This is a genomic window from Paracoccus xiamenensis (assembly GCF_011308835.1).
GTDB classification, from domain to species: Bacteria; Pseudomonadota; Alphaproteobacteria; order Rhodobacterales; family Rhodobacteraceae; genus Paracoccus; species Paracoccus xiamenensis.
The window spans coordinates 225,868-280,787 of sequence record NZ_JAAOHY010000003.1; the positions used below are offsets into that span (position 1 = coordinate 225,868).

General features: G+C 64.6%; 57 protein-coding genes and 2 tRNA genes (2 of these 59 only partly in view). 28 read left to right on the forward strand and 31 right to left on the reverse strand.

Annotation, left to right across the window (positions count from 1 at the left end):
* From G7044_RS09555 to G7044_RS09570, 4 genes are all read right to left on the reverse strand, one after another.
* Positions 1–259: the start of a CPBP family intramembrane glutamic endopeptidase gene (locus tag G7044_RS09555; protein WP_166328305.1), read on the reverse strand. The gene continues 437 nt to the left of window position 1, outside the view; only the first 259 of its 696 coding nucleotides appear in the window; its start codon is at positions 257–259; its stop codon lies beyond the left edge, outside the window.
* Complete coding sequence (locus G7044_RS09560) at positions 232–1,029, reverse strand: glycoside hydrolase family 25 protein (RefSeq protein WP_166328307.1); 798 nt, start codon at positions 1,027–1,029, stop codon at positions 232–234. The genes G7044_RS09555 and G7044_RS09560 overlap by 28 nt, the downstream gene beginning before the upstream one ends.
* 110 nt (positions 1,030–1,139) lie before the next feature.
* Positions 1,140–1,367 carry a hypothetical protein gene (locus G7044_RS09565; protein WP_166328309.1) on the reverse strand — a complete coding sequence of 76 codons (228 nt, stop codon included), beginning with the start codon at positions 1,365–1,367 and terminating at the stop codon, positions 1,140–1,142.
* Positions 1,368–1,423: 56 nt separating this feature from the next.
* The gene (locus tag G7044_RS09570) at positions 1,424–2,803 is read right to left on the reverse strand and encodes an FAD-binding oxidoreductase (protein WP_166328311.1); all 1,380 of its coding nucleotides are present in this window, start codon (positions 2,801–2,803) and stop codon (positions 1,424–1,426) included.
* A gap of 28 nt (positions 2,804–2,831) precedes the next feature.
* Between G7044_RS09570 and G7044_RS09575 the strand changes: the two genes are divergently transcribed.
* Positions 2,832–4,574: a chloride channel protein gene (locus tag G7044_RS09575; RefSeq protein WP_166328313.1), complete on the forward strand. Its 1,743-nt coding sequence runs from the start codon at positions 2,832–2,834 to the stop codon at positions 4,572–4,574.
* On the opposite strand, the gene G7044_RS09580 is transcribed toward G7044_RS09575, so the two are convergent.
* The 3 genes from G7044_RS09580 to G7044_RS09590 all read right to left on the reverse strand — a co-directional run bounded on the left by G7044_RS09580 (position 4,571) and on the right by G7044_RS09590 (position 7,146).
* Positions 4,571–5,251 (reverse strand): ABC transporter ATP-binding protein, encoded by a 681-nt coding sequence (locus tag G7044_RS09580; RefSeq protein WP_166328315.1) that lies wholly within the window; start codon positions 5,249–5,251, stop codon positions 4,571–4,573. The genes G7044_RS09575 and G7044_RS09580 overlap by 4 nt on opposite strands.
* A complete protein-coding gene (locus tag G7044_RS09585) occupies positions 5,244–6,542 on the reverse strand; it encodes a lipoprotein-releasing ABC transporter permease subunit (protein WP_166328317.1) in 1,299 nt (432 codons plus the stop codon). The genes G7044_RS09580 and G7044_RS09585 overlap by 8 nt, the downstream gene beginning before the upstream one ends.
* Positions 6,543–6,693: 151 nt before the next feature.
* Positions 6,694–7,146, reverse strand: coding sequence for an HD domain-containing protein (locus G7044_RS09590; RefSeq protein ID WP_166328319.1), 453 nt, complete (start codon positions 7,144–7,146; stop codon positions 6,694–6,696).
* A 140-nt stretch (positions 7,147–7,286) separates the two neighbouring features.
* Between G7044_RS09590 and radA the strand changes: the two genes are divergently transcribed.
* The 3 genes from radA (at position 7,287) to purF (ending at position 10,937) form a co-directional block, all read left to right on the forward strand.
* A complete protein-coding gene (radA, locus tag G7044_RS09595) occupies positions 7,287–8,651 on the forward strand; it encodes a DNA repair protein RadA (RefSeq protein WP_166328321.1) in 1,365 nt (454 codons plus the stop codon).
* A 42-nt stretch (positions 8,652–8,693) separates the two neighbouring features.
* On the forward strand, positions 8,694–9,335 hold the full coding sequence (locus G7044_RS09600) for a CvpA family protein (protein WP_166328323.1): 642 nt from the start codon (positions 8,694–8,696) through the stop codon (positions 9,333–9,335).
* Positions 9,336–9,449: 114 nt separating this feature from the next.
* Complete coding sequence (purF, locus tag G7044_RS09605; protein ID WP_166328325.1) at positions 9,450–10,937, forward strand: amidophosphoribosyltransferase; 1,488 nt, start codon at positions 9,450–9,452, stop codon at positions 10,935–10,937.
* Positions 10,938–11,034: 97 nt separating this feature from the next.
* Here the strand turns inward: purF and zapA are convergent, their stop codons facing one another.
* The 3 genes from zapA to G7044_RS09620 form a co-directional block, all read right to left on the reverse strand.
* A complete protein-coding gene (gene zapA / locus G7044_RS09610; RefSeq protein ID WP_166328327.1) occupies positions 11,035–11,376 on the reverse strand; it encodes a cell division protein ZapA in 342 nt (113 codons plus the stop codon).
* 1 nt (position 11,377) lies between these two features.
* Complete coding sequence (locus G7044_RS09615; protein ID WP_166328329.1) at positions 11,378–11,758, reverse strand: hypothetical protein; 381 nt, start codon at positions 11,756–11,758, stop codon at positions 11,378–11,380.
* Positions 11,759–11,872: 114 nt separating this feature from the next.
* Positions 11,873–13,543, reverse strand: coding sequence for a BCCT family transporter (locus G7044_RS09620; protein WP_166328512.1), 1,671 nt, complete (start codon positions 13,541–13,543; stop codon positions 11,873–11,875).
* A gap of 235 nt (positions 13,544–13,778) precedes the next feature.
* Between G7044_RS09620 and hisB the strand changes: the two genes are divergently transcribed.
* On the forward strand, positions 13,779–14,366 hold the full coding sequence (hisB, locus tag G7044_RS09625) for an imidazoleglycerol-phosphate dehydratase HisB (protein ID WP_166328331.1): 588 nt from the start codon (positions 13,779–13,781) through the stop codon (positions 14,364–14,366).
* Positions 14,366–15,001: an imidazole glycerol phosphate synthase subunit HisH gene (gene hisH, locus G7044_RS09630; RefSeq protein WP_166328333.1), complete on the forward strand. Its 636-nt coding sequence runs from the start codon at positions 14,366–14,368 to the stop codon at positions 14,999–15,001. The genes hisB and hisH overlap by 1 nt, the downstream gene beginning before the upstream one ends.
* A 100-nt stretch (positions 15,002–15,101) precedes the next feature.
* Here the strand turns inward: hisH and G7044_RS09635 are convergent, their stop codons facing one another.
* A complete protein-coding gene (locus G7044_RS09635; RefSeq protein ID WP_166328335.1) occupies positions 15,102–15,485 on the reverse strand; it encodes a DUF2147 domain-containing protein in 384 nt (127 codons plus the stop codon).
* Between the two features lie 161 nt (positions 15,486–15,646).
* Between G7044_RS09635 and hisA the strand changes: the two genes are divergently transcribed.
* The 7 genes from hisA (at position 15,647) to aat (ending at position 20,547) form a co-directional block, all read left to right on the forward strand.
* Positions 15,647–16,363, forward strand: coding sequence for a 1-(5-phosphoribosyl)-5-[(5-phosphoribosylamino)methylideneamino]imidazole-4-carboxamide isomerase (hisA, locus tag G7044_RS09640; protein ID WP_166328337.1), 717 nt, complete (start codon positions 15,647–15,649; stop codon positions 16,361–16,363).
* A 140-nt stretch (positions 16,364–16,503) separates the two neighbouring features.
* Positions 16,504–16,689: a hypothetical protein gene (locus tag G7044_RS09645; protein WP_166328339.1), complete on the forward strand. Its 186-nt coding sequence runs from the start codon at positions 16,504–16,506 to the stop codon at positions 16,687–16,689.
* A gap of 39 nt (positions 16,690–16,728) precedes the next feature.
* Positions 16,729–17,490, forward strand: a complete 762-nt coding sequence (gene hisF / locus G7044_RS09650; protein ID WP_166328341.1) for an imidazole glycerol phosphate synthase subunit HisF — start codon at positions 16,729–16,731, stop codon at positions 17,488–17,490.
* Entirely contained in the window at positions 17,487–17,807 is a 321-nt protein-coding gene (locus G7044_RS09655) for a phosphoribosyl-ATP diphosphatase (RefSeq protein ID WP_166328343.1), read from the forward strand. Before hisF ends, G7044_RS09655 begins: the two co-directional genes overlap by 4 nt.
* A 229-nt stretch (positions 17,808–18,036) precedes the next feature.
* Positions 18,037–18,564 carry an acetyl-CoA carboxylase biotin carboxyl carrier protein gene (gene accB / locus G7044_RS09660; protein WP_166328345.1) on the forward strand — a complete coding sequence of 176 codons (528 nt, stop codon included), beginning with the start codon at positions 18,037–18,039 and terminating at the stop codon, positions 18,562–18,564.
* 7 nt (positions 18,565–18,571) lie between these two features.
* Positions 18,572–19,921 carry an acetyl-CoA carboxylase biotin carboxylase subunit gene (gene accC / locus G7044_RS09665; RefSeq protein WP_166328347.1) on the forward strand — a complete coding sequence of 450 codons (1,350 nt, stop codon included), beginning with the start codon at positions 18,572–18,574 and terminating at the stop codon, positions 19,919–19,921.
* A 14-nt stretch (positions 19,922–19,935) separates the two neighbouring features.
* Entirely contained in the window at positions 19,936–20,547 is a 612-nt protein-coding gene (gene aat / locus G7044_RS09670; protein WP_166328349.1) for a leucyl/phenylalanyl-tRNA--protein transferase, read from the forward strand.
* Here aat and G7044_RS09675 read toward each other — a convergent pair.
* The 3 genes from G7044_RS09675 to G7044_RS09685 are packed head-to-tail and all read right to left on the reverse strand — an operon-like array spanning position 20,511 to position 21,732.
* Positions 20,511–20,894: a DUF2155 domain-containing protein gene (locus G7044_RS09675; RefSeq protein ID WP_166328351.1), complete on the reverse strand. Its 384-nt coding sequence runs from the start codon at positions 20,892–20,894 to the stop codon at positions 20,511–20,513. The two genes, aat and G7044_RS09675, sit on opposite strands and share 37 nt — an antisense overlap.
* Positions 20,891–21,358, reverse strand: coding sequence for an outer membrane lipid asymmetry maintenance protein MlaD (mlaD, locus tag G7044_RS09680; RefSeq protein WP_166328353.1), 468 nt, complete (start codon positions 21,356–21,358; stop codon positions 20,891–20,893). The genes G7044_RS09675 and mlaD overlap by 4 nt, the downstream gene beginning before the upstream one ends.
* Positions 21,355–21,732 (reverse strand): NADH:ubiquinone oxidoreductase subunit NDUFA12, encoded by a 378-nt coding sequence (locus tag G7044_RS09685; protein WP_166328355.1) that lies wholly within the window; start codon positions 21,730–21,732, stop codon positions 21,355–21,357. The genes mlaD and G7044_RS09685 overlap by 4 nt, the downstream gene beginning before the upstream one ends.
* A 110-nt stretch (positions 21,733–21,842) precedes the next feature.
* On the opposite strand from G7044_RS09685, the gene G7044_RS09690 reads away from it, so the two are divergent.
* On the forward strand, positions 21,843–22,256 hold the full coding sequence (locus G7044_RS09690; protein ID WP_166328357.1) for a VOC family protein: 414 nt from the start codon (positions 21,843–21,845) through the stop codon (positions 22,254–22,256).
* Here G7044_RS09690 and aroA read toward each other — a convergent pair.
* The 4 genes from aroA to G7044_RS09710 form a co-directional block, all read right to left on the reverse strand.
* Entirely contained in the window at positions 22,253–23,584 is a 1,332-nt protein-coding gene (aroA, locus tag G7044_RS09695; protein ID WP_166328359.1) for a 3-phosphoshikimate 1-carboxyvinyltransferase, read from the reverse strand. The genes G7044_RS09690 and aroA overlap by 4 nt on opposite strands.
* 13 nt (positions 23,585–23,597) lie before the next feature.
* On the reverse strand, positions 23,598–24,404 hold the full coding sequence (locus G7044_RS09700) for a sulfite exporter TauE/SafE family protein (RefSeq protein ID WP_166328361.1): 807 nt from the start codon (positions 24,402–24,404) through the stop codon (positions 23,598–23,600).
* Positions 24,401–25,414 (reverse strand): tRNA dihydrouridine(20/20a) synthase DusA, encoded by a 1,014-nt coding sequence (dusA, locus tag G7044_RS09705; RefSeq protein WP_166328363.1) that lies wholly within the window; start codon positions 25,412–25,414, stop codon positions 24,401–24,403. Before dusA ends, G7044_RS09700 begins: the two co-directional genes overlap by 4 nt.
* 130 nt (positions 25,415–25,544) lie before the next feature.
* Positions 25,545–27,866 (reverse strand): Tex family protein, encoded by a 2,322-nt coding sequence (locus tag G7044_RS09710; protein ID WP_166328365.1) that lies wholly within the window; start codon positions 27,864–27,866, stop codon positions 25,545–25,547.
* 137 nt (positions 27,867–28,003) lie between these two features.
* Here G7044_RS09710 and G7044_RS09715 point away from each other — a divergent pair, with 137 nt between their 5' ends.
* Entirely contained in the window at positions 28,004–28,972 is a 969-nt protein-coding gene (locus G7044_RS09715) for a lysozyme family protein (protein WP_207630247.1), read from the forward strand.
* A gap of 191 nt (positions 28,973–29,163) precedes the next feature.
* On the opposite strand, the gene prpB is transcribed toward G7044_RS09715, so the two are convergent.
* From prpB to G7044_RS09735, 4 genes are read right to left on the reverse strand one after another with little or no spacing between them, the layout of a single operon-like run.
* A complete protein-coding gene (gene prpB, locus G7044_RS09720) occupies positions 29,164–30,078 on the reverse strand; it encodes a methylisocitrate lyase (RefSeq protein ID WP_166328367.1) in 915 nt (304 codons plus the stop codon).
* A 12-nt stretch (positions 30,079–30,090) separates the two neighbouring features.
* Complete coding sequence (gene prpC, locus G7044_RS09725; protein ID WP_166328369.1) at positions 30,091–31,227, reverse strand: bifunctional 2-methylcitrate synthase/citrate synthase; 1,137 nt, start codon at positions 31,225–31,227, stop codon at positions 30,091–30,093.
* 11 nt (positions 31,228–31,238) lie between these two features.
* The gene (locus G7044_RS09730) at positions 31,239–32,753 is read right to left on the reverse strand and encodes an MmgE/PrpD family protein (RefSeq protein WP_166328371.1); all 1,515 of its coding nucleotides are present in this window, start codon (positions 32,751–32,753) and stop codon (positions 31,239–31,241) included.
* Entirely contained in the window at positions 32,750–33,142 is a 393-nt protein-coding gene (locus G7044_RS09735) for an acyl-CoA thioesterase (protein ID WP_166328373.1), read from the reverse strand. Before G7044_RS09735 ends, G7044_RS09730 begins: the two co-directional genes overlap by 4 nt.
* A 122-nt stretch (positions 33,143–33,264) precedes the next feature.
* On the opposite strand from G7044_RS09735, the gene G7044_RS09740 reads away from it, so the two are divergent.
* Positions 33,265–34,662 (forward strand): short-chain fatty acyl-CoA regulator family protein, encoded by a 1,398-nt coding sequence (locus tag G7044_RS09740; RefSeq protein WP_166328375.1) that lies wholly within the window; start codon positions 33,265–33,267, stop codon positions 34,660–34,662.
* Here the strand turns inward: G7044_RS09740 and G7044_RS09745 are convergent.
* From G7044_RS09745 to aceB, 5 genes are all read right to left on the reverse strand, one after another.
* A complete protein-coding gene (locus G7044_RS09745) occupies positions 34,638–35,300 on the reverse strand; it encodes an epoxyqueuosine reductase QueH (protein ID WP_166328377.1) in 663 nt (220 codons plus the stop codon). The genes G7044_RS09740 and G7044_RS09745 overlap by 25 nt on opposite strands.
* 120 nt (positions 35,301–35,420) lie before the next feature.
* Positions 35,421–35,609: a hypothetical protein gene (locus G7044_RS09750; protein ID WP_166328379.1), complete on the reverse strand. Its 189-nt coding sequence runs from the start codon at positions 35,607–35,609 to the stop codon at positions 35,421–35,423.
* A gap of 510 nt (positions 35,610–36,119) precedes the next feature.
* Complete coding sequence (locus G7044_RS09755; RefSeq protein WP_166328381.1) at positions 36,120–36,365, reverse strand: hypothetical protein; 246 nt, start codon at positions 36,363–36,365, stop codon at positions 36,120–36,122.
* Between the two features lie 64 nt (positions 36,366–36,429).
* Entirely contained in the window at positions 36,430–38,049 is a 1,620-nt protein-coding gene (locus G7044_RS09760; protein ID WP_166328383.1) for an isocitrate lyase, read from the reverse strand.
* 63 nt (positions 38,050–38,112) lie between these two features.
* A complete protein-coding gene (aceB, locus tag G7044_RS09765) occupies positions 38,113–39,738 on the reverse strand; it encodes a malate synthase A (protein WP_166328385.1) in 1,626 nt (541 codons plus the stop codon).
* 177 nt (positions 39,739–39,915) lie between these two features.
* Between aceB and G7044_RS09770 the strand changes: the two genes are divergently transcribed.
* The 6 genes from G7044_RS09770 to G7044_RS09795 all read left to right on the forward strand — a co-directional run bounded on the left by G7044_RS09770 (position 39,916) and on the right by G7044_RS09795 (position 45,540).
* On the forward strand, positions 39,916–41,352 hold the full coding sequence (locus G7044_RS09770) for a helix-turn-helix domain-containing protein (protein ID WP_166328387.1): 1,437 nt from the start codon (positions 39,916–39,918) through the stop codon (positions 41,350–41,352).
* A gap of 166 nt (positions 41,353–41,518) precedes the next feature.
* The gene (locus G7044_RS09775; RefSeq protein WP_166328514.1) at positions 41,519–42,619 is read left to right on the forward strand and encodes an MlaE family ABC transporter permease; all 1,101 of its coding nucleotides are present in this window, start codon (positions 41,519–41,521) and stop codon (positions 42,617–42,619) included.
* Positions 42,616–43,410, forward strand: coding sequence for an ABC transporter ATP-binding protein (locus G7044_RS09780; RefSeq protein ID WP_166328389.1), 795 nt, complete (start codon positions 42,616–42,618; stop codon positions 43,408–43,410). Before G7044_RS09775 ends, G7044_RS09780 begins: the two co-directional genes overlap by 4 nt.
* On the forward strand, positions 43,400–44,614 hold the full coding sequence (locus G7044_RS09785) for an MlaD family protein (RefSeq protein WP_166328391.1): 1,215 nt from the start codon (positions 43,400–43,402) through the stop codon (positions 44,612–44,614). The genes G7044_RS09780 and G7044_RS09785 overlap by 11 nt, the downstream gene beginning before the upstream one ends.
* Before the next feature lie 9 nt (positions 44,615–44,623).
* Positions 44,624–45,253, forward strand: coding sequence for an ABC-type transport auxiliary lipoprotein family protein (locus G7044_RS09790; protein ID WP_207630248.1), 630 nt, complete (start codon positions 44,624–44,626; stop codon positions 45,251–45,253).
* Between the two features lie 211 nt (positions 45,254–45,464).
* A tRNA-Lys gene (locus tag G7044_RS09795) sits at positions 45,465–45,540 on the forward strand.
* Between the two features lie 388 nt (positions 45,541–45,928).
* On the opposite strand, the gene G7044_RS09800 is transcribed toward G7044_RS09795, so the two are convergent.
* A tRNA-Lys gene (locus G7044_RS09800) sits at positions 45,929–46,004 on the reverse strand.
* Positions 46,005–46,097: 93 nt separating this feature from the next.
* Here G7044_RS09800 and dapF point away from each other — a divergent pair.
* The gene (gene dapF, locus G7044_RS09805) at positions 46,098–46,913 is read left to right on the forward strand and encodes a diaminopimelate epimerase (RefSeq protein ID WP_166328393.1); all 816 of its coding nucleotides are present in this window, start codon (positions 46,098–46,100) and stop codon (positions 46,911–46,913) included.
* A complete protein-coding gene (gene mtaB / locus G7044_RS09810) occupies positions 46,910–48,160 on the forward strand; it encodes a tRNA (N(6)-L-threonylcarbamoyladenosine(37)-C(2))-methylthiotransferase MtaB (protein ID WP_166328395.1) in 1,251 nt (416 codons plus the stop codon). The genes dapF and mtaB overlap by 4 nt, the downstream gene beginning before the upstream one ends.
* A gap of 39 nt (positions 48,161–48,199) precedes the next feature.
* Here the strand turns inward: mtaB and mutS are convergent, their stop codons facing one another.
* Positions 48,200–50,827, reverse strand: coding sequence for a DNA mismatch repair protein MutS (gene mutS / locus G7044_RS09815; protein ID WP_166328397.1), 2,628 nt, complete (start codon positions 50,825–50,827; stop codon positions 48,200–48,202).
* 138 nt (positions 50,828–50,965) lie between these two features.
* Between mutS and msrB the strand changes: the two genes are divergently transcribed.
* Together msrB and msrA are read left to right on the forward strand one after the other, a co-directional pair.
* Complete coding sequence (msrB, locus tag G7044_RS09820) at positions 50,966–51,409, forward strand: peptide-methionine (R)-S-oxide reductase MsrB (RefSeq protein WP_166328399.1); 444 nt, start codon at positions 50,966–50,968, stop codon at positions 51,407–51,409.
* Positions 51,409–51,912 (forward strand): peptide-methionine (S)-S-oxide reductase MsrA, encoded by a 504-nt coding sequence (gene msrA / locus G7044_RS09825; protein WP_166328401.1) that lies wholly within the window; start codon positions 51,409–51,411, stop codon positions 51,910–51,912. Before msrB ends, msrA begins: the two co-directional genes overlap by 1 nt.
* Before the next feature lie 71 nt (positions 51,913–51,983).
* Here the strand turns inward: msrA and G7044_RS09830 are convergent, their stop codons facing one another.
* On the reverse strand, positions 51,984–52,904 hold the full coding sequence (locus G7044_RS09830; protein ID WP_166328403.1) for a formylglycine-generating enzyme family protein: 921 nt from the start codon (positions 52,902–52,904) through the stop codon (positions 51,984–51,986).
* Between the two features lie 529 nt (positions 52,905–53,433).
* On the opposite strand from G7044_RS09830, the gene G7044_RS09835 reads away from it, so the two are divergent.
* Both G7044_RS09835 and G7044_RS09840 read left to right on the forward strand, forming a co-directional pair.
* Positions 53,434–53,643, forward strand: coding sequence for a YgaP family membrane protein (locus G7044_RS09835; RefSeq protein ID WP_166328405.1), 210 nt, complete (start codon positions 53,434–53,436; stop codon positions 53,641–53,643).
* 183 nt (positions 53,644–53,826) lie between these two features.
* Entirely contained in the window at positions 53,827–54,816 is a 990-nt protein-coding gene (locus tag G7044_RS09840) for a serine hydrolase domain-containing protein (RefSeq protein WP_166328518.1), read from the forward strand.
* Positions 54,817–54,823: 7 nt separating this feature from the next.
* Here the strand turns inward: G7044_RS09840 and G7044_RS09845 are convergent, their stop codons facing one another.
* Positions 54,824–54,920 carry the 3' portion of an alpha-hydroxy acid oxidase gene (locus G7044_RS09845; protein WP_166328407.1) on the reverse strand. 1,121 nt of this gene lie beyond the right edge of the window, so 97 of the gene's 1,218 nt are visible here — the last part of the coding sequence; the start codon falls outside the window, past its right edge; the stop codon is at positions 54,824–54,826.

A 54,920-nucleotide genomic window follows, 5' to 3' on the forward strand; every position in this document is an offset into this window, starting at 1 on the left:
TGCGCCAATCAAAGCGCCCCCAGCCCCAGAACAGCTCTCGCCAGTTGAAGTTGCCCGTGTACCAAAGCAGCCCAAGACCGGCGAGCGAAAAGAAGGCCAGCGATTCAAACAGGTAGCTGGGCGGCATGAACACGGCGATCGCGACAGGGATCGCCACGAACAGCGTCACGAACTCCGCGATCAGCCGCGCCCGGCCAAGCTGGCCGGGTTGCGCCCAGGTGAAACGCGGGGTCAGCGAACCAGTCGACGATTCAGCCATGCGCGCCAGTCACTCACGCTGCCTGCAAAGGCGTTCAGGTCGACATTGCCACGGATGCCCGGCACGCTGCCGGTCCCGGTATATTGCCAGAAGGTCCAGCGTTGGCCCGGATAGACCTTGCGCGGATGACCCGCGACCGAACGCAGCCAGAATTCTGCATTCAGGCGACCGATGCCACTGTCGCGATAGAAATCCACCGTGGTGTAGATGATCGGACGCTGACCGTAATGGCGTTCCAGAATGGCGATGAAGTTGGACGCCTCGCGCAGGATCTCGGCCGAGCCGGGGCGGCGCGGGCAGGTCTTGGAGTTGGTCCATTCAATGTCCAGCACCGGCGGCAGCGAGCCCGGCTCGCGCGGGACATTGCGGATATACCAGGCCGCCTGCTCGGCGCCCGAGCGGCAGAAATAATAATAGTGGTAGGCGCCGCGCGGGATGCGGGCATTGCCGGCCTCGCGCCAGTAGCGGCGGAATTCGGGGTCGGAGTGGTCGGCGCCCTCGGTCGCCTTCAGGAAGGCGAAGCTGATCCCCGACGTACGGGCGCGGTTCCAGTCGATCACGCCTTGCCAGCGCGAGATGTCGATGCCGTGGACCGGCATGTCATAGGGATGGCCGCCGACCCAGGCATGGGGGGCATTGTCGCCAAGCTGCGGCACAGCCCCGCCGACCCAGCCGCCGCTGCCGCCCGGCGCAACGACGGTGCGCGGCCCGCCACAGGCCGCAAGAAGCAGCACGGCAATGGCCGACAGGATGATAGCGATGCGCGTCATGAGTGCCCCTCGACAGTTCTGTTTTTCGACTTATCGCAGCGCATATTCATAAAGTCACGACCGCAACACGCTCACGAAATCGTCAGGACAAATGACGCGGAAATGCGCGCTTATTGTGCAGCTGCCGGTGCGGGATCATCGGCAAGGCCTTCTGCAGTCGTGCCGGCAGCGGGTTCCGCCGAGGTGGCAGTAGGCTCATCCGTCATGGTTTCCGGTTCGGAACTGCCGAATACGATCCAGGCGATCACGACGACGACCAACGCAACGACAATCGCGATCACCGCGGGCGAGTGCCGGCGCGCCTGCTTTTGGACGGGCTGATCGGGTGGTTGAGCCATTGAAATTCCTCCTTGGTGGCTGACCTCAACCCCTCGGACATGATGCAGTTCCGCAGTCAGTTCCTGTCGGGCACCAGCTTGCCGGGGTTGAGGATATTGTTCGGGTCCAGCGACTGCTTGATCGCGCCCATTACCGCCCATGCAGGCCCATGCTGTTCGGCCATCAGCCCGCGTTTGCCGATGCCGATGCCATGTTCGCCCGACACCGTGCCGCCGACGGCAATCGCGCGCCGGGCCATGGCATTCGCGACCTCTTTCGCGCGGGCCAGCTCTTCGGCATTTCCGGGCTCGATCAGCAGCAGGGTGTGGAAATTGCCGTCGCCGACATGGCCGACGATATCGCCAAGGATCCCGGCCGCCGCCATATCCGCCGCCGCCGCCGTCACGGCGCCCGGCAGTTCCGACATCGGCACGCAAACGTCAGTCACCACCCCCGTCGCGCCCGGCCGCAGCTTCAGCGTCGCCCAGTAAGAGGCATGCCGCGCCTCCCACAGCTTCTTGCGATCCTCGGGCGAGGTGGCCCATTGAAAGCCCTGCCCGCCATGTTCAGCGGCAATCTCGCCAAATGCCTCGGCATCGGCGCGCACGGCATCGGGGGAGCCATTGAATTCGATCATCAGATGCGGCTGCTCGGGGTAATCGGTGCCGGAATGCAGGTTCACCGCGCGCATGGCGATGGGGTCCATGAATTCGATCCGCGCCATCGGAATGCCGATCTGCATGGTGGTTGCCACGCAGGTCACCGCGTCCTCCATCGAGGCGAAGGCGCAGACTGCGGCGGCCACGTCCTCGGGCTGGCCATGCAGGCGCAAGGTCAGCTCGGTGATGATGCCCAGCGTGCCCTCGGATCCGACCATCAGCGCGGTCAGGTCGTAACCGGCGCTGGATTTCGCGGCGCAGGTGCCGGTGCGGATAATGGTGCCGTCGGCAAGCACCACCTCCAGCGCCAGCACGGCATCGCGCATCGTGCCATAGCGCACCGCCATCGTCCCCGAGGCCCGCGTCGCCGCCATTCCGCCAAGGCTGGCATTCGCGCCCGGGTCGATGGGGAAGAACAGGCCGGTCGCGCGCAGATCGGTGTTCAGCGCCTCGCGCGTGACGCCGGGCTGAACCACGGCCAGCATATCCTCGGCCCGGATGTCGAGCACGCGGTTCATCTGCATCATGTCCAGCACCAGCCCGCCATGGGTGGCAAGGGCGTGGCCCTCCAGCGAGGTTCCGGTGCCCCAGCCGATGACCGGGACGCCGTGGCGGTTGCAGATGGCCAGGATGGCGCTGACCTCGGCAGTCGTGTGGGGCCAGGCGACGGCATCGGGCGGCGGCGCACGGTGCCAGGTTTCGGACTGGCCATGCAGATCGCGGTCGGCGTCCTTCACTGACAGCCGGTCCCCGATCACTGTGCGGATTTCATCAAATGCCTGCATGTGGTTGACCATGCGCGCCCCCTTTTGCTTCATGAGCAACATGGCCCAACCCGAACGCCCGCGAAAGCCCCGTAACGACGCATCTGCGCCCCATTGGACGGTGGCGCGGCCAAAGCAATTGCGCCGGCAGGCGCGGCGCGCGCTGCGGATCGTCCGCGCCAAGGGGCCAAGCCAGATGCAGTTCTGGCTGCTGGCGCTGCTGATCGGCATCGGCGCGGGGCTGGCGGCCTTGTTCTTCCGGCTGGGGATCGAGGCGTTGCAGCACGCCGTCTATGGGATCGACGACCAGACACTGACCAGCAATGCGGGCATCCTGCCCTGGTGGTGGCTGGTCGCGGTGCCGACCCTTGGCGGCCTGGCGGTGGGGCTGATCCTTGACCGTTTCACCGCCGACGGCCGGGCGCGCGCCGTGGCCGACGTGATCGAGGGCGCGGCGCTGGAAGGCGGCAGGGTCGAGACGCGCGAGGGGCTGGCCTCTGCCGCGGCGTCGCTGATCACGCTGGGGACCGGCGGATCTTCCGGGCGTGAGGGGCCTGTGGTGCATCTGGCCGGCGTGATCTCCACCTGGTTCGCCGATCGCATCAATGCCAGCCCGATGGCCGGGCGTGAGCTGCTGGGCTGCGCCGTAGCCGGCGCTGTCGCGGCCAGTTTCAACGCCCCCATCGCCGGCGCCCTGTTCGCGCATGAGGTCATCCTGCGCCATTTCGCGGCCCATGCCTTCGCCCCCATCGCCATTGCCGCGGTGGCGGGCGCGGTCATCAACCGGCAGGCCTTCGGCGGCGTCACCGAATATGCATTGGCGGGAGAGCCGGGTCTGGGCTTTTATGCCGAGCTGCCGGCCTTTGCGGCGCTCGGGCTGATCTCGGCGTTTGTGGCGGCGGCGCTTGTCTGGGCGATCCTGCGCGCCGACCAGACCGGCAGCACGATATTCGCGCGCACCGGCTGGCCGCGCTGGCTGCGCCCGACGCTGGCGGGCGCGCTGCTGGGCGTCATCGCCATCCCCTTTCCGCATATCATCGGCGTCGGCTATCAGACCACCTTCGCCGCCCTGAACGGTGCTTTTACGCTGAATGAGGTCATCGTCTTCGCGGTGGTGAAAATCGTCGCGGTGGCAATCACCCTTGCCGGGCGCATGGGCGGCGGGGTGTTTTCGCCCGCATTGGTGCTGGGGGCATTGACCGGGCTGGCCTTTGGCATGATCGCGACCTGGGCGCTGCCCAGTCTGTCGGGCGGCACCACCATTTACGCCCTGGCGGGGATGGGCGCGGTCGGGGCTGCGGTGCTTGGCGCGCCGATATCCACCGCGCTGATCGTGTTCGAGATGACCGGCGACTATCAAACAGGCATCGCGGTCATGGTCGCGGTGGCGATGTCTTCGGCGCTTGCCTCGCGCCTGCTGCATCGCAGTTTCTTCCTGACCCAGCTGAAGCTGCGCGGCGTGCGCATCGCCGAGGGCCCGCAGGTCTGGCTGCCGCAGAAGATGCGGATCAATTCGCTCATGCGGCTGCCCGATGCCGAAGATGCGCCTTCACCCGATCTGGTCCGCAGGCTGGCCCGGTCAGGTCGGGCGCTTGTCGACGGGGCGCGGCTGGGGCTGGCGCTGTCGGAATTCGAACGCACGGGCGCCGCCTTCCTGCCGGTGATCCGCCCGCCAGCGCCGCGCGATCCCGCTGCCATCGGCCCGCCCGCCCCGCCCGAGGTGATCGGGACGCTGTATCACGTCGACGCATTGCGGGCGCTGAATCAGGCGCTTTCAGATACTGCGGCCGAGGAACACGCTTAAGCCGCGACGATCCGTCCCGCCTCCAGCCGGACCATCCGGTCCATCCGCGCCGCGAGGTCGAGGTTGTGGGTCGCGATCAGCGCCGACATTCCGGTTTCGCGCACCAGCTCCATGAGCACGCCGAAAACCCGTTCCGAGGTCTCAGGGTCGAGGTTGCCCGTCGGCTCATCCGCCAGCAACAGCGCCGGTTCATTGGCAAGCGCGCGGCAGAAGGCCACGCGTTGCTGTTCGCCCCCCGACATTTCCGCCGGGCGATGATCGGCGCGGGCCTTCAGCCCGACGCGGTCCAGCAGGTCGGCGGCGCGGGCCCGCGCCGCTCGCGCGGGCACGGCATTGGCCAGTTGCGGCAGGATGATGTTCTCGGCCGCGCTGAATTCCGGCAGCAGATGGTGGAACTGATAGACAAAGCCCAGATCGTTGCGCCGCGCGCCCGTGCGCAGGTGATCGGACTTGGCGGTCAGATCGGCCCCGTTCAGCACCACGCGGCCGGTATCGGGCGTATCCAGCAGCCCGGCGATATGCAGCAGCGTCGATTTCCCCGCACCTGACGGCGCAACCAGCGCCACGACCTCACCCCGCGCGACGGTCAGGTCGAGGCCCCGCAGCACCTCGATCTGGCCGGGTTGGCCACGGTTATAGGTCTTTTCGATCCCTTCAAGGCGCAGCGTGTCATTCATAGCGAAGCGCCTCTACCGGGTTCATCCGCGCGGCGCGGCTGGCCGGGATGATGGTGACAAGGAAAGACAGGAACAGCGACAGGCCCACGGCCTTGCCAATATCGACCAGCCGCAATTTCGCCGGCAATTCATAGATCCCCCGGACCGAGGGGTCCCAGGATCCGTTCATCAGCGCCATGATGTGATCGACGTTAAGCGACACCACGATTCCCAGCACCACGCCCAGAATCGTGCCGATGATCCCGGTGAAGGCGCCGCACAGGAAGAAGACCCGCAGGATCGCGCCCTCGGTCAGGCCCATGGTGCGCAGGATGCCGATGTCGCGGCCCTTGTTCTTGACCAGCATGATCAGACCCGAGGTGATGTTCATCGTGGCGATCAGTACCAGCACCGACAGGATGATGAACATGACGTCGTCCTCGATATCCAGCGCCCGCAGGAAGCTGCCAGAGCTGTCCTGCCAGGTCCAGATCTGCGCGCCCTGCCCGGCCGCGTCGATCAGCGGCAGGGTCCAGTCGGCGACGCGTTCGGGGTCATCCACATAGACCTCGATTTCGTCGGCGACGCCTTCGCGGTTGAAATAGGACTGCGCCTCGGTCAGCGGCATGTAGACGCGGGTGCGGTCGATGTCATAGCGCCCGGCGGTGAAGATATACGTGACTTCATAGGCATTTACGCGGGGCGTGGTGCCAAAGGCGGTCTGCGCCCCTTCCGGCGCGATCAGCCGGATGCGGTCGCCGATGCCCACCCCCAATTCGCGGGCGATGCCTGAACCGATGGCGATGCCCTGATCGAATTTCGCGACGTCGCCCATCGCCGTTTCAGGATCGACGACGCGAGGGATTTTCGCGAAATCTTCGGCAGTTACACCAAAAACCTCGGCCACGTTGGCGCGGTCGGACGCGGTCGCCATGACCTGCCCCTTGACCACCGGCGCGGTGCGGGTCACGCCCGGAACGGCGGCCAGACGGGCGGCCATTTCTGTATAATCCGGGATGGTGCCGGGCGTCATGTAGACCTCGCCCGTCAGCTCATTGGTGAAGCTGCCCGGCGACATATAGACCGAGCTGTGGGCGTTGGCACCAAGGATGGTGTCGACGAACTCCTCTCGGAAGCCGGTGCGCACGGCCAGGGTCACGATCAGCGCGGCCACGCCAAGCGCGATGCCGATCAGGCTGATCCAGGTCATCACCGATACACCGCCCTCGGCCCGGCGGGCGCGAAGATAGCGCCAGGCGATCAGGAATTCATAGGGCGAGAAGGGTCGTGGATTCGATCGGGCTTGCGGCATGTCCGGTCCTTTGGCTCGGGCCGGAACCTGATCGGAAAGAGGACAAAGCGCAAGCCGACAATGATGTGAACAGGGCCGCACAACCCGTACACAGGGCGTACACCGCCTGTACACCGGGCGTACATAGATGTGCCGCCCCGCCGCACCGGCCTTAGTCGCCAAGAATGCGGGCGACCTTTTCGTATTTCGCAGCCAGCCGCGCACCAGTTTCCGCATCCAGAAGATGCAGCCGGCTGCGGTTATGCGCCAGGTCCGCGCGCTTGACCTGAACCGCAATCGGGTTTGCCAGCAGACGCGGCAGGTAGTCTGCGAAATAATCCTCGCCCGCGCGTCTGGTCATGGCGTCCACCGCATCCGCAACCACATCGCCGAATCCCGCGCGGATGATCGGGTCCGAGACGACATCACGATCCGGGCAGTCCTCGATACTGTCATGCAGCAGGGCGACGATCTGATGGTCCCCGTCCAAATGGGCCACGGCGCGGGCGACGGCGCGGACATGTTCGATGTAATCGACACCCAGCTTGTCCACCTGCCCCTTGTGGGCTGCCATGGCGAGGGCTTCGGCGCGGGCAAGCCGGTCGCCGGTTTCGGTGTCGCGCATCGGCAACTCCTTCCTGATCCTGAACGGGATGGCCGCAGCATCGCATCAACCGGGCCGGGCTGGCAAGCGATACGGCGATACGGCGATATGCGGCACGGGGGCGCTTGCCGCCACGCGCCCCCTCTGCCATGAAGACCGCCATGGCCAGACCCGTTACCAGTTTCATCTGTCAGGAATGCGGCGCGACTCATAAGAAATGGGCCGGGCGATGCGATGCCTGCGGGGCATGGAACACCGTGGTCGAGGAAGCCCCGCTGAGCCAGGGACCGGGGCGCGGCCTTGGTGCGGCGAAGGGCAAGACCGTGCCGCTGACGCCGCTGTCCACGCTGGAGCCGCCGCCGCCGCGCACCTCCTCTGGCCTTGTCGAGTTTGACCGCGTGCTGGGCGGTGGGCTGGTGCCGGGATCGGCCATTCTGGTCGGCGGCGATCCGGGGATCGGGAAATCGACGCTGCTGTTGCAGGCCGCCAGCGCGCTTGCCCGGCAGGGATCGCATGCGATCTATATCTCGGGCGAGGAAGCCTCGGCGCAGGTCCGCATGCGCGCCCATCGGCTGGGCCTGGCCGAGGCGCCGGTTCGGCTGGGCGCGGAAACGGCGCTGCGCGATATCCTGACCACGCTGGACGCCGAACAGCCCGATCTGGCGGTGATCGATTCGATTCAGACGCTGTGGTCCGACACGGTCGAGGCCGCCCCCGGTTCGGTCAGCCAGGTCCGCGCATCGGCGCATGAACTGGTCACCTTCGCCAAGAAACGCGGTGTGGCAATCATTATCGTGGGCCATGTCACCAAGGACGGCCAGATCGCAGGCCCCCGCGTGGTCGAACATATGGTCGATACGGTGCTGTATTTCGAAGGCGAGCGCGGCCACCAGTTCCGCATCCTGCGCGCGGTGAAGAACCGCTTTGGCCCCGCGGATGAGATCGGCGTCTTCGAGATGACGGGCGGCGGGCTGGCCGAGGTCGCGAATCCCTCGGCGCTGTTTCTGTCCGAACGCGGCCAGCCCTCGCCCGGCAGCGCGGTTTTCGCAGGAATCGAGGGCACACGCCCGGTGCTGACCGAAATTCAGGCGCTGGTGGCGCCGTCGACGCTGGCCAGTCCGCGCCGGACGGTGGTCGGGCTGGACAGCGGGCGCGTCAGCACCATCCTTGCCGTGCTGGAGGCGCGCTGCGGGATTCCCTTTGCAGGGCTTGATGTTTTCCTGAACGTGGCCGGCGGGATGCGGGTCAATGAACCCGCCGCCGACCTTGCCATTGCCGCCGCCCTGTTAAGCGCGCGCGAGGACAGCGCCCTGCCCGCCGATTGCGTCACTTTCGGCGAAATCAGCCTGTCCGGGGCGCTTCGTCCGGTGGCGCAGGCCGAAAACAGGTTGAAAGAAGCGCAGAAACTTGGTTTTTCACAGGCCATAATTCCTGCGTCTCAGAAAATCGAGGGCGCAGGCGGGATGCGGCTGGATCGCATCACCGACCTGACAAGCTTTGTCGGCGAGATCTTCGGCGCCGGTTAAAATGGGACAGTGCGGCCAAGATTGCCGCGAAAAGGTGGCAGAATGGACGGCTTCACGATTATCGACGGCATCGTTGCGGCCGTCATCATCCTTTCGGCGATCCTGGCATATGCGCGCGGCTTCGTGCGCGAATCGCTGGCGATCCTGGGCTGGATCGGGGCGGCCGTGCTGGCCTTTCTGTTCGCCGCCACCGTAAGGCCGATGATCGCGCAGGTGCCGGTTCTGGAACAATTCCTGGGCGAAAGCTGCGAATTGGCGACCATCGCCGCCTTCGCCGTCGTCTTCGCGCTGGCGCTGGTGCTGTTTTCGATCATCACGCCGCTGTTTTCCTCGGTCGTGCAGCGCTCGGCGCTTGGCGGGGTGGATCAGGGCATGGGCTTCTTGTTCGGGGTCGCGCGTGGTATACTTCTGGTCGCGATTGCCTTCATCGTCTACGACCGCGTCATGGCATCGACGCCGGTGGCGATGGTGGACAATTCGCGCTCGGTTCAGGTGTTCAACCGCATGACGGGCCAGCTGAACGCGGAAATTCCGCAGGACGCGCCGGGCTGGATCACCAACCGTTACAACCAGTTGGTCTCGGGCTGCACCGGCACCGCCGTCACCACGCCCGAAGCCGCGCCGACCGGCGCCGCCCCCGCGACCGAACAGGCCGCCGAACCCGCGCCCGCCCCGGCAAACTAGACGTCACGCGCGCTGATGTGACGATTTTGCGTCATGCCCTGCCTTGCAGGGCGTGACTTTCCTTGCGTCACCCCCTATCTAGTGGCGCGACCCCAGAACTGTCAGGTGAGCCCTATGCAACCCTTCCTCGCGCATCCATTCGATGACGACCGTCTGCACGAGGAATGCGGCGTCTTCGGTGTCATCGGCGTCGCTGAAGCGGCGAATTTCGTCGCCCTCGGGCTGCACGCGCTGCAGCATCGCGGCCAGGAAGCAGGCGGCATCATCAGCCACGATAGCGAGAGCGGCTTTAACAGCGCGCACAGGTTCGGCTATGTCCGTGACAACTTCACCAAGCAGTCGCTGATGGAAACGCTGCCGGGGCCGCTGGCCATCGGCCATGTGCGCTATTCCACCGCCGGCGCGAAAGCCGCCCATATCCGCGATGTGCAGCCCTTCTTTGGTGAATTTTCCATGGGCGGCTGCGCGGTCGCCCATAACGGCAATATCACCAATGCCGATGCCCTGCGGCGCGAGCTGATCGAGCGCGGCTCGATCTTCCAGTCGGGCAGCGATTCGGAATGCATCATTCACCTGATGGCGCGGTCGATCCAGAAGAACATCCCCGAACGGATGAAGGACGCGCTGCGCCGGATCGAGGGCGCGTTCAGCGTCATCGCCATGACCCGCACCAAGCTGATCGGTGTGCGCGACCCGCTTGGCGTGCGCCCGCTGGTGATCGGCAAGCTGGGCGATGACGGCTATGCCCTGTCGTCCGAGACCTGTGGTCTCGACATCATCGGCGCCGAATTCCTGCGCGAGGTCGAGCCGGGCGAGATGGTGGTGATTTCCAAGGGCAAGATCGAAAGCTCGCGCCCGTTCCACCCGACGCCTTCGCGCTTCTGCATCTTCGAGCATGTCTATTTCAGCCGCCCCGATTCGATCATCGGCGGCCGCTCGGTCTATGAAACCCGCCTTCAGATCGGTGTGGAACTGGCGCGCGAGGCCCCGGTCGAGGCCGATCTGGTCTGCCCGGTCCCTGATTCGGGGACACCGGCCGCCATCGGCTATGCGCAGGAATCGGGCATTCCCTACGGAATGGGAATCATCCGCAACCAGTATATGGGCCGGACCTTCATCGAACCCACCGACCAGATCCGCAACATGGGCGTGCGGCTGAAGCTGAACGTCAACCGCTCGCTGATCGCGGGCAAGCGGGTCGTGCTGGTTGACGATTCGGTGGTGCGCGGCACCACCAGCCGCAAGATCAAGGACATGATCCTGGATGCTGGCGCCAAGGAGGTGCATTTCCGCATCGCCAGCCCGCCGACCGCCTGGCCCTGCTTCTACGGTGTCGACACGCCTGACCGTGAAAAGCTGCTGGCGGCCCAGATGTCGGTCGAGGAAATGCGCGAATGGATCGGCGTGGACAGCCTGTCCTTCGTCTCGCTGGACGGTCTGTATCGCGCGGCTGGCGAAGCCAAGGGCCGCGACAAATCCTGCCCGCAATATTGCGATGCCTGCTTCTCGGGCGACTACCCTGTTGCACCCTTCGACCAGTTGCAGCGCGGCTTCCAGATGAAAGACGGCTCGGAAACTGCGCCAAGCCACGCGGCCGAATAGGCCTGCGGGGAATCAGCTGCCTCCGGCGGGGATATTTATCCCAGCGTGAATTTCATTCTGGTCCAAATATCCCCCGCGGAGCGGGCGGCATTGCCGATCAGGACCGGTCTTCGGCCTTTTGCGCCAAGGCTTCAGCGCGCGTCGCAAGTTCAGCCATGCTGTCCTGCACTTCCGAGGCGACCATGCCGCTTGCGGCTTGGCGCATCCGGATCAGTTCGCGTTCAGCCGCAAGCGCGCGGTCTTCCATGGTGTTGTGGCGATCGGCCAGCATCAGCCCGGCCAGCAGCAGCAGCCGCGGTTCGGGCATGCGGCCGGCCTGATCGATGATTTTCTGCGCTTCTTCGTCCAGCAGGGCGCCGGCCCGGCGCAGCAGGCGTTCTTCGCCGTCCTGCGCCTGAAGCGTGTATTCCTTGTGACCGATGGTGAAGGTGACGTCCATTTCAGCCCTCGCTCTTGTCGAATGCGACCACTTCGCCCGAGGCGGGCGCGACGTTTTCAGCATAGGGGGCATCCGAGGCGCGCGGCGCGCGCGCGATCAGCTGTTCCAGCCCCGACATGATGTCATCCAGCGCCGCGATTTCGGCGGCGCGGGTGCTGCGCATCAGGTCCAGTTCGGATTGCAGTTCCGCATCCACGGGGGCGGCATCGTCGCGCATTGCGGCCAATTCTGCCTCGACCTCCGCGAGACGCTGCTTCAGCGCAGCGTTTTCGGCACGCAGCGCCTCTGCCCCGGCATCTTCGTGAGTACCCTTATCGAGGGCCTGGTCGATGCGGCCAAGGGCGGCAATCAGGCGCTTTTCGCTGTCCGCAAAACTGGTCATTGGGGGTCCCGACATGAAAACATGACGAAATGTCTTACAGGACCGGGACCAAAAAACAAGAACGGGCGGGGATTCACCCGCCCGTTCAGCAATTACTGGCCAGCGTTTCCTGGCTTAGGTGAGTTCACGTTTTTCGCCCATCAGCCCTTTGACGATGGCCCAGCAGGCGCCAAGCAGCACGATCGTAAAGGGAAATCCGGTCGAGACCGCCATTGCCTGCAGCGCGGTCAGACCGCCCGACAGCAGCAGCGCAATCGCCACCAGCCCTTCGAAGCTGCACCAGAAGATGCGCTGCGGGGTGGGCGCGTTGACCTTGCCGCCTGCCGCGATCGTGTCGATCACCAGCGATCCAGAATCGGACGAGGTGATGAAGAACACGATCACCAGCACGATGCCGACGAAGCTGGTGATTTCGGTCAGCGGCAGTTGCGACAGCATCTGGAACAGCTTCAGTTCCAGCGCCGCGTCCGAGATGCCCGAGAAACCGGCCAGCGTCATCGAGATGGCCGTGCCCCCGAAGGTCGTCATCCACAGCACCGAGATGATGGCCGGCACGATCAGCACCGCCGTCAGGAACTGCCGCACGGTCCGCCCACGCGACACGCGCGCGATGAACATGCCGACAAACGGTGACCAGCTGATCCACCACGCCCAGTAGAAGGCGGTCCAGCCCTGCCGGAAGTTGTCATCATCACGTCCGAACGGGTTCGACAGCGGGATGATTTCCTGCGCATAGGCCTTCAGGTTGCCGAAGAAGCCGCCAAGGATGTCTGCCGTCGGGCCAAGCACGATCACGAAGATCATCAGCGCGAAGGCAAGGAACATGTTGATCTCGGACAGGCGCTTGACGCCCTTTTCCACGCCCGCCACGACGCTGAAGGTCGCGACTGCGGTAATGGCGAGGATCAGGAAGATCTTGGTCGTGTTGGTGGCGGGAATGTCGAACAGGAAGTTCAGACCTGCGGTCGCCTGTTCGGCCCCGAAGCCAAGCGAGGTCGCCAGACCGAAGATGGTCGCAAAGACCGCCAGAATGTCGATGACATGACCCGGCCAGCCCCAGATGCGTTCCCCCAGAAGCGGGTAAAAGACCGAACGCATGGTCAGCGGCAGGCCCTTGTTGAAGGAAAACAGCGCCAACGCCAGTGCCACGACGGCATAGATCGCCCAGGGGTGCAGCCCCCAGTGGAAGATGGTCGCGGCCATGCCCAGACGGCGGGCCGCCATTTCGTCGCCGGCGGCACCTTGCAGGGGTGCCCAATCGGTGCGGGCGCCTTCCTCGACCACCACACCGGCCAGCGAGGCGTCGAAATGGCTCATCGGTTCGGAAACGCCATAGAACATCAGCCCGATGCCCATCCCGGCTGCAAACAGCATGGCGAACCAGCCCGACAGGGAATAATCCGGCGTTGCCTCTGGACCGCCAAGGCGGACACTGCCCAGCGGCGACAGGATCAGCCCGAGGCACAGCAGCACGAAAATGTTGCCGGCGATCAGGAAGAACCAGTCAAGCTTGCTGGTCAGGAAGTCGCGCAGACCGTTGAAGAACGGGTCCAGCTGATGCTGAAAGATCAGCGCCGCCAGCGTGAATGCAATGATCGCCAGCGACGAGAACAGGAAGACGGGCTTATGCACATCGAATTCGATGGTGAAGGCGTGACTGATGTTGTCCTGGCCGATCTCGTATTCGGTTTCGATGACTTCGGTCGTGCCTTCGGGTGCGGGGACGGCCTCCTCGGCCGCGTCCTCTGGTGCTTGACCCTCGGTCAATGTCTCGTCAATTGCCATACTGGCCGGATTTCCCCGCGGATCCGCGGGGTGCCGCGACTGCGGATCGTTCGGTTCGGACATGAACTTCCTTTCTGGGGTTGCTTGCTTTCCGTGAGTGTCAGTTTGAGGGTGGCGCTTATGTCACATTTGCGCGAGGAATGCCACCCTAGGGGCCAAAGAGCGTCGCGTCAGGGGATTGGGCTTTGTCGCAGGTCAGCGTATAAAGCGGCGGAATTCTTGAAAGGTTCAGGCGATGCGGCAGGCGGAAATCACCCGCAAGACGGCGGAAACGGATATCGAGGTCAGTGTGAACCTCGACGGCACCGGCGTCTATGACAACCAGACCGGGGTCGGCTTTTTCGACCATATGCTGGACCAGCTTTCGCGCCATTCGCTGATCGACATGCGCATCCGCGCGGCGGGCGATCTGCATATCGACGATCATCACACGGTGGAAGATGTGGGCATTGCGCTTGGCCAGGCGCTGACCCGCGCGCTTGGCGACAAGCGCGGGATCCGGCGCTATGGCAGCTTTCTGCTGGCGATGGATGACGCGCAGCTGCGCACCGCGCTGGATCTGTCGGCGCGGCCCTATCTGATCTGGAATGTGGATTTCCCGACCCAGAAGATCGGCAGCTTCGATACCGAACTGGTGCGCGAGTTCTTTCAGGCTCTGTCGACCCATGGCGGCATCACCCTGCATGTCGATGCGCTGCACGGGATCAACAGCCACCACATCGCCGAGGCTGCATTCAAATCCGTCGCCCGCGCCCTGCGCGAGGCGGTAGAGCCCGATCCTCGCATGTCGGGCGTGCTGCCTTCGACGAAGGGCGCGCTTTGATGCGTGTGGCCCTGGTCGATTACGACAGCGGCAATCTGCATTCGGCGCAGAAGGCCTTTGCGCTGATGGGGGCGAAGGCGGGGGCCGAAATCGTCGTGACCTCGGACCCGGAAGCGGTGGCGAAGGCCGACCGGATCGTGCTGCCGGGCGATGGCGCGTTTCCCGCCTGCAAGGCCGCGCTGGAGGCCGTGCCGGGCATGGTCGAGGCGCTGCGCGAGGCGGTGGAGCGGCGCGCCGTGCCCTTCATGGGCATCTGTGTGGGCATGCAGATGCTGGCCGATGTCGGCCATGAATATCGCGACACGGCGGGGCTTGGCTGGATCGGCGGCGAAATCGACGCGATCCGCCCGGCGGATCCTGCGCTGAAAGTGCCGCATATGGGCTGGAACGAGTTGCGCCTGCGCGGCAGTCATCCGGTTCTGGACGGCATCAACGACGGCGATCACGCCTATTTCGTCCATAGCTGGCAGTTCCACCCGACCGACCCGGCGCATCTGCTGGCCGATGTCGATTACGGCGGCCCGGTCACCGCAATCGTTGGGCGCGACAACATCATCGGCACTCAGTTCCACCCGGAAAAGTCGCAAGCCGTCGGCCTGCGCATCATCGAGAATTTCCTGAACTGGACGCCGTGAAGGCGGATGCTGTTCATCAACCCCATCTGCTTCAGCGCCGATATGACCAAGCCAGAAGGGCGGCCCATGTGACCGCCCCGCTCTCGTCCGCAAAGGCAGTTTACTGCAGCTTTGCCCAGGTCTGGTTCTTGCAGATCAGCCCACCGGCGACGCAGCCCGCAAGGCTCATCTGATTGCCGCTGACGCTGGCCTTACCGTTATAGATCTTGTTATCGGCCGGACGCAGCACCTTGCCCTTGTAATTGCCATTGCCCTTCGGGGCCATGTCGATGACGATCTGCTTGCCGATATTGGGCGACTTGAATTCGGCCTTGTCCTTGAAGGTGCGGGTGATGGTGCCGCAGAAGGCGCCGCCGCAGGGGGTGATCTGGACATGGGCGAAGGCGCCCTCATCCGGCTGGGTCTGCCACAGCCCCTCGATCGGGTCGGCGGATGCGGCACCGGCCAGCAGGCCGAAAGCGGCGGCGAACAGGATTTTCTTCATGGTTTCTCCTCCCAAAGATCCGTTTTGTCGGGATCAGAGGTCACGCCTGCGATTCCCGCAAGCATGACGTAGGGTCGAAGGCCAGGTTGACGCAGCTGCCGCCATGCTTGCCCTGCCCGCGCCCCTGTGGCAAAGCGCGGCGAACCAAGCCGGAGCCTGCCATGATCCTTTATCCCGCCATCGACCTGAAGGACGGCAATTGCGTGCGCCTGCTGCGTGGCGATATGGAGGCCGCGACCGTCTTCGGCACTGATCCGGCCGCGCAGGCCCGCGCATTTGAGGATGCCGGCGCCGAGTGGCTGCACCTGGTCGACCTGAACGGCGCTTTCGCAGGCCAGCCGGTGAACGCCGCAGCGGTCGAGGCGATCCTTGCTGCCACCTCCATCCCTGCCCAGCTTGGCGGCGGCATCCGCGACTTGGCCACGATCGAGATGTGGCTGTCAAAGGGCCTGAAACGCGTCATCCTCGGCACCGTCGCCGTTGAAAACCCGGATCTCGTCCGCGAGGCCGCCAAAGCCTTCCCCGGTCAGGTCGCCGTCGGCATCGACGCGCGCAAGGGTTTTGTCGCCACCAAGGGCTGGGCCGAGGAAACGACGGTGCAGGCAACCGACCTGGCCCGCAGCTTCGAAGATGCCGGGGTCGCGGCCATCATCTACACCGATATCGACCGCGACGGCGCGATGCAGGGGCCGAACATTCCCGCGACCGAGGCGCTTGCCCGCGCGGTGACCATCCCGGTGATCGCCTCGGGTGGGGTCTCATCGATGCAGGACCTGACCGCGCTCCGCGATAGCGGCGTCATCGCCGGCGCAATCTCGGGCCGGGCGCTTTATGACGGCGCGCTTGACCTGACAGCGGCACTGAAAGCGCTCGCCTGATTTCATTCTGGTCCAAATATCCTGGGGGGCGAGGAGCGCCCGGAAAATGGTCCGGGGGACCATTTTCAGCGACGAGCGGGGCGAAGCCCCAGCCGCGCTGCCCCCCTTCCCCCCGCCCATAACAGGCGCTATCAACAGACATGCTCGTCGATCCGAACCACCCGTTCTTCCGCCCCCTCTGGGTCCGCATCCTGTGTGTGGCCTTCCCCTTTGGCTGGGCGATGTTCGAAATGGGCACCGGCAATGTCTTCTGGGCGATCCTGTTCGGGGCGGCGGGCGCGGTGCTGTTCAACGCGCTGATCCTGCGCGGGCCGGACGATCGCTGACCCCTTCCCTCGGCAACCCGCGCGCGCTATCAGGCGCATATGCTGAAGACACGCATCATCCCCTGCCTTGACGTGGCCGATGGCCGGGTGGTCAAGGGCGTCAATTTCGTCGATCTCGTGGATGCCGGCGACCCGGTCGAGGCCGCGAAGGCCTATGACGCCGCCGGCGCGGACGAGATCTGCTTTCTGGACATCCACGCCACCCATGAAAACCGCGGCACCATGTTCGACGTGGTGACGCGCACCGCCGAACAGTGCTTTGTGCCGCTGACCGTGGGCGGGGGCGTCAGAACCCATCACGACGTGCGCGCGCTGCTGCTGGCGGGGGCCGACAAGGTCAGCTTCAATTCCGCCGCCGTGGCCGATCCGAACGTGCTGGCCGAAGCCGCCGACCGCTTCGGCAGCCAATGCATCGTCTGCGCCATCGACGCCAAGACCGTGGCGCCCGGGAAATGGGAGATCTTCACCCATGGCGGCCGCAAGCCCACCGGCATCGACGCGGTGGAATTCGCCCGCCTCGTGGCCGCGAAAGGCGCGGGCGAGATCCTGTTGACCAGCATGGACCGCGACGGCACGAAATCGGGCTTCAACCTGCCCCTGACCCGCGCCGTGGCCGATGCGGTCGACATTCCCGTCATCGCCTCGGGCGGGGTCGGCATGCTGGAACATCTGGTCGAAGGCGTGACCGAGGGCCATGCCAGCGCCCTGCTGGCGGCGTCCATCTTTCATTTCGGCACCTTCACCGTCGGCGAAGCCAAGGCCCATCTGGCCGCCGCCGGCATCCCCGTGAGGCTGACATGAGCGATTACGACGCGTTCCAGCGCCTCGACGCCACCATCGCGTCACGCAAAAGCGCCGATCCCGAAACCAGCTGGACCGCGAAACTGCTGGCCAAGGGCCCGGAAAAATGCGCCGAGAAGTTCGGTGAAGAAGCCGTTGAAGCCATCATCGAGGCGGTCAAGGGCGACCGCGCCAAGTTGACCTCAGAAGCGGCGGATGCCGTCTTTCACCTTGCCGTCATGCTGGCCGCGCGCGACCTCAGCCTTGCGGATGTTGCCGAGGAACTCGCCCGCCGTGAGGGCCAGTCGGGCATTGCCGAAAAGGCCGGACGGCGCTGACAGCAAGCTGCGACAGCCGGACGCGGGGCACGGCTGCCGTCGCACCGGGCCGCCAATTCTTGTGGTCGAAACGGCCCGGACCGCATATCCTTGGCCTCGGACGGCGAAATCTGCGGCTTCGGCGATCGAATTCCAAGGCAATTTGCTTTCCCTCGGCGGCCAAGACGCGGTATAAGCCAGCAATTCCTACCGCGCGCGAGACGCGGAACTCACAAGGCAGAGGATCCTCATGACCGCAGACGCCAAATCCGGCAAGCATCACGAAGGCGACGTCGCTTTCATCCAGTCGCTGGCCGAGCTTCTGAACAGCAGCGAACTGTCCGAATTGTCGGTCAAACGCGAATATGGCGAAAATGACCGCCTGACGGTCAGCCTGTCCAAACATGGCAAGCAGGTGGTGATGCAGGCCGCGGCCCCAGCCTATGCGCCAGCAGCCGCGGCACCGGCCGCCGCCGCCGCCCCGGCATCCCCGGCGACGCCCACGGCCACGCCCGGCGCCACCGCGGGCGATCCGGCGGATCTTCCGGGCGCAGTCACCTCGCCCATGGTCGGCACGGCTTACCTGTCGGCGGAACCCGGTGCCGCGCCCTTCGTCACCATCGGCCAGCAGGTCAGCGAAGGCGACACGCTGCTGATCGTCGAGGCGATGAAGACCATGAACCACATCCCCTCGCCCAAATCGGGCACGGTCAAGCGCATCCTGGTCGATGACGGCACCCCGGTCGAATACGGCGCGCCACTGATGATCGTGGAATGAGGCCGGGATGTTCGACAAGATCCTGATCGCCAATCGCGGCGAGATCGCGCTGCGGGTCATCCGCGCCGCCCGCGAGATGGGCATCCAGTCGGTCGCGGTGCATTCGACTGCCGACACGAACGCCATGCATGTGCGCATGGCCGACGAATCGGTTTGCATCGGCCCGAATTCCAGTTCCGAAAGCTATCTGAACCCGGCCGCGATCATCGCCGCCTGTGAAATCACCGGCGCACAGGCCGTGCATCCCGGTTACGGCTTTCTGTCGGAAAATGCCGGTTTCGCGCAGATGCTGGAAGATCACGATATCACCTTCATCGGCCCCAAGGCGGAACATATCCGCATCATGGGCGACAAGATCACCGCCAAGGACACTGCCAAGGCGCTTGGCATTCCGGTCGTTCCCGGATCCGAAGGCGGTGTGAATGACGTCGACGAAGCCAAGAAGGTCGCGGCAGAGATCGGCTATCCGGTCATCATCAAGGCCACCGCCGGCGGCGGCGGGCGCGGCATGAAGGTCGCCCATGACGAGGCCGGGCTGGAGGTCGCCTTCCGCACCGCCCGTTCCGAAGCCAAGGCCGCCTTCGGCAACCCCGACGTCTATATCGAGAAATACCTGCAAAAGCCGCGTCATATCGAGATTCAGGTCTTTGGCGACGGCAAGGGCAATGCCGTCTATCTGGGCGAGCGCGACTGTTCCCTGCAACGCCGCCACCAGAAGGTGTTCGAAGAAGCGCCCGGCCCCTCGATCACCGAGGAAGAGCGCAAGCGTATCGGGACCATCTGCGCGGATGCGATGAAGAAGCTGGGCTATATCGGCGCGGGCACCATCGAGTTCCTGTATGAAGATGGCGAGTTCTATTTCATCGAAATGAACACCCGCCTTCAGGTCGAACATCCGGTGACCGAGGCGATTTACGGCGTCGATCTGGTCCGCGAACAGATCCGCGTTGCCGCAGGCGAGCCGATGGAGCTGGATCAGGACAAGCTGAAGATCAACGGCCACGCCATCGAAGTGCGCATCAACGCCGAGAAGCTGCCGAATTTCAGCCCCTCGCCCGGCAAGATCACCCAGTTCCACGCTCCGGGCGGTCTGGGCGTGCGGATGGATAGCGCGATCTATGACGGCTATGTCATCCCGCCCTATTACGACAGCCTGATCGGCAAGCTGATCGTCCACGGCCGCGACCGGCCCGAGGCGCTGGCGCGCCTGAAACGCGCCCTGTCGGAACTGATCGTGGACGGCGTGGACACCACCACGCCGCTGTTCGACGCCCTGCTGGAAGAGCCGGACATTCAAAGCGGCAACTATTCCATCCACTGGCTGGAACGCTGGCTGAGCGAGAACGTCCCGGCGTGATCTCGGCCGAGCAGATGCTGTGGGGTTATGCCAATGGCATTTTCCCCATGGCGGACTCGGCCGACGATGCAATCCTGCACTGGCTGGACCCCTTGCGTCGCGGCATCATGCCAATCGGGGGGGTACATGCCTCGGGCTCGATGCGGCGACATCTGCGGCGCAGCGATTGGCAGGTGACGCTGAACCGCCGCTTTGGCGACGTGGTTCGCGCCTGCGCCGCGCGCAGCGAAACCTGGATAAATGCCGAACTGCACCACGTTTACGACGACCTTCATCGTCTGGGTCACGCCCATTCGATCGAGGTTCTCGACGGCGATCTATTGGTCGGCGGGATCTTCGGGCTGACTATCGGCGCGGCGTTTTTCGGGGAAAGCATGTTCTCGGGCCGGACCAACGGGTCAAAGACGGCGCTGATCGTGTTGTCGGCGCATCTGGCGGCCTGCGGCTTCAGGCTGTTCGACACCCAATATCCGACCCCGCACCTGGAATCACTGGGTGGCCAGACCATTTCCCGCGCCGATTACCGCAGCCGACTGGCCGACGCGATCCAGCGCCCGGCGGATATCACCGCCCTGCCGCTGCCCTCGTTTCAGGCCGCCTTGCAGGCCAGTACCCAGACGTCATAGCGGGCATCGTCCAGCGACGAGAGCGCCGGCGACGAGGCCACCATCCAGCCATCGAACAGGGTCGCCCGGCTGTTGCGATCGGTGATGACCATCTGGGCGAATGCGTCGGAATTGGGATCGGCGGACGGAAAGCGGCACTCGCCCAGCCGCACCGTCAACCGACCGATATCGGCCGATTCGCCCGGCGCCAGTTCCAGGTCGGTGATCTCGCTGGAAACCTTGTCCAGCGTGCGCAGCACCGCCCCCGACCCACGGGTGGTTTCGATATTGTCCTGCGCGATGGCGGGCATCGCCGCCAGCAGAGACAGGACCAGAACAGACGGGGCCAGAATGGCGGAACGGATCATTGTGCTTCCTCTGGCGGGGCATCGTCCGCCTGCGAATCGACGAATTTCATCATCAGCGACAGCAGGCTGACAGCACCCTGCACGTCCTCGATTTCCGCGCCGGGGGCGAGGTTTTCGGGGCTGCCGCCCGGCTGCAATTCCAGATAGGCGCCGCCCAGAAGCCCGTCGGACTGGATCACCGCCGCCGAATCGTCGGGCAGCCGGATATCGTCCTGAAGCCGCAACCGGGCCTCGGCATAGTAGGTTTCAGGGTTCAGGGTGATCTCGGTCACGCGACCGACGGGCACGCCGCCCAGCCGGATCTCGGATCCCTTTTCGATGCCCTCGACATTGGGGAAGGCCGCGATCAGATCATAGCCGCCGCCCGGCATCAGCCGAGGGCCTGCCGCGAAGGCCAGAAAACCGGCAGCAACCGCCAGCACCACTGCGCCGGCGATCAGCTCTGCCCGGCTGTCATCGCTCATTGATCGGGTTGCCACGCGTCGTAATCGCTGCGCTCGACCGGATTGGCGCGATAGATCGAGCCCTTGGGCCGATAAGCCTGCGGCGTGCCGGTCAGGTTCATCTGGCTGGGCAGTTCCCAGGCGCGGCGCGTCATCGGGTCCTTGGTCGGCGGTTCCTTGAAGGTGTGGTGCAGCCAGCCATGCCATTCGACCGGCACCCGGCTTGCCTCGGATTCGCCATTATAGATGACCCAGCGGCGCTTGCCGTCCTTGGACTGGTAATAAACATTACCCTGATCGTCATCCCCGACCTTTTCGCCATAAAGCGCGGTCCAGACCTGCGTGTTCAGGGTCTGGCCCCTCCACCAGGTCAGAATACGATCAACGATCCACATGGGCGGCTCCTTCGGGTCTGTTCGTCTTTCTATGCCGCAAAGCGGTCGCCGGGTCCAGTGGGCCCGGAACCGCAGGGCAAAGCTTGCGTTAGGGAACAGGAGTTTTAGCGATGGCGTATCACCAGGGCAGACTGATCGACCACATTCATCTGCGCGTGTCGGATATCGGGCGCGCACGTGATTTCTATAGCGCGGTTCTGGGCGCACTGGGCCGCGGCGAATGCGTCGGCAGGGGGCGAGACTGGCTGGAATGCGATGAGCTTTACATCGACGAAATTTCACCCGGCGAACGCCCAAGCCTGCTGCATCTGTGTTTTCAGGCCGAGAACCGCGACATGGTCGACCGCTTCCACGAGGCGGCCCTTGCCAATGGTGGGCGCGACAATGGCGCGCCGGGGCCGCGCGATTATCACCCCGGCTATTACGCGGCCTTCGTGTTGGACCCCGACGGCAACAATATCGAGGCGAAATGCGACGAGCGCATCACCCGCCGCTCTGCCGCAAGTATCGAAATCGAGACCTAGCCCAGATCGCCCCCCAGCCCGCGCATCAGCGGCACGAAATCGGGGAATGACGTGGCGATAGCTGCGCCGTCATCGACGGTGACCTCGGCATCTGCGGCAAGCCCTGCGATCAGGAAAGACATCGCAATGCGGTGATCAAGGTGGGTGGCGACCGGCCCGGCCCCGCCCGGAATACGGCCCTTGCCGTGGACGGTCATGCTGTCGCGGGTCTCATCCACCTCGACCCCGTTCGCGCGCAACCCCTTGGCCATGGCGTCGATGCGGTCGGATTCCTTGACGCGCAGTTCGGCGACGCCGTTCATCACGGTATCGCCCTGCGCCATGGCCGCGATGACCGACAGGATCGGGAATTCGTCGATCATGCTGGCGGCGCGCTCTGCCGGAACGCTGACGCCGTGTAGGGTCGAGTGACGCACGACCAGATCAGCCACCGGCTCGCCCCCCTCTTCACGGTCGTTTTCCCATGTCAGGTCCGCGCCCATCTCGGCCAGCGTGACATACAGCCCGTCGCGGGTCGGGTTGCGGCTGATGCCGGCCACCCGGATTTCCGAGCCCGGCACGATCAGCGCCGCCGCCACCGGGAACGCCGCCGAGGACGGGTCGCGCGGCACGGCGACGGTCTGCGCGCGCAGCTCTGGCCGGCCGGTCAGGGTGATGACATGGCCCTCGGGGGTGGTTTCGGTGGTGATCGTCGCACCAAAGCCTGCAAGCATCCGTTCAGAGTGGTCGCGGGTCGGCTCTTTTTCGATCACGACGGTCTGGCCGGGCGCGTTCAGCCCCGCCAGCAGCACCGCAGACTTGATCTGGGCCGAGGCGACCGGCGTCGCATAGCGGACCGGCACCGGGTCCTGAACGCCCTTGATGGTGACGGGCAGCAACCCGCCTTCGCGGGTGGTGATGTCCGCGCCGAACAGCGCCAGCGGGTCGGTGATGCGGCGCATCGGGCGTTTCGACAGGCTGGCATCGCCGGTAAAGGTGGCAGTGATCGGCGTCGTTGCCATCGCCCCCATGATCAGCCGCACGCCGGTGCCGGAATTGCCGCAATCGATCACGCCCGCAGGTTCAGCAAAGCCGCCGACGCCGACGCCATCGACGATCCATTCGCCCGGTCCCAGCCGTTCGACGGTCGCGCCGAACGCCTGCATGGCCTTGCCGGTATCCAGCACGTCCTGCCCTTCCAGCAGGCCGGTGATATGGGTCCGCCCCACCGCCAGCGCGCCAAGGATCAGCGCGCGGTGGCTGATCGACTTGTCGCCGGGGACCTGTGCAGTCCCCGACAGCGGTTTGCCGGGGCGCGAGGACATCGGCTTCGCGGGCGCGTGTGACATCTGGATTACCTTTCTAGAACAGGGTCTTGCGCAGCATATTCAGCGCAACGAGCATCAGGAAGCCGGCAAAGACCCGCTTCAGCATCTTCGCATCCAGCCGGTGCGCCAGCGCGGCCCCCAAGGGTGCGGTCAGCAGCGTCATTGCAATCACGATCAGGAAGGCCGGGATGTTGACCGCGCCGATGGTGCCGGGCGGTGCGTTCTCGGTCGGGGTCAGCAGGAACAGCAGGGCCGAGGGCAGCGCGATCAGCCCGCCAAAGCCCGCAGCCGTCGCCACCGCGCGGTGGATCGGCAGGCCATGCAGCGACATCAGCGGCACCCCGATCGACCCGCCCCCGATCCCCAGCAGGACCGAGACAAAGCCGGTCAGCCCCGCCATGACATATTTCACCGGCCCCTGCGGCATCCGGTCCGCAAGCCGCCAGCTTGCGCGGCCGAACATCATGTAGCTGGCGATGACGATGACCAGCACGCCAAAGATCACCTGCAGTGTCTGCGTTCGCAGCGACGAGACCAGCATCACCCCAGCTGCGGCCCCCAGCATGATCCCCGCGGCCCAGTCCTTCAGGATCTGCCAGTCCACCGCGCCCTTGCGGTTATGCGCCATGACCGAGCGCGCCGAGGTCACGATGATGGTCGCCAGCGAGGTTGCCAGACAGATCTGCATCAGGTCGTCAGAGCCATAACCGGCAGCGCTGAACAGATACAGGAAGGCCGGGACCAGCACGATGCCGCCGCCAACCCCCAGAAGCCCGGCAAGCAGCCCGGCGAAAGCGCCGACCAGGGCCAGCGTGATTGCGGGCAGGATCATCTCGGTCATGCGGCCTCCGCAGCGTTTCGCACCTGATCCAATGCCGCGTCATAAAGCGCAAGGCCTTCTGCCGGGGTCCGCGCCTTCGACGCCCCCTCGCTGAGGGTTCTGCGCCACAGCCGCGCGCCGGGGCGGCCGTGAAACAGGCCCAGCATGTGGCGGCTGATGTTGTGAATGCGTGCGCCGTCGTCCAGCCAGCGCGCGATCAGCGGGCGCGTGGCCAGTGCCGCATCCACCGGATCGGCGAAGGGCGGTGTGTCGCCCCACAGCGCATCTGCCGCGCCAAGGCTGTCCCAGGGCTGGTGATAGGCGGCGCGGCCGATCATCACCCCGTCCATATGGGCCAGCTGCTCGGCCTCCATCCCCGGCTGGACACCGCCATTGATCGACAGGTGCATATCCGGGAACGCCGCTTTCATGCGATGAACCAGCGGGTAATCCAGCGGCGGGATTTCGCGGTTATCCTTGGGCGAAAGCCCCTCTAGCCAGGCCTTGCGGGCGTGGATGGTGACGCGGCTGGCACCGGCATCGCGCATCCGCGCCAGAAAGTCGGGCAGCACCGTTTCCGGGTCCTGATCGTCCACCCCGATGCGGCATTTGACCGTCACCTCGACCGGGCTTTCGGCAATCATCGCGGCCACGCAGCGCGCCACCAGATCCGGCGTTTTCATCAGCACCGCGCCGAAACAGCCCGACTGCACCCGGTCCGAGGGGCAGCCGACATTCAGGTTGATTTCGTCATAGCCATGGGGCGCCGCAAGCGCGGTGGCGCGGGCCAGTTCGTCCGGGTCCGATCCGCCGATCTGCAAGGCCACCGGATGCTCGGCCATTTCCTTGCCCAGCAAGCGGTCACGCGGGCCGTGAATGATCGCGGGCGCGGTCACCATTTCCGTGAACAGCAGCGCACGCCGCGACAGCACGCGGTGAAAGCCGCGGCAATAGCGATCGGTCCAGTCCATCATCGGCGCCACGGACAGCCGGGCGGCATCGCGAACTGCAGTTGTGTCTTTGCTGCTCATCTCATCATCTTCAAGGCGCCGCCCGCTTTCATGCGGCCCAGCGGGCTTATGCCGGTTTTTTCCGGCCTGCGCGAGTGGATTTGCCGCGCCCTGCCCGACAGGCAACGCCGGGCGGGCAAGGGCGCATCGCCTAACGCTTCTTCATCGCCTCCAGCAGGGCGGCCCCGAACCCGCCCGGAGCGTCGGCTTTGGCCGCGCGGGGCGGCTTCCCCTTCGGCTTGCCCGACGGGCGCGGCCCCTGCCCTGCACCGGGCTTTCCTGTGTGGGCACGCTCTGCATCTGCGCCCCCATCTTTACGCATCGACAGCCCGATGCGCTTGCGCGGAATATCGACCTCGGTCACGCGAACCTTGACCACATCACCGGCCTTGACGACCTCGTGCGGGTCCTTGACGAAACGGTCGGCCAGCTGGCTGACATGGACCAACCCGTCCTGATGCACCCCGATATCCACGAAGGCACCAAAGGCCGCGACATTGGTCACCGTGCCTTCCAGCCGCATGCCGGGTTTCAGATCCTTGATGTCCTCGACCCCGTCCGCGAAGGTCGCCGTCTTGAACTCCGGCCGCGGGTCGCGACCCGGCTTTTCCAGTTCGCGGAAAATGTCGCGCACGGTGGGCAGGCCGAAGGAATCGGTCACGAAATCCTCGGCCCGCAAGGTCTTCAACGCCCCGGCCGAACCGACGATCTGGCGAAGATCGCGCCCGCAGGCGCGCACGATCTGGCGGGCGACATCGTAAGCCTCGGGGTGGACCGAGGAGGCATCCAACGGTTCCTCGCCATCGCGGATGCGCAGAAAGCCCGCGCATTGTTCGAAGGCCTTCGGGCCAAGGCCGGACACCTTCATCAGCATCTTGCGCGACGGGAAAGAGCCGTGCTGTTCGCGGTGGCGCACGATTGCCTCGGCCAGCGAGGGGCCCAGCCCCGCGACCTGCGCCAGCAGCGGCGCCGAGGCGGTGTTCAGGTCCACGCCAACAGCGTTCACCGCATCTTCGACCACCGCATCCAGCGCCCGCGCCAGACGGCGCTGATCGACGTCATGCTGATACTGGCCGACGCCAATGGATTGGGGCGTGATCTTCACCAGCTCGGCCAGCGGATCCTGCAAACGCCGCGCGATGGAAACCGCCCCGCGCAGCGATACGTCGAGACCCGGAAATTCGCGCGCTGCAAGTTCCGATGCCGAATAGACCGAGGCCCCGGCCTCGGACACGACAACCTTGCTGGGCTGGCGCGCCCCTTTCGGCAACAGCGGAAGCGTTTCAGAGACCAGCTTTTCGGTTTCGCGGCTGGCGGTGCCGTTGCCAATGGCGATCAACTCGACCCCGTGGCGGGAAATCAGCTCGACCAGCTTGGACTGCGCGCCGCGCAGGTCCATCTTTGGCTGGAAGGGATAGATGGTGGCCGTGTCCAGCAGCTTGCCGGTCTGGTCGACAACGGCGCACTTCACGCCGGTGCGGATGCCGGGATCAAGCCCCAGCGTCGCCTTTGCCCCCGCCGGTGCCGCCAGCAGCAGATCCTTGAGATTGCGCGAAAATACCGCAATCGCTTCCTCATGCGCGCGTTCGCGCAATTCGCCCAGAAGGTCGATATACAGCGCCAGCGAGAATTTGACCCGCCAGGCCCAGCCCGCCGCATCGCGCAGCCAGCGGTCGCCGGGGGTGTCGCCCGACGTGCCCAGATGCGCCGCGATCTTGGCGATGGCCTGCGGCACCCCGGTTTCGGGATCGGGGGCCAGTTCGATGGTGACGATTTCTTCCTTGGCGGCGCGCATGATTGCCAGCGCGCGGTGGGACGGCATATCGGCCCATTTCTCGCGCTGATCAAAATAATCCGAGAACTTCGCCCCCTGCTGTTCCTTGCCCTCGATCAGCTTCGAGGAGACATAGGCCTCGCGCCGCATGAAATCGCGCAGCTGGCCCAGCAGATCGGCCTGTTCGGACAGCTCCTCGGTCAGGATGTCGCGCGCGCCGGCAAGCGCGTCTTTCACCGTCGGCACGGCCTCGCCCAGATAGGATTCCGCATGTGCCTCTGGCGCGACCGACCGCATTTCCATGATGACGCGCAGCAAGGGTTCAAGCCCGTTTTCGCGGGCGATCATCGCCTTGGTACGCCGCTTTGGCTTGAACGGCAGATAGATATCTTCCAGCGTCGCCTTGGTTTCGGCAAGGGCGATGGCGCGGGCCAGATCGTCGGTCAGCTTGCCCTGATCGCGGATCGAGTTCAGGATCGTCTCGCGGCGCGATTCAAGTTCGCGCAGATAGCCAAGCCGGTCGGCCAGACTGCGCAGCTGGGTATCGTCAAGGCCGCCCGTGACCTCCTTGCGATAGCGCGCGACGAAGGGCACGGTCGCGCCCCCATCCAGCAGCGCAATCGCCGCGTTCACCTGCGCCGGGGTGGCGGCTATTTCCTGGGCAATCACCCGGTCGATCTGTGCGACGGTCTGGGTCAAGGCGGGCCTCCTTTTATCGGAAGACCGTGATAGCGACAGCGCCGCCGGGCGGCAATAACGGGTTGCGACCCGCCGCCGCGCCAGCCTGCATTCCGCCGTCAACCTCGACTTAAACATTTGGCCCTAGCTTCGAGGGCATGCGATTCGTGCTTGCCCTGCTGATCCTGCTGTTCCCCCTGCGCGCCCTTGCCGCGACAGAGGAGCCGGCGGCTTTGTGCGAATGGGCGTCCCAGACCGCCGCAATCGAGGCAGGCGTGCCACCCGACATCCTCGGCGCGCTGACGCTGACCGAAACCGGGCGCAGACGCGACGGCGTCGTCCGCCCCTGGGCGTGGAGCGTGAATGCCGAAGGCGATGGCACATGGTTCGAAGACCCCAATGCCGCCCTCGCCTTTGCCGAGGACAAGGTCGCCGCCGGACGTACCAACCTGGATATCGGCTGCTTCCAGCTGAACTACCGCTGGCATGGCGAGAATTTCGCTTCGGTGGCCGAGATGTTCGATCCGCTGAACAATGCCCGATACGCGGCGAAATTCGTCAGCCAGCTTTATGCCGAAACCGGCGACTGGCGGCGGGCGGCGGGGACGTTTCATTCCCGCACACCGGTCCATGCGACACGCTATCTGGCGCGGTTCGACGAATTGCGCGCCGGCCTGCGCATGGGCGGGTTCGAAGGCATGCGCGACATGGCAGAGACCTATAACCGCTTCGCTTCGGCCGACCCGAAGTCGCTGGCACGACTGCCGCAACCCTCAAGCCGGGCGCGGATCGTCGACAAACGGATGCTGCTGGGCGCGCCGATGGGGACGCCCGGGACCGGAATGCCGGGGTCACTGGCCGTCATCGGGGGCGAAAGGATGGCGCTGCTGTCATCCGGAACCGGGCTGCTGGACGCACAGCGCGGGCCGCTGATCGGACCGGGCGCGGCGGCCCCGTCTTCACCCGACGAACGCCGTCGGCGGCGCCGCAACCCGGTTGCGGCTGACCTCTCGGATGGTGAATTGGTCGCGAAGCCCGCGCCGTTGACGGAATATCCCGCCGACCTGCCCGATGCCGGCATTGCACCCGCCAATCTTGAAATCTCCGGGGCCGAGGAATTGCTGTGACCGCAGACCGGTTTTGCCAGCAGGTCGTAAGAGTGCCAGACGAATTCAGCCAGCATGACCCAAACAGCCCCGCGCGGCGTTTGCATGCACGCAGGACAGGGGCGTCAGCGTTCCGATGCGCGATGAGGCAGATAAGAAAGGGGCACCGCGCCTGCACGCGATGCCCCGAAAACGCCCAGCCTTGGGCCGTGTCAGACCTTCCAGTCCGGCGCCACCGAGGCCGCGATTGAGGCGTCGAGCGCCTCGAAATCGCCGAGGCCAATGGTGCCATACAGCTCGGATCGGGTCTGCATTTCCGGCAGCATGGCGGTGGTGGCACCGTCGCGCGCCAGCGTCGCATACAGCTTTTCCTGCGCCTTGTTCGCCACCCGCAACGAAGACACCGGCCAGATAACCATGTCGTAACCCAGATCCTCGAACTCCTGCGCGGTCAGCGCGGGCGTGCGACCGAACTCGGTCATGTTGGCCAGCAGCTTGACGCCCGGCAGCGCCGCGCGGACTTCCTTGAACATCTCGACCGAGGTCAGCGCCTCGGGGAAGATCGCATCCGCCCCGGCCTCGACATAGAGTTTCGCGCGGGCGATAGCGCCTTCCAGACCTTCGCTGGCGGCCGCATCGGTGCGGGCGACGATGCGCAGATGCCGGCGCGCCTGTGCGGCCGCCGCGACCTTGGCCGCCATATCCGCCGCCGTTGCCAGCTTCTTGTCGTTCAGATGGCCGCATTTCTTCGGCAAAAGCTGGTCTTCCAGATGCACCGCGCCGGCGCCCGCATCTTCAAAGGTGCGGACCATGTGCATGACATTCAGCGCCTCGCCATAACCGGTATCGCCATCAACCAGCAGCGGCAGCCCGGTGGCCCGGGTGATCTGGCGAATGAAGAAGGCGACTTCGTCCACGGTGATGATGCCCAGATCCGGCAGCCCCATCGACGCGGTCATGGCCGCACCCGACAGATAAAGCGCATCGAACCCGGCCGCTTTCGCCTGCAGCGCCGCCTGCCCGTTATGCGCGCCGGGCAGGCGCAGGATGCCGGGCGCATCCAGAAGTTCCTGGAAACGCTCGCCCGCGGGGCGGTCGGGATATTCGGCCCCAACAAGATAAACCATGATGGCTCCTTTTCAGCCGCGCTTGGACAGCGGCACGAATTTACGGTTCTCCGGGCCCGTGTAATGGGCCGAGGGGCGGATGATCTTGCCGTCCTCGCGCTGCTCGATCACATGCGCACCCCAGCCCGAGGTCCGCGAGATGACGAAAAGCGGCGTGAACATGGCGGTCGGAACCCCCATGCGGTGATAGGACACGGCGCTGAACCAGTCGAGATTGGGGAACATCTTGCGTTCCTGATCCATCACCGTCTCGATCCGTTCGGCGATGTCGAACAGGCGCATGTCGCCATCAAGCTTCGACAGATCTTTCGCCACCCGCTTGATGACCACGTTGCGCGGATCGGCGATGGTATAGACCGGATGGCCGAAGCCGATGATGATTTGCTTTTCGGCCACGCGGGCGCGGATATCTTCGGCGGCCTCATCCGGATCGGCGTAGCGCGACTGGATTTCATAAGCCACTTCGTTGGCACCGCCGTGCTTCGGACCACGCAGCGCGCCAATGCCGGCGGTGATCGCCGAATACATATCCGAACCCGTCCCCGCGACCATCCGCGCCGTGAAGGTCGAGGCGTTGAATTCGTGTTCCGCATAAAGGATCAGCGAGGTCTGCATCGCCCGCACATGATCGGCCGAGGGCTTCTTGCCATGCAGCAACCGCAGGAAATGTTCGGCGATCGAGGTCTCGTCGCCCTCGACATCCACACGGCGGCCATTGTGGCTGTAGTGATACCAGTACAGCAGCATCGACCCCAGCGAGGCCATCAGCCGGTCGACGATATCGCGCGCGCCGGCCGGGTTGTGGTCATGCGCCTCGGGCAGGATGCAGCCCAGCACCGACACGCCGGTGCGCATCACATCCATCGGATGAGTCGCCGCCGGCAGCTGTTCCAGTGCCGCCATGACCGGGGTGGGAAGCCCGCGCAAACGCGCGAGCTTGGTTTCATATGCCGCCAGCTGGGCCTTGTTCGGCAGGCTGCCATGGACCAGCAGGTGGGCGATTTCCTCGAACGTCGCGGCTTCGGCGATGTCGACGATGTCATAACCCCGGTAATGCAGGTCATTGCCGGTTTCGCCCACGGTGCACAGCGCGGTATTGCCGGCCTCGACCCCGGACAGGGCCACGGATTTCTTGGCTGTCTTGGCCATCTGAGCCTCCCTTATGCTTTGAAGTCGAAGATCCCCGTCGGACGCGCGCCGCCCAGTTTGCCGGCTTCGACGACGAAGTTCAGCGCCGCCAGATCGCCCGCCTTCAGATCGGCCAGTGCTTCGGCCGCCTGCAGGAAGCGGGTCTGTTCGGCCGGCGCGATGATGCCATCCGACAGGGTCAGGAACTTGTTCTTGTAGTTTTCGCGCACGAAGGGACGGGCGCCGTCGGGATGGGCGTCGGCAAGGGCCAGTTCATCCTCGATCACCTGACCGTTCTTCAGCGTGACAACCACGCGACCGCCGAAGGCCTTTTCCTTCGGATCCTGCGAGTGATAGCGGCGCGTCCATTCCTTGTCCTCGGTGGTCGAGATCTTGTGCCACAGCGCCACGGTTTCCGGGCGGTTCGCGCGTTCCGGGGCATAGGATTTTTCGTGATGCCAGCCGCCATCTTCCAGCGCGACGGCGAAGATATACATGATGGAATGGTCAAGCGTTTCGCGCGAGGCTTTCGGGTCCATCTTCTGCGGGTCGTTGGCGCCGGTGCCGATCACGTAATGGGTGTGATGGCTGGTATGGATGACGATGCTGTCGATCTGCGACAGGTCGCCGATCTTCGGCCCCATGCGGCGGGCGAGGTCGATCAGCGCCTGCGACTGATATTCAGCCGAATGTTCCTTGGTATAGGTGTCAAGGATCGCACGCTTGGCCTCGCCCTTGCCCGGCAGCGGCACGTTATATTTCGCGCCGGGACCCGACAGCAGGTAGGCAATGAAGCCGTCTTCGCCTTCCCATGCCGGCGACGGTGCGCCTTCGCCGCGCATCACGCGGTCCACGGCCTCGATCGCCATCTTGCCGGCGAAGGCCGGGGCATAGGCCTTCCAGGACGAGATCTCGCCCTTGCGCGACTGGCGCGTGGTGGTGGTGATGTGCAGCGCCTGCTGGACGGCCTGATAGATGGTTTCGGTATCCAGCCCCAGCAGCGTGCCGATGCCGGCGGCGGCTGACGGCCCGAGATGGGCGATATGGTCGATCTTGTGTTCGTGCAGGCAGATGCCGGTGACCAGATCGACCTGAATTTCGTAACCAGTGGCCAGACCGCGGATCAGATCGGCGCCGGATTTCCCGGTATGCTGGGCGACTGCCAGAATCGGCGGGATGTTGTCGCCGGGATGCGAGTAATCGGCGGCCAGATAGGTGTCGTGGAAGTCCAGCTCTCGCACCGCCACGCCGTTGGCATAGGCTGCCCATTCCGGCGAAACGGTGGTGCCGCTTTCGACGCCGAAGACGGTCGCGCCGGGCTGATAGGGATGGGCCATGGCCTGCGCGCGGGCCGAGGCGACCGGGCGGCGCGCGACGGAAGCGGCTGCGACCGAGGCGTTGTCGATGATGCGGTTGATGATCATGTCGGTGACATCGGCATCGACCGCGACGGGATCGGCGGCAACCTCGGCGATTTTCCAGGCCAGCTGGTCTTCGCGGGCCAGATTCTCGGCCGATTTATAGGTGCGAACTTCATGCGTCTTCATGTGCTGATCTCCTGAGCGGTAATCTTCTTCGGCCGGCCGTGTTCGTTCACGGCGACCATCTGGAACTGTCCTTGCGCGACCGGGGCGCGTTCGCCGGTCTGCGGATCTTCGCGGCTTGCCTGCACCTCGACCGTCATCGAGCTGCGACCCGCATCGGTGACGCGGGCGGCAATGACGAACAGATGGCCCACCGGAACCGGCGCGGTGAAGCGCAGATCCTTCACCGCCGCCAGCACCACATTACTGCGCGCATGGCGGCTGGCGGCGGTAAATGCTGCCTGCGCCAGCATCGAAAGCCCCTGCCCCGCGAACAGCGTACCGTAATGGTTCGCCTGTGCGGGCAGGACCAGCTCGGTCTGTTCAAAGGTGGCGGTTTCTCGCGCTTGCATGGCGATCCTTCGCAAGATTTGCACCGACAGTTTCCACGCAGCAGCGCCTCTGGTAAACAACAGACTTGCATCAAGTTGCGAAAGCGCGCCGGCGGTTTTGCGAATTTTGCGAAGGATTGCGAATGAAGAATGCCTATCTTGGTGGACAGCTGCGGCGGTTGCGTGAAACCCATGCAATGACGCAGGCAGCGCTGGCGCGGGCGCTGGAAATCTCGCCCAGCTACCTGAACCAGATCGAACGGAATCAGCGCCCTTTGACGCTGGCCGTGCTGGCCAAGCTGGACGAGCTTTTCGGGGCCGAGGCGCAGCCCTTCCACGATGCGGGCGACGGGCGGCTGGCCTCGCGGTTGCGGGCTGCACTGGCCGATCAGGGCGCGCAGCTGAGCCTGTCGGAACTGCATGATCTGGCCGACAATTCGCCCGCGCTGGCAAAGGTGATTCTGGACATGCGCCGCCGTCTGCGCAACGCGACAGAGCGGGCGAACCTGCTGGCCGAACAGGCAAGCGATCCGTCGGGCGGCCCCGCCGCGCCGACCGCCTTCGAGGCCGTTCGCGATTATTTCTATACCCGCCGCAACCACATTGCCGAACTGGACCGCGCGGCCGAACGGCTGGGCAATCTGCTGCCGGTGATCGGGCGGGCGGACGCGCTGACAACCTATCTGGCCGACCGCTACAAGATCCGGGTCGAACCCGCGACCGAGCCGGGCGTCCTGCGGCGTTACGATGCCGAGACGCGGGTGCTGCGGATCTCGACCCAACTGTCGGACGCGCAACAGGCGTTTCAGATGGGCACTCAGCTTGGCCTGCTGGAAGAAGCCGAGACCATCGAGCGGCTGTGCCAGAAATCCGGGCTTGCGCCCGAGGATCAGCCGATGCTGCGGATCGGGCTGGCAAATTACTATGCCGGCGCGCTGATCCTGCCATACGAGACATTCCTGACCGCCGCCGAGGCCGAACGTTACGACATCGCCCTGCTGTCACAGCGCTTCGATGTCGGTTTCGAAACCACCTGCCACCGCATGTCCACCTTGCAACGCCCCGGCGCCGAGGGGGTGCCGTTCTTCTTCATCCGGGTCGACCGGGCGGGCAATATCTCGAAACGGCAATCGGCGACGGATTTCCATTTCTCGCGCTTCGGGGGATCCTGCCCGCTGTGGACGATCTATGACGCCTTCTCCCATCCGGGCGAGGTGTTGCGGCAGGTGGCGCAGATGCCGGACGGGCGGCGTTACCTGTGGATCGCGCGCACAGTCAGCCATGGGCGCGGCGGCTTTGGCACGCCGGTCAAGCACTTCGCCGTGGCGCTTGGCTGCGACATCGCCCATGCCGACCGGCTGGTCTATGGGCGCGGGCTGGACCTGCTGGGACCGGAAACGGCCACGCCAATCGGTCCCGGCTGCAAACTTTGCGAACGACCCGCCTGCCCGCAGCGCGCCTTTCCGATGATCGGCCAGCCCATTTCAGCCGCGCCGGGCCGGGCCGCCTTTGCGCCCTATTCTTCGGATTCCTTGCCGTAGAACATGGTGCCGATCTCGATCTGGCCGCGTCCGACCTCGCGCCGGTGGCGGTTGGTGTCGCGCAGCGAGTACACGCAGCCGCAATATTCCTGCATGTAGAATTCCTCGCGCTTGGAAATATCGATCATGCGGCTGGACCCGCCACCCTTGCGCCAGTTGTAATCCCAATATTCCAGCCCGTCATACGGCCGCACCGCGCGTTCTCCGCAGCCATTGATCTGCTTCATGTCCTTCCAGCGCGAGATGCCAAGGCTGGAGGTCATCACCGGAAAGCCGTGCTCATGCGCGTAAAGCGCGGTGCGTTCGAACCGCATGTCGAAGCACATGGTGCAGCGGATGCCGCGCTCTGGCTCCCACTCCATCCCCTTTGCACGGGCATACCAGTTTTCAGTGTCGTAATCGGCATCGACGAAGGGGACGTTGTGGGTTTCGGCGAAGCGGATGTTTTCATCCTTGCGCAGAAGGTATTCCTTCTCGGGGTGGATGTTCGGGTTATAGAAGAAGATCGTATAGTCGATGCCCGATGCCGTCATCGCTTCCATCACTTCGCCCGAACAGGGGGCGCAGCAGGAATGCAGCAGCACCTTTGTCTGCCCGCCGGGGGGCGTCAGGACGGGGCGTTCAAAATCGGTGGTCATGGCGGATACCTTGCGACGGCGCGGGATCAAGCGTGTTTTCTAGCCTGAAAGCGACAAAACGAAAAGGGCGACCCGAAGGCCGCCCCTTGTCCGAACCCTGTCGGTCCGGCGATCAAGCCGTCAGGCGGCTTTCGCGTGATGACCACACCAATCGTCGGATTTGACGACCGGCCACAGGCCCTGACTGTCCGCATCTTTCTGCGAGACCGGCGGATTGGCACGGCACAGCCCGCCATCGCTCAGCTTATGCGACAGGTTGGCGACGTGATCCTCGAAAAATGCGCAAGATGCGCAGGTCGAATTCGACATTTTGGCTTCCTTCTTTCGGTTGCGGCTTCAGATGGCGGCTGGCTGGTTCGCTGGCGTTTAGGCTGGCGTTTTCTGGCTGGCTGCCTTGTCACCTATCTAGGACGCACCGCACCAAGGTTCAATAATTAATTCAATAAAAACAAATACTTGATCTATTAAGTCAGGCAAAGAAGGCCAAGGAAATCCATCAGTTTTGCAAGGAAAACTCTCAAGTTTCTGCGGCGGCAGGAATAGCCAGGAAAGACTGCGGAATGCCGCGCCGCGAAGAATAACCGACAGAAAGGCCCGACATCCGCGGCGGGCATTCAGACGGCAGTTTGCGGCCTTGCCGTCCGCCCGATTGGGAAGATTTTAAACATCACGCTTTCGTGAGCGGCCCGCCCGACGCGGCCATTCCCTGCAAATGGCGAATCGCCCCTGCGGGCACCGACAGCGGGGCCAGCCACCACCGCCCTCGGCACAAACGAAAAAAGGCGGGCCGAGGCCCGCCTTTCGCTTATTCCCGCCCGGTCAGTCCTTGGCGTCTTCGGCCTTGGCACCGGTGCCGCGAATGGTGGGGACGACCTGGTCGCCCCAGGCGCCCGCGCCGTTATGGATGCGCGAGACGCGGATCACCTCGACCGAGACGCCTTCGTGCACGGCACGTTGCACGGCGTCATTCAGGCGGTGCACCGCCTCGGCCACGCGGTGAATGGCGCGGGTTTCGCGGTCGCCTTCGGGAAGGTCGATGCGCTGAAATTCGGTATCTGCGTTCATGTCTCGCTCCTCCAGTTAGGGGTTGGGGCCACATTAGCCGCCCCAACCAAGAGTTTACAGGGCCTTATTCTGCCGCGAACTGGTTCATGGTGTTGGCATGACCGCCCGCTTTCAGTGCGCGCTCGCCGCCGACCATTTCCTTGAACGTGTCGCCCAGATCCGAGCCGACCTCGTGCTGGTGCTTGACCGCACTGATGCCGCGACGGATTTCCTCGCGCTGAACGGTCTTGACGTAAGCCAGCATCTTGTCGTCGCCGAAGTAACCGCGCGACAGCTCGTCCACCGATTTCGCGGTCAGGTGGAAGGTCGGCAGCGTGATCAGGTTGTGGAACACGCCGGCCTGCGTCGAGATGTCGTGCTGGAAGCGCTGCAGGCGCGCATCGGCTTCCTGACCCAGCTCCGAGGCGTCGAATTCCGCCTTCATCAGCTCATTCCCCTCCGGGTAATCGCCGGCCGCGATCTTGCCTTCGGCGATCCATTCATCACGGACCTGCTTGCGCAGGTTCAGGGTCCAGTTGAACGAAGGCGAGTTGTTATAGACCAGCTTGGCGTTCGGAACCGCCTCACGCACTTCGTTCACCATGCCAGCGATTTCGGCGACATTCGGGGTGTCGGTTTCGATCCACAGCATATCGGCGCCGCCCTGTGTCAGGTTGGCAATGCAGTCTTCCACGACGCGCGCCCGGCCCGAGCCTTTCTTGAACGGGAAAAGACCGTTCGGCAGGCGCTTCGGCTTGACGAATTCGCCGTTCAGCATGATCGCCAGCTCGCCATCGCGGACGGGGTTTTCATCGGTGATCGCGTCGGTATCCAGCCATTTGATGTATTCCGAGGCCAGATCGCCGGGTTCCTGAGACACCGGAACCTTCTGGGTCAGACCGGCGCCAAGGCTGTCGGTGCGGGCAACGATGACGCCTTCATCAACGCCCAGTTCCTCCAGCGCCAGACGGCAGGCGCGCAGCTTCTCGATGAAATCTTCGCGGGGCACGGTGACCTTGCCGTCCTGGTGGCCGCATTGCTTGGCGTCCGAAACCTGGTTTTCGATCTGCAGGCAGCAAGCGCCGGCTTGGATCAGTTCCTTCGCCAGCAGGTAGGTGGCATGTTCGTTGCCGAAGCCCGCATCGATATCGGCGATGATCGGAACAACGTGGGATTCGAAGTTGTCGATGGCCTCGATCGCCTTCTTCTCGGCCGCTGCATCACCGGCCTTGCGGGCGGCGTGCAGGTCCTTGAACAGGTCGTTCATCGCCACTTCATCGGCCTGACGCAGCGAGACGTAGATCTCGCGGATCAGGTCGGCGACGGCGGTCTTTTCGTGCATCGACTGGTCGGGCAGATGGCCCCAGGTGTTGCGCAGACCGGCAACCATCCAGCCCGAAAGGTAGACATAGGCGCGCTTGGTGGTGCCACGCAGGCGCTTGACCGACTTGATCATCTGCTGGGCATGAAAGCCGGACCAGCAGCCAAGCGACTGGGTCGACAGCGTCGGGTCGGCATCATAGGCCGCCATATCCTCACGCATGACCTTTGCCATGTCGCGGGCGATGTCCAGATGGGTGTCATAGCTGTTCTGAAGCTTCAGCTGCACGATATCGTCGACGCTGACGCCACCGGGGGTCTGACCCGAGGGGTAGCGCTTGGAAACTTCGGCGTGCAGTTCGGCGTAGCTTTTGCGGTTTGCCATGATCTTTCCTTTCGAGAGAATGGTTCGTTGGGTTCGGCCCGCCCGGGCCGGGGCCAGATCTCCTCAATCCAGCGCGTTCAGCACGTCATAGGCGGGGGTGGTGATGAAATCGGGCAGAACGTCGGCGGTGGCGGCATCCTGAAGGATGCGCGCGGCCGAGGCGTAATGCCCGCGGTGAAACCCGGCCGGGCCAAGCCGGTCGAGGATGGCGGCGATTTCGGTCTGCACCATTTCGCCCAGCAGGGCCGCATCCATGCGGCGGCTGGATCCGTCGGGCAGGCGGATATCGGTGCGGTGGCGGATCCATTGCCAGATCTGCGCGCGGCTGATTTCGGCGGTGGCCGCGTCTTCCATCAGGTTGTGGATGGGGACAGCGCCCCTGCCCTGCAACCAGTTGGCCAGATATTCGATCGCGACCGAGACATTGGTCCGCAGCCCCGCTTCGGTGACCTGCCCGCGATGGGGTTGCAGCAGCTTGGCCGGCTCGATCCGGTAGGTCTGGCGTTGCAGGCGGATCTGGTTCGGGCCGGGCATTTCGGCGTCGAACACCTCCATCGCGACGGGAACCAGATCGGGATGGGCGACCCAGGTGCCATCATGACCAAGGCCGACCTCGCGCAGCTTGTCGGCGCGGACCTTGGCGAAGGCCTCGGCATTGGCGGTATCGTCGCCCTTGACCGGGATCTGCGCCGCCATCCCGCCCATGGCATGAATGCCACGGCGGTGACAGACCTTGATCAGCCGCGCCGCATAGGTCGCAAGGAAGGCATCCGCCATCGTGACCTGCGCCCGATCCGGCAGGACGTATTGAGAATGCTGGCGCAGCGTTTTGATATAGCTGAAGATATAATCCCAGCGCCCGCAATTCAGCCCGGCGATATGGTTGCGCAGTTCCCAGACGATCTCATCCATCTCGAAGGCGGCCGGCAGGGTCTCGATCAGCACGGTGGCCTTGATGGTGCCGTGCGCAAGCCCGACGCGTTCCTGCGCGAAGGTGAAGACCTCGTTCCAGAAGGCCGCCTCGCGGTGGCTTTCCAGCTTGGGCAGGTAATAGAACGGCCCGCGACCGGTTGCGGCAAAGGCGCGCCCGCAGTGAAAGATGCTCAGCCCGAAATCGAACAGCGCCGCCGACATCGGCTGACCGCCGATCAGCACATTGGCCTCGGCCATATGAAGCCCGCGCGGGCGCAGGATCAGGACGGCGGGATTGGCGCCGACGCGGTAGGACTTGCCGCTTTCGGGATCGTCGTATTCCAGCGCGTCGTCGCGATAGTCGATGACGTTCAGGTGCCCGGCAATGATGTTGCGGAAGCTGGGGGCGGTGGCGTCCTCGAAATCCGCCATGAAGGTTTTTGCGCCTGAATTCAGCGCATTGATCATCATCTTGCGGTCGACCGGGCCGGTGATTTCGACGCGGCGGTCCCACAGTGCTTCGGGAACCGGGGCGGCTTCCCAGATGCCCTGACGGATCTGGCGGGTGTCTTCCAGATATTCGGGCATCCGGCCTGCGTCGATCTTTTCCTGCCGACGCTGGCGCGCGATCATCAGCGCATGCAGCTTCATCCCGAAACGGCGCTGCAATTCACCCAGAAAGCTTAGTGCGTCAGCCGTCAGCACACGATTACCATCGCGGACAGCGCGCAGAACCAGCGGCAACTGATGCGAGGTGACGGGCTGATCGAGCGACATGGGCATGGCCTTCCGTTACAACCTTCATGGCAGGCAGCGATTCTGCTTCTGCATAATGTCACTTTAGTAATGTCATCTCGCATATGCAGTAGGCTTGTGTATAAAAGGGGTCACTCTGTCACTTTTGTCAGGGTCGTTACTTTTGTAATGTAAGATTTGTAACGAAACGAGGACATCATGGCGGCACGCGGCGACAAGCTGATCATCGGGCAGCGACTGAAGATCCTGCGCACCACGCTGGGGCTGACACAGGCCCAGATGGCCGCGCAGCTGGGCGTCTCTGCCAGTTACATCACATTGATCGAATCCGATCAGCGGCCTGCTTCGGCCAAGCTGCTGATGCGGCTGGCGCAGGTCTACGACCTGAACGTGGCGGAACTGGCCCCCGATACCGACGCCCAGCTGGCCGCCGATTTCGAGGCCGCCCTGAAAGACCCCGTGCTGGAGGTCGAGGGCGTCAACCGCGCCGAGATGGAGGCCGTGCTGCAGGCCTCGCCCCGGATCGCGGCGGCGCTGGTGCGGTTGCAGGGGCGACTGGGGGACGCGCTGATGCGTCACCAGATCGAGGAAAACCCCCTGACCGACCGTAACAAGGTCGAGGCTTTGGCCCAGATTGCCCGGCCGGTCGAACAGGTGCGCGACTGGTTCTATGACAGCCGCAACTATATAGACGCCCTCGACCGCGTGGCCGAGGGCTTGGCCGATGAGAACAAGATCCACCGCGATGCCTCGGACGTGGCGCTCAGCGGGCTGCTGGCGGCGCATAACATCCGCATCCGCAGGCTACCCGCCTCGGTGATGGGCGGGTCTCTGCGCCGCTATGACCCGCATCGCAAGGAATTGCTGCTGTCGGAACTGCTGGACGCCTCCAGCCGGCGTTTCCAGATGGCGGTGCTGATCGCGCGGCTGAATTATGAAGATCTGATTGACGAGGTGCTGGCCGAGGCCGACTTTGAAGGCGATGCCGCGCGCAGTCTGGCCCGCGTAAGCCTGGCGAACTATTTCGCCGCCGCGCTGCTGATGCCCTATCGGCCCTTCCTGGCGGCCTGCGAATCCGAACGCTATGATATCGAGCTGATCAGCCACCGCTTTGGCACCAGTTTCGAACAGACCGCCCATCGCATGACCACCCTGCAACGGCAGGAGGCACGCGGCATTCCCTTTTTCTTCGTCCGCGTCGACCGGGCGGGCAACGTGTCCAAGCGCTTTAGTGCCGGGCGCTTCCCGTTTTCACGCTTTGGCGGCACCTGCCCGCTTTGGAACATCCATGGTGCTTTCGAAACACCCGGCCAGATCCAGACCCAGCTGATCCGCATGCCGGAAGGGGCACGGTATTATTCGGTCGCGCGCACGGTGACGCGGGCGGGGGGCAGCTTCTCCTCTCCTGCGCCGCGCCTTGCGGTGGGGCTGGGCTGTGACGTGGCCTTCGCGCCGCGGTTGATCTATGCCGATGCCTTCGACCCAGAGCGGACCGAACCGACCGATATCGGGCTGAACTGCTTCCTGTGCGAACGCCAGAATTGCGCCTCGCGCGCGCAGGCACCCATCAACCGCAATCTGGCCGTGAACGAATTGGAACGCAGCGTCGCCCTGTTCAGCTTCGAGGTCGAGTAACCAGCGCCGACAAGGCGTCTTTACACTGGCCGCGTGGCACACCAATCTGGCTGGAAGATGAAGGGCTTCCGACCTTTACGGGTCGACACCAAGGGGGCGGACAGTCGAGGCAACGCCTGTTTTGTCCTGTTGAAAGCTGGCACGGCCGCAGGAAAAGGGTACTGATCTGACCGACACGCTCGCCCAGGACGATCCGGAAAGGTCCACAATCTCGCAACGGCGCGACGGCGATCTGCTGGTACTGGATGGGTCGCTGCTGGTCTGGACGCTGCCGCAACTGCCCCCAAAGGGCGCCCCCCGGATCAGTGTTGCGGGGGTGGACAAGCTGGACACAGCCGGCGCCTGGTACCTGGCAGAGGCACAGCGCGCCGGCACCCGGCTGGAAGGGCTGCGGCCGAACCACGCCCAGCTGATCGAGACGGTAAGCGCCTCTATCCCCGAACCCGACCCGGAACCGCCGGCCGCGCCCCTGTGGCAGCAGATCCTGACCCGGACCGGCATTCGCACCACACAGGCACTGGGATATTTCCGCGAGCTGGCCGAATATCTGGGCCGCTACCTTGCTGCCGGCATGCGCGCGATCCGTCACCCATCGCAATTTCGGCTGACGTCGCTTGTCTATCACTGTCAGGAATCCGGCCTGCGTGCCGTGCCCATTGTCTTCGTGATGTCCTTCCTGATCGGGGTTGTGCTGGCCTTTCAAGGCGCGGCACAATTGTCCCAGTTCGGGGCCGAGGTCTTCGTCGTCGACCTAATCGGCATTGCCGTATTGCGAGAACTGGGGATTTTGCTGACCGCCATCGTGGTTGCCGGGCGTACGGCCTCGGCGCTGACGGCCTCGATCGGGTCGATGAAGATGCGCGAGGAAATCGACGCGATGCGCACCTTCGGCATGGACCCCGACCTGGTCCTGACCCTGCCCCGTGTGCTGGCGCTGGTGATCATGCTGCCGATTCTGGGGCTGATCGCGGATGTGGCGGGGCTGCTTGGCGGGGCGATTATGTCCTGGATCACGCTTGGCATCTCGCCCTCGATGTTTCTGACCCGGCTGACCGATACGCATGTCTCTCACGTCATTGTCGGGCTGTCGAAGGCCCCTTTCTTCGCCCTCATCATCGGCATCATCGGCGTGAATGGCGGCATGCGAGTGGGCAAGGACGCCGAATCGCTGGGTCAGATGACCTCAAAATCGGTGGTAAACGCGATTTTCGCCGTCATCATCGCCGACGCGCTGTTCTCGGTCTTCTTCTCGGTGGTCGGGCTATGAGCGTCGAAAACGTCATCGAGGTTCGCGGGCTGCACAACCAGTTTGGGGATCACGTGGTCCATCACGATCTGGATCTGGACCTGCGCCGGGGCGAGATTCTGGGCGTGGTCGGCGGATCCGGCACCGGCAAATCGGTGCTGTTGCGCAGCATCGTCGGGCTTGTCACGCCGCAGGCGGGCGAGATTCGCGTCTTCGGCCAGGACATTCGCAAGCTGACCGGGCCGGCGCGTGAATCGGTGGAACGCCGCTGGGGGGTGAATTTTCAGGACGGCGCCCTGTTTTCGGCGCTGACCGTGCGCGAGAATGTCGAGGTGCCGCTGCGCGCTGTCCCCGACCTCAGCGACGATGATCGCGAAAGGCTGGCGGGGCTGAAGGTCTCGATGGCCGGGCTGCCGGTCAATGCCAATCAGAAACTCCCCTCGGACCTGTCGGGCGGGATGCGCAAGCGAGCCGGACTTGCCCGCGCGCTGGCGCTGGATCCCGAGATCCTGTTTCTGGACGAACCCACCGCCGGGCTGGACCCGATCGGGGCGGATGCCTTTGACCGGCTGATCCTGACCCTGCGCGACGCGCTGAATCTGTCGGTGTTTCTGGTCACCCATGACCTCGATACGTTGCATACCTGCTGCGACCGCATTGCGGCTTTGGCCGAAAAACACGTGCTGGCCACTGGAACGATGGCCGAAATGTTGAAGATAGATCACCCCTGGGTGCATGAATATTTCCATGGTCCGCGCGCTCGTGCAGCCATGACGGCCGACGCAGGAGGCGAAGACGCAAATGGAAACTAAGGCGAATTATGCCCTCATCGGCGCGTTCACCATTGTCGGGTTTCTGGGGTTGCTGGGGTTCCTGATGTGGTTCGCCAAGCTGCAGCTGAATCAGCAATTCGCCTATTATGACGCCTATTTCCCCGAGGTGGCCGGGCTTTCGGTTTCCTCGCAGGTTCTGTTCGCGGGCCTGCATGTCGGCACTGTCTCGGCGATAGAACTGGCCCCTGACCGCCCTGACGCGGTCCGCGTGACGCTTGAACTGGACGAAAACACCCCCGTGCGCGTCGATTCGCGCGCCTCGATCGACACCTCGGCGGTCACCGGCGTGTCGCAGGTCACCATCACCCCCGGCATGCCCGCGAGCCTGCTGTTGAGTTCCATCGAGACCGAAGACACCCCGGTCATTCAATCCAGCCCCACGGCCTTGCAGACCATCGGTGAACAAGCGCCAGAGCTGCTGAGCCGCGCCAACATCGTCGCCCAGCAGCTGACCCAGCTGTTCGGCACCGAAAATCAAGAGCGGATATCTAATATCCTGATCAATCTGGAACGCTCGACCGAAAATATCGACAAGACCATGGCCGATATCTCGACCGCTGCCGATGCGATTGCCGGCTTTGGCGACAAGCTGGACACGCTGACCAGCAGCGCCGAGGGCGCGCTGAACAGTTTTGCCGGCGCCTCGACCCAGGCCGAAACCACTCTGGCCAGTGTCGACAGCTATGTCACCGGCGACCTGACCCCGCTGACCCAGGACCTGAAGCAGACGGCCGCGACGCTGAAAACCGATCTGGCCGCGCTTGGCACCCGCGCGCAGACCAGCCTCGACAATGTCGACACCGCCCTCGCCTCCGCCACCGGCACCATGGATGCAGCCCATGAAGTGATCGAGGATCTGGGCCCGGTCTTCACCGAACTGCGGACGACGCTTGGCAGCATCAGCACCGCCCTTGCGAACCTGCCCGAGGAACTGCCGCGCATCACCGCCAATATTGGAGATGCAGCCGATTCCGCCGCTGGCGCCTTCGATTCGCTTCAGGCGATGCTGGACGGCGCCCGCAGCCCGGTCCAGACTTTCACGCGCGAGGGGCTGCCGCAATTTTCACGCCTCGGCCACGAGCTGCGCGGGCTGGTCGCCAATATCGATCAGCTCGTCACGGCGCTGAAACGCAATCCGTCGCAGATCCTTCGGGGTCAGCCGACCCCCGAATTCCGCCGCTGAGGTGTTGCCATGACCCGTTCGATCCTTCGCCCCGCCCTTCTGCTGTCACTGACCCTGCTGCTGCCCGCCTGCGGCGCACTTCGCGCGCTGGAGGGAGAGCCGAACCGCGACGTGTTCGAATTGCGCGCTCCGCCGGTCAGCGCCGGCCAATGCGGCGGTGCCCGCGGAACGGAACTGGTGGTCGAGCTGCCCAAGGCGCGCGAGACGCTGGATTCGCCACGCATCATGATCCGGCCTTCGGTTCTGGAAACCCAGTACCTGCCCGATGCGATCTGGGGTGAGCCGGTCCCGGCCATGGTTCAGCGTCTGCTGGTCGAGACGCTGAACAATCACGATGCCTTCGGCCATGTCGGGCGCGAACCGCTGGGCCTTGCCGGCGACTTTGCCCTGCTGACCGAGATCAGCGCCTTCAACGCCGAACTTCTGGAAAAGGGCGCGCTGATCCGCATGACCGTCGAAAGCCAGTTGATCCGGGAAATGGATGCCGTGGTCGTGGGTCGAAGCCGCTTCGAGGTCACCACCGAATCGCCCAGCACCAGAACGGCCGACCTGATCCCGGCCTTCGACGCGGCCGCCCTGCAATTGATTACCGAGATGACCGCCTGGACCCTGGGCAGGGCGGGCGCGAACTGCCGGTGATTACCGCACTGGCCAGGGCGCCGCACACCCGCCGCCCGGGCCGGGGCGAGTTTGCGGCGCATCAATCCCTCTCAGATTGCGCGCTTCGCAGGTCGGGCCTTGAGGGTCGAAGTCATCTCTCGCGCAGCCGGCTCAGGTATTTTCAGGGCACTTTCCACGATTTTTGCGCTTGACCCCGCCCGCGCCCGACCTTAGGCAGGCGCCCTGTGATGGGCCCATAGCTCAGTTGGTAGAGCAACTGACTTTTAATCAGTGGGTCACAGGTTCGAATCCTGTTGGGCTCACCACTTTTCCCCTTTCTCTCAACTGGTTGTCGGCCGTTTTTTTCAACGGCAGAAGTTGTTGGTTATTATCGACGGCCAGATGCGAAAGCGCACCAGTATTAGCGGCAGCTTTGGCAGAAACGTGATGGAAAGATGGCGGCTGTCTGGGGCCTGCTTGACCGCACGCGGACAGTCGAGTGCCGAGGAGAAACAGACGATCAACGGATCTGTTGATCTGCGGCACAGCGTTCCAACGGAACCTGTCCCTGAAACTCCCTGCGCCCAACATGCACTCTTTGCGTTAAAATCAGCAAAAACACGGGGGCCATGAAGCAAACTTCCGCGCGAAGCAAGTCCTGCTTCTGTGCTTCGAATCAAAAAAGGCAGTCTTGCGACTGCCTTTTTGAGATAATGGTGAGCCCAACAGGATTCGAACCTGTGACCCACTGATTAAAAGTCAGTTGCTCTACCAACTGAGCTATGGGCCCATCACAGGGCGCTTGCCTAAGGTCGGGCACGGCTTGGGTCAAGTCCAAAACGTGCCGCTGGCGAAAACTTTTCGGCGGCACTATATGCACCTCATGGAACACGCCCGCACCCCCGGCCTGCCCTTCATGAAAATGCACGGGCTCGGCAATGATTTCGTCGTCATCGACCTGCGCCACGGAACGCAGGCGCCTGATGCTGCGACCATTGCGGCCATCGCTGACCGTCACTTTGGGGTCGGTTTCGACCAGCTTGCCACAATCGACCATGACGATCAGGCCGATGCCCGGCTGGTCTTCTTCAATGCCGATGGCAGCCGCTCGGCCGCGTGTGGCAACGCGACACGCTGCATTGCCCGCTTTCTGATGGACGGCAGCGGCAAGCAGTCGCTGGGCCTGCGGACGGACCACGCGATCCTGCGGGCCGAAGATGCCGGCAATGGCCTGACCCGCGTGAACATGGGCCCGCCGGTGCTGGATTGGCAGGCGATCCCGCTGGCGCAGGATGTCGATCTGCTGCACCTGCCGATTGCGGGCGATCCGGTCGCCACCGGCATGGGCAATCCGCATATGACCTTCTTTGTCGAGGATGCCGATTCGGTCGATCTGGATCATTTCGGCCCGGAACATGAACACCATCCGCTTTATCCGCAGCGCACCAATGTCGAAGTCGTTCAGGTGCTGTCGCCTTCCGAAATCAAGCTACGCATCTGGGAACGCGGGACCGGGGCGACGCTGGCCTCTGGCTCCTGTTCCTGCGCGGCGGCGGTGGCTGCGGCGCGGCGCGGGCTGACGGGTCGGCAGGTCACGGTGAACGTGCCGGGCGGGCAGTTGCAGATCGACTGGCGCGACGATGGCGTCTGGATGACCGGCCCCACCGCCCACGCCTTCGACGGGGTTTGGCGGGAATGAGCGCGCCGGTCTTTTCCACCCATGGCTGCCGCCTGAATGCCTATGAATCCGAGGCGATGCGCGAAATGGCCGAGGCCGCCGGGCTGCAAGGCGCGGTGATCGTGAACACCTGCGCGGTGACGGCCGAGGCCGTGCGCAAGGCCCGCCAGGACATTCGCCGGCTGGCCCGCGACAACCCCGGCGCGCCGGTCATCGTCACCGGCTGCGCCGCCCAAACCGAACCGGAAACCTTCGCCGCCATGCCCGAGGTCACCCGCGTCATCGGCAATACCGAAAAGATGCAGCCCGAGACATGGGCCGGCCTGACGCCCGACCTGATCGGCCAGACCGAGCGGGTCGTGGTGGATGACATCATGTCGGTCAAGGAAACCGCCGGCCACCTGATCGACGGCTTTGGTCGCCACCGCGCCTATGTGCAGGTCCAGAACGGCTGCGATCACCGCTGCACCTTCTGCATCATCCCTTACGGTCGCGGCAATTCGCGCTCCGTCCCGGCGGGCGTCGTCGTCGACCAGATCAAGCGGCTGCGGGATCGCGGCTTTAACGAGGTGGTGCTGACCGGCGTCGACCTGACAAGCTGGGGGGCCGATCTGCCGGGTACGCCGCGCCTCGGCGATCTGGTCATGCGGATCCTGAAGCTGGTGCCCGACCTGCCACGACTGCGGATTTCGTCAATCGATTCAATCGAAGCGGATGAAAACCTCATGCTCGCCATTGCGAGCGAGCCGCGCCTGATGCCGCATCTGCACCTGTCGCTGCAGGCCGGCGACGACATGATCCTGAAGCGCATGAAGCGCCGCCACCTGCGCGACGACGCCATCCGCTTCTGCGAGGATGCCCGCCGCCTGCGCCCCGAAATCGTCTTCGGCGCCGATATCATCGCGGGCTTCCCGACCGAGACCGAGGCGATGTTTGAAAACTCGCTGAAGCTGGTTCAGGATTGCGGCCTGACCTTCCTGCACGTCTTCCCCTATTCCGCGCGTCAGGGCACCCCCGCCGCCCGTATGCCGGCGGTGAACGGCACCGCCATCAAGGACCGCGCCGCACGGTTGCGTGCGGCTGGCGATGCCGCCTTGCTGACGCATCTGAACGCCCAGCAGGGCCGCAGCCATCGCGTCCTGACCGAAGGCCCGCGCCTTGGCCGGACCGAGCAATTCACCGAGGTGACTTTCGCCCGTGACATGCCCGAAGGCAGCCTGTTGCAGGTGGACATTCTTGGCCATGACGGCACACGGCTGACGGCCTGACCGCAAGGACCACGCCGCAGGCTGCGGAACTCTGGCAGTTTACTCTGCCAAGCCCTTCAATTCATAGATCAGATCCAGCGCCTCGCGCGGGGTAAGGCTGTCGGGATGCAGGTCCTTCAGCCGCGCCTCAACGGCGCTGTCGCGGGATTTCGCAGGCGCCGGGGGCGGCGGCGCGGCGCGGAAGAGCGGCAGGTCGTCGATGATCGCGGCGGGCTTGGCCGCACCCTCGCGTTCGCCCGATTCGAGACTGGCGAGGATATCGCGCGCGCGCGTCACCACAGCCTCGGGCAGACCTGCCAGCCGCGCCACCTGCACGCCATAGGAACGGTCGGCGGCACCCTTGATGACCTCATGCAGGAAGATCACCTCACCCTCCCATTCGCGGACGGACACGGTGGCGTTTTCGACGCCGTCCAGCCGCGCGGCAAGGGCCGTCAGTTCGTGGTAATGTGTGGCGAACAGCGCCCGGCAGCGGTTGACGGCCTGCAGATGTTCCATCACCGCCCAGGCGATGGACAGCCCGTCCCAGGTCGCGGTGCCGCGGCCGATTTCATCCAGGATCACCAGCGCGCGGTCGTCGGCCTGGTTCAGGATCGCAGCGGTTTCCACCATCTCGACCATGAAGGTTGACCGGCCCCGCGCCAGATCGTCGGCGGCACCGACGCGGCTGAACAACTGGCTGACCAGTCCCACATGGGCGCGCGTGGCCGGCACAAAGCTGCCCGCCTGCGCGAGGATTGCGATCAGCGCGTTCTGGCGCAGGAAGGTCGATTTACCGGCCATGTTCGGCCCGGTCAGCAGCCAGATCGCCGGCGTCGCGTCCGCGGTCAGCGCGCAGTCATTGGCCACGAAGCTTTCCGCCTTGCGCCGCAGCGCGCGTTCGACAACGGGGTGACGCCCGGCCTCGATTTCAAAAGCGCGGCTGTCATCGACCTGCGGCCGCGTCCAGCCCTCGCCCATGGCGAGATCGGCAAAGGCGGCGGTCAGGTCGATTTCTGCCAATGCCCGCGCCGCCTGCCCGATGGGACCAGCCGCCGCCAGCACCGCGTCGCGCAGGCGGGCGAAAATGCCGCGCTCGATCTCCAGCGCGCGGTCGCGGGCGTTGAGGATACGGGTCTCCAGTTCCGACAGCTCGACGGTGGTAAAACGGATCTGGTTGGCGGTGGTCTGGCGGTGAATGAAGGTCTCGTTCAACGGCGGGGCCAGCATCTTTTCAGCATGGGTCGCCGTGGTTTCGATGAAATAGCCCAGCACGTTATTGTGCTTGATCTTCAGGCTGCTGACCCCGGTGACCTCGATGAATTCGCCCTGCATCTGCGCGATCACGCCACGGCCTTCGTCGCGCAGCTGGCGTGTCCGGTCCAGATCCTCGTCATAATTCGAGGCCACGAAACCGCCGTCACGCGCCAACAGCGGGGGTTCGGCCACCAGCGCATCGTCCAGAAGGTCGATCAGCGCGTCATGGCCCAGCAGATCGCGGGCGGCATCCGCCAGCACCGTGACCGTGTCATCACCCAGCATCGAGGCGATGCGGATGGCCTGCGTCAGCCCGGCCCGGATCGCCGCCAGATCACGCGGGCCGCCCCGATCCAACGCCAGACGCGAAAGTGCCCGGTCCATGTCGGGCACGCCGCTCAGCGCCTCGCGCAGATCGGCGGTCAGGCGGCTGTCTTCGGCCAGATGGGTGACGGCATCAAGGCGGTCATGGATCACCGCCAGATCGCGCGACGGCGCGCTGATCCGGCGTTCCAGCAGCCGCGCGCCGCCGGCGGTGGCGGTTCGGTCGATTGTGGCCAGCAGAGAGCCATCGCGACCGCCCGAAAGTGCCTGCGTCAGTTCCAGATTGCGCCGGGTGGCGGCGTCGATCTGCATGGATCCGGCGATCGCTTCGCGCAGCGGCGGGCGGATCAGCGGCAGCTGTGCCTTCTGGGTCAGTTCCAGATAATCGGCAATCGCCCCCATGGCGGCGATCTCCGCCCGGCTGAAACTGCCGAAACCGTCCAGCGTTTCCACCTTGAACAGCGCCGCCAACCGGCGCAGTGCGGCGCTGGAATCGAAGCTTCCGGGCGGCAATTCGGTCAGTGCCGTGCCGTTTTCCGCCGCCAGTTCATCCAGCCCGCTGCCCTCGATGGCCAGCAATTCGCGCGGGGCGATCCGCGCCAGTTCCGGGCCCAGCCGCACGGCCGGGCAGGCCATCACCCGCAGGCTGCCGGTGGAAATATCGACCCATGCCAGCGCCCCTTCGTCGCGGACCGAGGCATAGGCGGCCAGGAAGTTGTGCCGCCGCGCCTCCAGCAGCGATTCCTCGGTCAGGGTGCCGGGGGTGACCAGGCGCACCACGTCGCGCGCAACCACGGATTTCGAACCGCGCTTCTTCGCCTCGGCCGGGTCTTCCATCTGTTCGGCGATGGCCACGCGAAAACCCTTGCGGATCAGCGACAGCAGATAGGATTCGGCGGCATGGACGGGCACGCCGCACATCGGGATCGGCTGGCCCTGATGGGTGCCGCGCTTGGTCAGCGCGATATCCAGCGCGGCCGCCGCGGCGACGGCATCGTCAAAGAACATCTCGTAGAAATCGCCCATGCGATAGAACAGCAGCGCACCGGGATTGGCCTCGCGGATCGCGAGATATTGGGCCATCATCGGCGTCGGCTGGTCGGTCATGGGCGTCTCCTTCGCGGGACGGTTCTAGCGGATCGGGTGGCGATTGCCAGAGCGGGGGACAGGATGGCGCAAAGGCCATTGGAAATTCGGGGCAGTCTGCATACATGCCGGACACCGAACAGATAAGGGGGACCAAGGATGACCTATACGAAATCCGACGACGCCATTTCCCGCCTGACGCCCGAACAGTTCCGCGTCACCCAGCAGAACGGGACCGAGCGCGCCTTTACCGGCGAATATGACGAACATTTCGAACCCGGCATCTATGTCGATGTCGTCTCGGGCGAGCCGCTTTTCGCCTCATCCGCAAAGTTCAACTCGGGCTGCGGCTGGCCGTCCTTTTCCAAACCCATCGTCGACGCGAACGTCAACGAGTTGCGCGATACCACCCATGGCATGATCCGCACCGAGGTCCGCTCGGCCCATGGTGACAGCCATCTGGGCCATGTCTTCCCGGACGGCCCGCGCGACATGGGCGGGCTGCGCTATTGCATCAACTCGGCCAGCCTGCGCTTCGTCCCGAAAGACGAGATGGAAGCCGAGGGCTATGGCGAATATCTGGATCAGGTGGAGGCGAAGTGATGACCGAACGCGCTGTACTGGCCGGTGGCTGCTTCTGGGGCATGCAGGATCTGATCCGCAAGCTTCCGGGGGTTGAGGCGACCCGCGTGGGCTATACCGGCGGCGACGTGGCCAATGCCACCTATCGCAACCACGGCACTCATGCCGAGGGGATCGAGATCACCTTTGATCCGACGAAGATCAGCTATCGCGAACTGCTGGAGTTCTTCTTTCAGATCCACGACCCCTCGACGCCCGACCGTCAGGGCAATGACCGTGGCACCAGTTACCGCTCGGGGATCTATTACACGTCTGAAGCGCAGCATCAGACCGCGCTGGATACCATTGCCGATGTCGATGCCTCGGGCCTGTGGCCCGGCAAGGTCGTTACCGAGGTGAAGCCCGCCGGCGACTTCTGGCAGGCAGAGCCAGAGCATCAGGACTATCTGCAGCGGACCCCCAACGGCTATACCTGCCACTTCCCGCGCCCGAACTGGGTTCTGCCCAAACGCGCAGCAGAATAGCCGAGCGAAGAATCGGCCGGGCCAAGGTCGGTTTTCATGCCCGGCGGGCGGATCGCTGAGGGTGGCGGCGGTTACTCCTCCGCCACCCGCAGCACGCAACGAAAGCTCAGATGGCTGGTCGAGGTATCGACGGCCTCGGCGTGGCGGGCTGCGGGCCGGTAGCGCTGGCAGTAATTTGGCGCGCAAAGATGCGAGCCGCCCTTCAGCACCCGGCGCGGGATGCGGATCTGCGGCAGAGCAGGGTCAAAGCTGCGCTCCATCACGCCGCCGCGCGGGTTTTCGGGGACGCAGCAGGCCTTGGGCGCGTCGCCAGTATGGGCCGAGTTGTACCAGTCTTGCGTCCATTCCCAGCAATTGCCGATCACGTCGAAAAGCCCGTAGCCGTTCTGCGGGAAGGCTTCGACCGGCGAAGTGCCGGCATAGCCATCCAGCATCTGGTTCTCGACCGGAAACGCCCCCTGCCAGGTATTCGCCATTTGCCGCCCGTCCGGGTTCAGTTCGTCCCCCCAGGCGAATTCCGCGCGGTCCAGACCGCCGCGTGCGGCGAATTCCCATTCGGCTTCGGTCGGCAGATCCTTGCCCGCCCATCGTGCAAAGGCCAGTGCATCGGCGTAAGCCACATGCACCACCGGGTGATCGTCGCGCCCGCGCAGCGTACTGCCGCGCCCCTCGGGATGGCGCCAGTCGGCGCCCTTGCGGAATTCCCACCATTGCCGCCAGTCCCGCAGATCGGTGATGTTCGGCTGCGGCGCGAATACCAACGATCCGGCAAACAGCATCTCGGGCCGGGCACCGGGATAGTCCTTGGCGTTGGGCTTGCGCTCTGCCTCGGTAACGTGGCCCGTGGCCTTCACAAAGCGCTTGAACTGGGCGTTGGTCACAGGCGTCCGGTCCATCCAGAAAACGCCGACCTTGACCCGATGCACTGGCGCTTCTTCGGGGTAATATTTTTCCGAACCCATATGATAAAGGCCGCCGGGCACCCAGATCATATCTCGCGCAATCCGCGCAAGCCGGCGATCGTCGGGTGATGGTATCGGGGCAGAGTCTTCAGGCATCGGCATTTTCCGTTTGCTGAGGCGTAGCATGCAGCTATCCGCCATACGCGCAGGACGGACCGCAAGCCATTATTGATCCATCCGGCAAGGGTCTGTCCAGTGCACCGCCGTCGCAGACCCCTTGGCCCGCGCTGATCGGCATGACCCGATTGCCGGTATATCCGTTCTGACCTTCGCTGTGGTTGCCGCGCCCCGCACCCGGAAACTGCGACCTACGACGACAGCAGTCGATGACCGCGAGGAAACAAGAAGCTTCCTGAGGCGTTCAGTTCAACAGGACGATGCCTTGCGGCCGCCTCATGCGCGGCAGCAACGGCACGAAATTTGCGTCGCAGGCGCGCGATCATGCGTCGGAAACCAGCAGCGCCGCACGTCACGCACGTTGGTTGAATGACAGCTCGGTTTGAGGCCCCGCCGCTGGTCATGGCAGGGTGGACGCATATGATTCGAAAAGGAGATTGAGATGCCTGTGAACGTTGGATCCGCTGACCGTGCCATCCGGCTGGCCGTGGCTGTGCTGCTGCTTTTTGCGGCGCTGGTGACCGGAACACTGGGTCATGGTTTGTGGTTCTGGCTGGCGCTGCTGGTCGCGGCGGTGCTGATCCTGACCGCTCTGCTTGGTTCCTGTCCGCTTTACAGCATCTTCGGCGTCCAAAGCTGTACGCGCCGCTAACGACCCGAACCAGCGCGCCAGTGCGGATCGTTCGCGGGCCGCATCCTTGTCGTGGCACGAGGTTCGACCGATGACGCAGCTGTGACCTTCTGTGAACGCTGCGGTGTCACAGCGGACTCGCCCACGCGATCCTGCCCGCTATCATCATGCTATCATCCCTGCCGCGAAAGACTGTCCATGCCGATGCCCCTGACCCGCCGCAGCTTCTGCGCCGCCACGCTGGCCGCCATGGCCACCCCTGCCCTTGCCCGCGCCCAGACCGGGGCGGGGGCGGATATCCGCGCCGCCGCCGCAGGGCTGCCACAATTGCACGCGGTTCTGGTGCAGCGCGGTGGGCAGGTGGTTCTGGCCGATGCACCGCGCGGGCCGGGACTGGGGCGGGCGGCGAATATCAAGTCATGCTCGAAAAGCCTGCTGGCACTGATACTGGGCGCCGCCATCGCCAAGGGCGATATTGCGGACCCGGGCGCCACGCTTGCCCAATTGGCCCCGCGGCTGATCCCCCGCGACGCCACCGAAGGCGTGGGCGCGCTGACGATGGAGGATCTGGTGACGCTGCGGGCGGGGCTGCAAGGGACCTCGGGGCCGAATTACGGCGAATGGGTCGCCTCGCCCAATTGGGTCAGCTATGCGCTGCGCCAGCCCCGGATCGCGGCGGCGGGCGGGCGGATGATCTATTCCACCGGCACCACCCATGTACTGGGCGCGGCCATTGCTACCGCCACCGGCCAGAGCCTGCTTGAACTGGCCCGCAAACATCTGGGCCGGGGCCTGGGGATCGACATCCCACCATGGACCCGCGACCCACAGGGCTTCTTCTTTGGTGGGAATGAGATGGCGCTGACACCGCGCGCCATGCTGCGGGTCGCCGTGATGATGCGCGACGGTGGCCGGTTCGAGGGCCGCCAGGTGGTGGCCGAAGACTGGATCCGCGCATCGACCCGGCCGCGCACCCGGTCGCCCTATTCGGGGCTGGATTACGGCTATGGCTGGTTTCTCAGCCGCAGCGGTTGGGTCATCGCGCGTGGATACGGCGGCCAGCTGATCGCCGCGCATGAGGGGCGCGATCTGGCCGTGGCCATCACCTCGGACCCGACGCAGCCGGCTCGCTCGGACGGGCATTTCGGCGATCTGATGCGGCTGCTGGAAGGTCCGATCCTGAACATCGCCTGACCCGGTCTCAGCCCGGCAGCGGAACCGGCGCGTATTCGCGTGCCGCCATGGGTGTGGTGATGCCCAACAACGCCATGTCGCGGTGAACCTCGTCACGCAGCAGC

Excerpts from the sequence above, each read along its gene's own strand:
- G7044_RS09560 (WP_166328307.1), bottom strand. The coding sequence starts at position 1,029 with ATGACGCGCATCGCTATCATCCTGTCGGCCATTGCCGTGCTGCTTCTT.
- G7044_RS09565 (WP_166328309.1), bottom strand. The coding sequence starts at position 1,367 with ATGGCTCAACCACCCGATCAGCCCGTCCAAAAGCAGGCGCGCCGGCAC.
- G7044_RS09570 (WP_166328311.1), bottom strand. The coding sequence starts at position 2,803 with ATGGTCAACCACATGCAGGCATTTGATGAAATCCGCACAGTGATCGGG.
- G7044_RS09575 (WP_166328313.1), top strand. The coding sequence starts at position 2,832 with ATGGCCCAACCCGAACGCCCGCGAAAGCCCCGTAACGACGCATCTGCG.
- G7044_RS09580 (WP_166328315.1), bottom strand. The coding sequence starts at position 5,251 with ATGAATGACACGCTGCGCCTTGAAGGGATCGAAAAGACCTATAACCGT.
- G7044_RS09585 (WP_166328317.1), bottom strand. The coding sequence starts at position 6,542 with ATGCCGCAAGCCCGATCGAATCCACGACCCTTCTCGCCCTATGAATTC.
- G7044_RS09590 (WP_166328319.1), bottom strand. The coding sequence starts at position 7,146 with ATGCGCGACACCGAAACCGGCGACCGGCTTGCCCGCGCCGAAGCCCTC.
- radA (WP_166328321.1), top strand. The coding sequence starts at position 7,287 with ATGGCCAGACCCGTTACCAGTTTCATCTGTCAGGAATGCGGCGCGACT.
- G7044_RS09600 (WP_166328323.1), top strand. The coding sequence starts at position 8,694 with ATGGACGGCTTCACGATTATCGACGGCATCGTTGCGGCCGTCATCATC.
- purF (WP_166328325.1), top strand. The coding sequence starts at position 9,450 with ATGCAACCCTTCCTCGCGCATCCATTCGATGACGACCGTCTGCACGAG.
- zapA (WP_166328327.1), bottom strand. The coding sequence starts at position 11,376 with ATGGACGTCACCTTCACCATCGGTCACAAGGAATACACGCTTCAGGCG.
- G7044_RS09615 (WP_166328329.1), bottom strand. The coding sequence starts at position 11,758 with ATGACCAGTTTTGCGGACAGCGAAAAGCGCCTGATTGCCGCCCTTGGC.
- G7044_RS09620 (WP_166328512.1), bottom strand. The coding sequence starts at position 13,543 with ATGGCAATTGACGAGACATTGACCGAGGGTCAAGCACCAGAGGACGCG.
- hisB (WP_166328331.1), top strand. The coding sequence starts at position 13,779 with ATGCGGCAGGCGGAAATCACCCGCAAGACGGCGGAAACGGATATCGAG.
- hisH (WP_166328333.1), top strand. The coding sequence starts at position 14,366 with ATGCGTGTGGCCCTGGTCGATTACGACAGCGGCAATCTGCATTCGGCG.
- G7044_RS09635 (WP_166328335.1), bottom strand. The coding sequence starts at position 15,485 with ATGAAGAAAATCCTGTTCGCCGCCGCTTTCGGCCTGCTGGCCGGTGCC.
- hisA (WP_166328337.1), top strand. The coding sequence starts at position 15,647 with ATGATCCTTTATCCCGCCATCGACCTGAAGGACGGCAATTGCGTGCGC.
- G7044_RS09645 (WP_166328339.1), top strand. The coding sequence starts at position 16,504 with ATGCTCGTCGATCCGAACCACCCGTTCTTCCGCCCCCTCTGGGTCCGC.
- hisF (WP_166328341.1), top strand. The coding sequence starts at position 16,729 with ATGCTGAAGACACGCATCATCCCCTGCCTTGACGTGGCCGATGGCCGG.
- G7044_RS09655 (WP_166328343.1), top strand. The coding sequence starts at position 17,487 with ATGAGCGATTACGACGCGTTCCAGCGCCTCGACGCCACCATCGCGTCA.
- accB (WP_166328345.1), top strand. The coding sequence starts at position 18,037 with ATGACCGCAGACGCCAAATCCGGCAAGCATCACGAAGGCGACGTCGCT.
- accC (WP_166328347.1), top strand. The coding sequence starts at position 18,572 with ATGTTCGACAAGATCCTGATCGCCAATCGCGGCGAGATCGCGCTGCGG.
- aat (WP_166328349.1), top strand. The coding sequence starts at position 19,936 with ATGCTGTGGGGTTATGCCAATGGCATTTTCCCCATGGCGGACTCGGCC.
- G7044_RS09675 (WP_166328351.1), bottom strand. The coding sequence starts at position 20,894 with ATGATCCGTTCCGCCATTCTGGCCCCGTCTGTTCTGGTCCTGTCTCTG.
- mlaD (WP_166328353.1), bottom strand. The coding sequence starts at position 21,358 with ATGAGCGATGACAGCCGGGCAGAGCTGATCGCCGGCGCAGTGGTGCTG.
- G7044_RS09685 (WP_166328355.1), bottom strand. The coding sequence starts at position 21,732 with ATGTGGATCGTTGATCGTATTCTGACCTGGTGGAGGGGCCAGACCCTG.
- G7044_RS09690 (WP_166328357.1), top strand. The coding sequence starts at position 21,843 with ATGGCGTATCACCAGGGCAGACTGATCGACCACATTCATCTGCGCGTG.
- aroA (WP_166328359.1), bottom strand. The coding sequence starts at position 23,584 with ATGTCACACGCGCCCGCGAAGCCGATGTCCTCGCGCCCCGGCAAACCG.
- G7044_RS09700 (WP_166328361.1), bottom strand. The coding sequence starts at position 24,404 with ATGACCGAGATGATCCTGCCCGCAATCACGCTGGCCCTGGTCGGCGCT.
- dusA (WP_166328363.1), bottom strand. The coding sequence starts at position 25,414 with ATGAGCAGCAAAGACACAACTGCAGTTCGCGATGCCGCCCGGCTGTCC.
- G7044_RS09715 (WP_207630247.1), top strand. The coding sequence starts at position 28,004 with ATGCGATTCGTGCTTGCCCTGCTGATCCTGCTGTTCCCCCTGCGCGCC.
- prpB (WP_166328367.1), bottom strand. The coding sequence starts at position 30,078 with ATGGTTTATCTTGTTGGGGCCGAATATCCCGACCGCCCCGCGGGCGAG.
- prpC (WP_166328369.1), bottom strand. The coding sequence starts at position 31,227 with ATGGCCAAGACAGCCAAGAAATCCGTGGCCCTGTCCGGGGTCGAGGCC.
- G7044_RS09730 (WP_166328371.1), bottom strand. The coding sequence starts at position 32,753 with ATGAAGACGCATGAAGTTCGCACCTATAAATCGGCCGAGAATCTGGCC.
- G7044_RS09735 (WP_166328373.1), bottom strand. The coding sequence starts at position 33,142 with ATGCAAGCGCGAGAAACCGCCACCTTTGAACAGACCGAGCTGGTCCTG.
- G7044_RS09740 (WP_166328375.1), top strand. The coding sequence starts at position 33,265 with ATGAAGAATGCCTATCTTGGTGGACAGCTGCGGCGGTTGCGTGAAACC.
- G7044_RS09745 (WP_166328377.1), bottom strand. The coding sequence starts at position 35,300 with ATGACCACCGATTTTGAACGCCCCGTCCTGACGCCCCCCGGCGGGCAG.
- G7044_RS09750 (WP_166328379.1), bottom strand. The coding sequence starts at position 35,609 with ATGTCGAATTCGACCTGCGCATCTTGCGCATTTTTCGAGGATCACGTC.
- G7044_RS09755 (WP_166328381.1), bottom strand. The coding sequence starts at position 36,365 with ATGAACGCAGATACCGAATTTCAGCGCATCGACCTTCCCGAAGGCGAC.
- G7044_RS09760 (WP_166328383.1), bottom strand. The coding sequence starts at position 38,049 with ATGGCAAACCGCAAAAGCTACGCCGAACTGCACGCCGAAGTTTCCAAG.
- aceB (WP_166328385.1), bottom strand. The coding sequence starts at position 39,738 with ATGTCGCTCGATCAGCCCGTCACCTCGCATCAGTTGCCGCTGGTTCTG.
- G7044_RS09770 (WP_166328387.1), top strand. The coding sequence starts at position 39,916 with ATGGCGGCACGCGGCGACAAGCTGATCATCGGGCAGCGACTGAAGATC.
- G7044_RS09780 (WP_166328389.1), top strand. The coding sequence starts at position 42,616 with ATGAGCGTCGAAAACGTCATCGAGGTTCGCGGGCTGCACAACCAGTTT.
- G7044_RS09785 (WP_166328391.1), top strand. The coding sequence starts at position 43,400 with ATGGAAACTAAGGCGAATTATGCCCTCATCGGCGCGTTCACCATTGTC.
- G7044_RS09790 (WP_207630248.1), top strand. The coding sequence starts at position 44,624 with ATGACCCGTTCGATCCTTCGCCCCGCCCTTCTGCTGTCACTGACCCTG.
- dapF (WP_166328393.1), top strand. The coding sequence starts at position 46,098 with ATGGAACACGCCCGCACCCCCGGCCTGCCCTTCATGAAAATGCACGGG.
- mtaB (WP_166328395.1), top strand. The coding sequence starts at position 46,910 with ATGAGCGCGCCGGTCTTTTCCACCCATGGCTGCCGCCTGAATGCCTAT.
- mutS (WP_166328397.1), bottom strand. The coding sequence starts at position 50,827 with ATGACCGACCAGCCGACGCCGATGATGGCCCAATATCTCGCGATCCGC.
- msrB (WP_166328399.1), top strand. The coding sequence starts at position 50,966 with ATGACCTATACGAAATCCGACGACGCCATTTCCCGCCTGACGCCCGAA.
- msrA (WP_166328401.1), top strand. The coding sequence starts at position 51,409 with ATGACCGAACGCGCTGTACTGGCCGGTGGCTGCTTCTGGGGCATGCAG.
- G7044_RS09830 (WP_166328403.1), bottom strand. The coding sequence starts at position 52,904 with ATGATCTGGGTGCCCGGCGGCCTTTATCATATGGGTTCGGAAAAATAT.
- G7044_RS09835 (WP_166328405.1), top strand. The coding sequence starts at position 53,434 with ATGCCTGTGAACGTTGGATCCGCTGACCGTGCCATCCGGCTGGCCGTG.
- G7044_RS09840 (WP_166328518.1), top strand. The coding sequence starts at position 53,827 with ATGCCCCTGACCCGCCGCAGCTTCTGCGCCGCCACGCTGGCCGCCATG.